General features: G+C 69.7%; 50 protein-coding genes (2 of these 50 running past the window's edge). 28 read left to right on the top strand and 22 right to left on the bottom strand.

Features of this window, described 5'->3' with window-relative positions:
- Together RJ03_RS20055 and RJ03_RS20050 are read left to right on the top strand one after the other, a co-directional pair.
- Window positions 1-899 carry the 3' portion of a helix-turn-helix domain-containing protein gene (locus RJ03_RS20055; RefSeq protein ID WP_083871182.1) on the top strand. Its footprint begins 52 nt before the window's first position, so 899 of the gene's 951 nt are visible here — the last part of the coding sequence; its start codon lies beyond the left edge, outside the window; its stop codon occupies window positions 897-899.
- Window positions 874-1,248: a VOC family protein gene (locus RJ03_RS20050; protein WP_036504639.1), complete on the top strand. Its 375-nt coding sequence runs from the start codon at window positions 874-876 to the stop codon at window positions 1,246-1,248. Before RJ03_RS20055 ends, RJ03_RS20050 begins: the two co-directional genes overlap by 26 nt.
- A gap of 54 nt (window positions 1,249-1,302) precedes the next feature.
- On the opposite strand, the gene RJ03_RS20045 is transcribed toward RJ03_RS20050, so the two are convergent.
- Complete coding sequence (locus RJ03_RS20045) at window positions 1,303-2,340, bottom strand: glutathione S-transferase family protein (RefSeq protein ID WP_036504638.1); 1,038 nt, start codon at window positions 2,338-2,340, stop codon at window positions 1,303-1,305.
- Between the two features lie 65 nt (window positions 2,341-2,405).
- Between RJ03_RS20045 and RJ03_RS20040 the strand changes: the two genes are divergently transcribed.
- Both RJ03_RS20040 and RJ03_RS20035 read left to right on the top strand, forming a co-directional pair.
- The gene (locus tag RJ03_RS20040; protein ID WP_036504637.1) at window positions 2,406-3,200 is read left to right on the top strand and encodes an enoyl-CoA hydratase/isomerase family protein; all 795 of its coding nucleotides are present in this window, start codon (window positions 2,406-2,408) and stop codon (window positions 3,198-3,200) included.
- A gap of 94 nt (window positions 3,201-3,294) precedes the next feature.
- Window positions 3,295-4,551 (top strand): class I adenylate-forming enzyme family protein, encoded by a 1,257-nt coding sequence (locus tag RJ03_RS20035; protein WP_036504636.1) that lies wholly within the window; start codon window positions 3,295-3,297, stop codon window positions 4,549-4,551.
- 24 nt (window positions 4,552-4,575) lie between these two features.
- Here the strand turns inward: RJ03_RS20035 and RJ03_RS20030 are convergent, their stop codons facing one another.
- A complete protein-coding gene (locus RJ03_RS20030) occupies window positions 4,576-5,367 on the bottom strand; it encodes a tyrosine-protein phosphatase (protein ID WP_036504634.1) in 792 nt (263 codons plus the stop codon).
- A gap of 373 nt (window positions 5,368-5,740) precedes the next feature.
- On the opposite strand from RJ03_RS20030, the gene RJ03_RS20025 reads away from it, so the two are divergent.
- Together RJ03_RS20025 and RJ03_RS20020 are read left to right on the top strand one after the other, a co-directional pair.
- A complete protein-coding gene (locus tag RJ03_RS20025; protein WP_232329543.1) occupies window positions 5,741-6,217 on the top strand; it encodes a TetR family transcriptional regulator in 477 nt (158 codons plus the stop codon).
- Between the two features lie 53 nt (window positions 6,218-6,270).
- Complete coding sequence (locus RJ03_RS20020; RefSeq protein WP_036504693.1) at window positions 6,271-7,449, top strand: amino acid deaminase/aldolase; 1,179 nt, start codon at window positions 6,271-6,273, stop codon at window positions 7,447-7,449.
- Here RJ03_RS20020 and RJ03_RS20015 read toward each other — a convergent pair.
- Window positions 7,446-10,760 carry a bifunctional RecB family nuclease/DEAD/DEAH box helicase gene (locus tag RJ03_RS20015; protein ID WP_245552333.1) on the bottom strand — a complete coding sequence of 1,105 codons (3,315 nt, stop codon included), beginning with the start codon at window positions 10,758-10,760 and terminating at the stop codon, window positions 7,446-7,448. The genes RJ03_RS20020 and RJ03_RS20015 overlap by 4 nt on opposite strands.
- A gap of 225 nt (window positions 10,761-10,985) precedes the next feature.
- Between RJ03_RS20015 and RJ03_RS20010 the strand changes: the two genes are divergently transcribed.
- Genes RJ03_RS20010 through RJ03_RS19990 form a run of 5 tightly spaced genes read left to right on the top strand, consistent with a single transcriptional unit; the run spans window position 10,986 to window position 14,793 of the window.
- Window positions 10,986-11,630: an alpha/beta hydrolase gene (locus tag RJ03_RS20010; protein ID WP_036504627.1), complete on the top strand. Its 645-nt coding sequence runs from the start codon at window positions 10,986-10,988 to the stop codon at window positions 11,628-11,630.
- 15 nt (window positions 11,631-11,645) lie between these two features.
- On the top strand, window positions 11,646-12,080 hold the full coding sequence (locus RJ03_RS20005) for a hypothetical protein (RefSeq protein WP_051024903.1): 435 nt from the start codon (window positions 11,646-11,648) through the stop codon (window positions 12,078-12,080).
- Complete coding sequence (locus RJ03_RS20000) at window positions 12,073-13,452, top strand: WXG100 family type VII secretion target (RefSeq protein WP_157163458.1); 1,380 nt, start codon at window positions 12,073-12,075, stop codon at window positions 13,450-13,452. The genes RJ03_RS20005 and RJ03_RS20000 overlap by 8 nt, the downstream gene beginning before the upstream one ends.
- 39 nt (window positions 13,453-13,491) lie before the next feature.
- Window positions 13,492-14,247, top strand: a complete 756-nt coding sequence (locus RJ03_RS19995; RefSeq protein ID WP_036504623.1) for an ESX secretion-associated protein EspG — start codon at window positions 13,492-13,494, stop codon at window positions 14,245-14,247.
- A gap of 6 nt (window positions 14,248-14,253) precedes the next feature.
- Complete coding sequence (locus tag RJ03_RS19990; RefSeq protein ID WP_036504621.1) at window positions 14,254-14,793, top strand: gamma carbonic anhydrase family protein; 540 nt, start codon at window positions 14,254-14,256, stop codon at window positions 14,791-14,793.
- A gap of 19 nt (window positions 14,794-14,812) precedes the next feature.
- Here RJ03_RS19990 and RJ03_RS19985 read toward each other — a convergent pair whose 3' ends face one another.
- A complete protein-coding gene (locus RJ03_RS19985) occupies window positions 14,813-15,457 on the bottom strand; it encodes a phosphoribosyltransferase (RefSeq protein WP_036504618.1) in 645 nt (214 codons plus the stop codon).
- 12 nt (window positions 15,458-15,469) lie between these two features.
- The gene (locus tag RJ03_RS19980; RefSeq protein WP_036504690.1) at window positions 15,470-16,261 is read right to left on the bottom strand and encodes a carbon-nitrogen hydrolase family protein; all 792 of its coding nucleotides are present in this window, start codon (window positions 16,259-16,261) and stop codon (window positions 15,470-15,472) included.
- A 391-nt stretch (window positions 16,262-16,652) separates the two neighbouring features.
- On the opposite strand from RJ03_RS19980, the gene RJ03_RS19975 reads away from it, so the two are divergent.
- Window positions 16,653-18,503: a DEAD/DEAH box helicase gene (locus tag RJ03_RS19975; protein ID WP_083871153.1), complete on the top strand. Its 1,851-nt coding sequence runs from the start codon at window positions 16,653-16,655 to the stop codon at window positions 18,501-18,503.
- Here the strand turns inward: RJ03_RS19975 and RJ03_RS19970 are convergent.
- The gene (locus RJ03_RS19970; RefSeq protein ID WP_036504617.1) at window positions 18,500-19,147 is read right to left on the bottom strand and encodes a class I SAM-dependent methyltransferase; all 648 of its coding nucleotides are present in this window, start codon (window positions 19,145-19,147) and stop codon (window positions 18,500-18,502) included. The two genes, RJ03_RS19975 and RJ03_RS19970, sit on opposite strands and share 4 nt — an antisense overlap.
- A 373-nt stretch (window positions 19,148-19,520) precedes the next feature.
- Here RJ03_RS19970 and RJ03_RS19965 point away from each other — a divergent pair, with 373 nt between their 5' ends.
- Together RJ03_RS19965 and RJ03_RS19960 are read left to right on the top strand one after the other, a co-directional pair.
- The gene (locus RJ03_RS19965; protein ID WP_036504616.1) at window positions 19,521-20,693 is read left to right on the top strand and encodes an acyl-CoA dehydrogenase family protein; all 1,173 of its coding nucleotides are present in this window, start codon (window positions 19,521-19,523) and stop codon (window positions 20,691-20,693) included.
- Between the two features lie 9 nt (window positions 20,694-20,702).
- The gene (locus RJ03_RS19960; protein WP_036504615.1) at window positions 20,703-21,836 is read left to right on the top strand and encodes an acyl-CoA dehydrogenase family protein; all 1,134 of its coding nucleotides are present in this window, start codon (window positions 20,703-20,705) and stop codon (window positions 21,834-21,836) included.
- A gap of 75 nt (window positions 21,837-21,911) precedes the next feature.
- Here RJ03_RS19960 and RJ03_RS19955 read toward each other — a convergent pair whose 3' ends face one another.
- A complete protein-coding gene (locus RJ03_RS19955) occupies window positions 21,912-22,451 on the bottom strand; it encodes a hypothetical protein (protein WP_036504613.1) in 540 nt (179 codons plus the stop codon).
- A gap of 285 nt (window positions 22,452-22,736) precedes the next feature.
- Between RJ03_RS19955 and RJ03_RS19950 the strand changes: the two genes are divergently transcribed.
- Together RJ03_RS19950 and RJ03_RS19945 are read left to right on the top strand one after the other, a co-directional pair.
- Window positions 22,737-22,988 (top strand): hypothetical protein, encoded by a 252-nt coding sequence (locus RJ03_RS19950; RefSeq protein WP_128145552.1) that lies wholly within the window; start codon window positions 22,737-22,739, stop codon window positions 22,986-22,988.
- Between the two features lie 62 nt (window positions 22,989-23,050).
- Window positions 23,051-23,875: a GNAT family N-acetyltransferase gene (locus RJ03_RS19945; RefSeq protein WP_063820412.1), complete on the top strand. Its 825-nt coding sequence runs from the start codon at window positions 23,051-23,053 to the stop codon at window positions 23,873-23,875.
- 5 nt (window positions 23,876-23,880) lie between these two features.
- Here the strand turns inward: RJ03_RS19945 and RJ03_RS19940 are convergent, their stop codons facing one another.
- Window positions 23,881-24,315, bottom strand: coding sequence for an SgcJ/EcaC family oxidoreductase (locus RJ03_RS19940; protein WP_036504610.1), 435 nt, complete (start codon window positions 24,313-24,315; stop codon window positions 23,881-23,883).
- A gap of 54 nt (window positions 24,316-24,369) precedes the next feature.
- Entirely contained in the window at window positions 24,370-25,938 is a 1,569-nt protein-coding gene (locus tag RJ03_RS19935) for an FAD-dependent monooxygenase (RefSeq protein ID WP_245552332.1), read from the bottom strand.
- A gap of 48 nt (window positions 25,939-25,986) precedes the next feature.
- Here RJ03_RS19935 and RJ03_RS19930 point away from each other — a divergent pair, with 48 nt between their 5' ends.
- A complete protein-coding gene (locus tag RJ03_RS19930) occupies window positions 25,987-26,736 on the top strand; it encodes a TetR/AcrR family transcriptional regulator (protein WP_232329547.1) in 750 nt (249 codons plus the stop codon).
- A 13-nt stretch (window positions 26,737-26,749) separates the two neighbouring features.
- On the opposite strand, the gene RJ03_RS19925 is transcribed toward RJ03_RS19930, so the two are convergent.
- The 4 genes from RJ03_RS19925 to RJ03_RS19910 all read right to left on the bottom strand — a co-directional run bounded on the left by RJ03_RS19925 (window position 26,750) and on the right by RJ03_RS19910 (window position 30,896).
- Window positions 26,750-27,691, bottom strand: coding sequence for a hydroxymethylglutaryl-CoA lyase-like TIM-barrel protein (locus RJ03_RS19925; RefSeq protein ID WP_036504608.1), 942 nt, complete (start codon window positions 27,689-27,691; stop codon window positions 26,750-26,752).
- Between the two features lie 141 nt (window positions 27,692-27,832).
- Entirely contained in the window at window positions 27,833-29,041 is a 1,209-nt protein-coding gene (locus RJ03_RS19920; RefSeq protein WP_036504604.1) for a CaiB/BaiF CoA transferase family protein, read from the bottom strand.
- Window positions 29,042-29,074: 33 nt separating this feature from the next.
- Window positions 29,075-30,004: a TauD/TfdA dioxygenase family protein gene (locus tag RJ03_RS19915; protein ID WP_036504602.1), complete on the bottom strand. Its 930-nt coding sequence runs from the start codon at window positions 30,002-30,004 to the stop codon at window positions 29,075-29,077.
- 121 nt (window positions 30,005-30,125) lie between these two features.
- Window positions 30,126-30,896 carry a deoxyribonuclease IV gene (locus RJ03_RS19910; protein ID WP_036504600.1) on the bottom strand — a complete coding sequence of 257 codons (771 nt, stop codon included), beginning with the start codon at window positions 30,894-30,896 and terminating at the stop codon, window positions 30,126-30,128.
- Window positions 30,897-31,047: 151 nt separating this feature from the next.
- Here RJ03_RS19910 and RJ03_RS19905 point away from each other — a divergent pair, with 151 nt between their 5' ends.
- Window positions 31,048-32,289 carry a serine/threonine-protein kinase gene (locus RJ03_RS19905; protein ID WP_051024900.1) on the top strand — a complete coding sequence of 414 codons (1,242 nt, stop codon included), beginning with the start codon at window positions 31,048-31,050 and terminating at the stop codon, window positions 32,287-32,289.
- Here RJ03_RS19905 and RJ03_RS19900 read toward each other — a convergent pair.
- Window positions 32,225-32,983: a phosphatase PAP2 family protein gene (locus RJ03_RS19900; RefSeq protein ID WP_051024899.1), complete on the bottom strand. Its 759-nt coding sequence runs from the start codon at window positions 32,981-32,983 to the stop codon at window positions 32,225-32,227. The genes RJ03_RS19905 and RJ03_RS19900 overlap by 65 nt on opposite strands.
- A 123-nt stretch (window positions 32,984-33,106) precedes the next feature.
- On the opposite strand from RJ03_RS19900, the gene RJ03_RS19895 reads away from it, so the two are divergent.
- Together RJ03_RS19895 and RJ03_RS19890 are read left to right on the top strand one after the other, a co-directional pair.
- Window positions 33,107-33,871, top strand: coding sequence for an ABC transporter ATP-binding protein (locus RJ03_RS19895; protein WP_051024898.1), 765 nt, complete (start codon window positions 33,107-33,109; stop codon window positions 33,869-33,871).
- A gap of 74 nt (window positions 33,872-33,945) precedes the next feature.
- Entirely contained in the window at window positions 33,946-36,465 is a 2,520-nt protein-coding gene (locus RJ03_RS19890) for an ABC transporter permease (protein WP_036504598.1), read from the top strand.
- 66 nt (window positions 36,466-36,531) lie between these two features.
- On the opposite strand, the gene RJ03_RS19885 is transcribed toward RJ03_RS19890, so the two are convergent.
- From RJ03_RS19885 to RJ03_RS19865, 5 genes are all read right to left on the bottom strand, one after another.
- Window positions 36,532-37,074, bottom strand: coding sequence for a hypothetical protein (locus tag RJ03_RS19885; protein ID WP_036504672.1), 543 nt, complete (start codon window positions 37,072-37,074; stop codon window positions 36,532-36,534).
- Between the two features lie 246 nt (window positions 37,075-37,320).
- Window positions 37,321-38,490 (bottom strand): VWA domain-containing protein, encoded by a 1,170-nt coding sequence (locus RJ03_RS19880; RefSeq protein ID WP_036504595.1) that lies wholly within the window; start codon window positions 38,488-38,490, stop codon window positions 37,321-37,323.
- Window positions 38,491-38,512: 22 nt separating this feature from the next.
- Window positions 38,513-40,840, bottom strand: a complete 2,328-nt coding sequence (locus tag RJ03_RS19875) for a DUF5682 family protein (RefSeq protein WP_036504594.1) — start codon at window positions 40,838-40,840, stop codon at window positions 38,513-38,515.
- On the bottom strand, window positions 40,837-41,940 hold the full coding sequence (locus RJ03_RS19870) for an ATP-binding protein (RefSeq protein WP_036504592.1): 1,104 nt from the start codon (window positions 41,938-41,940) through the stop codon (window positions 40,837-40,839). Before RJ03_RS19870 ends, RJ03_RS19875 begins: the two co-directional genes overlap by 4 nt.
- Window positions 41,937-44,801: an SWIM zinc finger family protein gene (locus RJ03_RS19865; RefSeq protein ID WP_063820409.1), complete on the bottom strand. Its 2,865-nt coding sequence runs from the start codon at window positions 44,799-44,801 to the stop codon at window positions 41,937-41,939. The genes RJ03_RS19870 and RJ03_RS19865 overlap by 4 nt, the downstream gene beginning before the upstream one ends.
- A gap of 370 nt (window positions 44,802-45,171) precedes the next feature.
- On the opposite strand from RJ03_RS19865, the gene RJ03_RS19860 reads away from it, so the two are divergent.
- From RJ03_RS19860 to RJ03_RS19840, 5 genes are all read left to right on the top strand, one after another.
- A complete protein-coding gene (locus RJ03_RS19860) occupies window positions 45,172-47,577 on the top strand; it encodes an AAA family ATPase (protein ID WP_036504590.1) in 2,406 nt (801 codons plus the stop codon).
- Window positions 47,562-47,981, top strand: a complete 420-nt coding sequence (locus RJ03_RS19855) for a hypothetical protein (protein WP_036504589.1) — start codon at window positions 47,562-47,564, stop codon at window positions 47,979-47,981. The genes RJ03_RS19860 and RJ03_RS19855 overlap by 16 nt, the downstream gene beginning before the upstream one ends.
- Window positions 47,982-48,005: 24 nt before the next feature.
- Window positions 48,006-48,419: a YchJ family protein gene (locus RJ03_RS19850; RefSeq protein WP_036504586.1), complete on the top strand. Its 414-nt coding sequence runs from the start codon at window positions 48,006-48,008 to the stop codon at window positions 48,417-48,419.
- 144 nt (window positions 48,420-48,563) lie between these two features.
- Window positions 48,564-48,836, top strand: a complete 273-nt coding sequence (locus tag RJ03_RS19845; protein ID WP_036504585.1) for an Rdx family protein — start codon at window positions 48,564-48,566, stop codon at window positions 48,834-48,836.
- Window positions 48,837-48,894: 58 nt separating this feature from the next.
- Window positions 48,895-50,463 (top strand): carboxylesterase/lipase family protein, encoded by a 1,569-nt coding sequence (locus RJ03_RS19840; RefSeq protein WP_036504584.1) that lies wholly within the window; start codon window positions 48,895-48,897, stop codon window positions 50,461-50,463.
- Window positions 50,464-50,469: 6 nt separating this feature from the next.
- Here the strand turns inward: RJ03_RS19840 and RJ03_RS19835 are convergent, their stop codons facing one another.
- From RJ03_RS19835 to RJ03_RS19825, 3 genes are all read right to left on the bottom strand, one after another.
- A complete protein-coding gene (locus RJ03_RS19835) occupies window positions 50,470-51,768 on the bottom strand; it encodes a cytochrome P450 (protein WP_036504667.1) in 1,299 nt (432 codons plus the stop codon).
- Window positions 51,769-51,874: 106 nt separating this feature from the next.
- Window positions 51,875-52,591, bottom strand: a complete 717-nt coding sequence (locus RJ03_RS19830; RefSeq protein WP_036504665.1) for a TIGR03089 family protein — start codon at window positions 52,589-52,591, stop codon at window positions 51,875-51,877.
- Window positions 52,579-54,024, bottom strand: coding sequence for an LCP family protein (locus RJ03_RS19825; protein WP_167331990.1), 1,446 nt, complete (start codon window positions 54,022-54,024; stop codon window positions 52,579-52,581). The genes RJ03_RS19830 and RJ03_RS19825 overlap by 13 nt, the downstream gene beginning before the upstream one ends.
- A gap of 275 nt (window positions 54,025-54,299) precedes the next feature.
- Between RJ03_RS19825 and rfbD the strand changes: the two genes are divergently transcribed.
- The 3 genes from rfbD to manB form a co-directional block, all read left to right on the top strand.
- Complete coding sequence (gene rfbD, locus RJ03_RS19815) at window positions 54,300-55,163, top strand: dTDP-4-dehydrorhamnose reductase (protein WP_036504579.1); 864 nt, start codon at window positions 54,300-54,302, stop codon at window positions 55,161-55,163.
- A gap of 129 nt (window positions 55,164-55,292) precedes the next feature.
- Entirely contained in the window at window positions 55,293-56,204 is a 912-nt protein-coding gene (locus RJ03_RS19810) for a glycosyltransferase family 2 protein (RefSeq protein WP_051024897.1), read from the top strand.
- Window positions 56,205-56,267: 63 nt separating this feature from the next.
- Window positions 56,268-56,802: the start of a mannose-1-phosphate guanylyltransferase gene (gene manB, locus RJ03_RS19805; RefSeq protein ID WP_062995279.1), read on the top strand. 539 nt of this gene lie beyond the right edge of the window; 535 of the gene's 1,074 nt are visible here — the first part of the coding sequence; its start codon is at window positions 56,268-56,270; its stop codon lies off the right edge, out of view.

Genomic DNA, 56,802 nt, shown 5'->3' with positions numbered 1-56,802 from the left:
CCTACCTCGGCCGCTACGACGGATATTTCCTGCACGGCTTCGACCCGGGCGTGCACGTCGGTATGCCGAGTACCACGATCACCGTGATCCTCACCATCGGCGAACCGATCGATGTGCCGGTGTCCTCCCATCCCGATCAGGCCGGCGGCCGCTGGGACGCGCTGGCCGGCGGACTGACCCTGCGACCGACACTGATCGCGCACAACGGCTACCAGCACGGCATCCAATTGGCGGTCACACCGCTGGGTGCGCGGGCGCTGTTCGGAATTCCGGCCGGTGAGCTGGGGGAGTGGATCGTCGACCTGTCGGACCTGCTGGGGCCCGACGCCGAGCGAGTGCGTGAGCGGATCGCCGCGACCTCCGACTGGCGGGCGCGGTTCGCGGTGCTGGACGAGGTCTTCTGCGCGCGGGTCGCCGCGCTCGATCCGCGCCGGCTCGAGATGGACGCCAATCTCCGCCGAGCCTGGCGGCTGCTGACCGACCCCGCGGGCGCACCCGCGGTCGCCCGGGTGGCGCACGACATCGGCTGGAGCAGAAGATATCTGGCCGCGCGATTCACCGGTGAGTTCGGCATCACGCCGAAGGAGGCGGCGCGGTTGACCCGGTTCGAGGTCTCCCATCGTCTGTTGCGCCGCCCCGAGGTGAGCATCGCCGAGGTGGCCGCCGCGACCGGCTACTACGACCAGGCCCATATGGCCCGCGAATGGCGCGAATCGGCCGGTTGCCCGCCCTCGGTGTGGCGTGCCCGCGAGGTGTTCCCATTCGTCCAAGACGACGGGATACCGAGCGAGAAAGGCTGGGAGCATGACCGAAACAACCCATACCGAAACGACCGAAACCGCAACGACCGAAACCGCAACGACGACGGCCCCGGTGTGGCCGACGTTCATCTACCGTGACGCCCCGGCGGCGATCGATTTCCTGCAACGGGCCTTCGGCTTCGTCGAAGTCGCCCGCTACGGCACCGGCGACGTGGTCCAGCACGCCGAACTCGGCTGGCCCGGCGGCGGCGGGATCATGCTCGGTTCGCAGCGCGACGATTCCGCGCTCTGCGAGCAGCCGCCCGGGACCGGTTCGGTGTACATCGTCGTCGACGATCCGGACGGCCTCTTCGAACGCGCCCGCGACGCCGGGGCGACCATCGTGCGCGGACTTCGCGACGAGGACTACGGCTCGCGCGGGTTCACCTGCCGCGATCCGGAGGGCGTGTTCTGGAGCTTCGGCACCTACGCGGGAACCACCGCGTAACGAAACGACGATCCGGTGCGGAGGCGGACTGCCGCCTCCGCGCATCGGTGACCGTCAGACCCAGTCGGCGGCCGGAACGCGTTCTGCGGGCAGAGGCGGCGGAGGTGGGGTGCCGTCGCCGAAGGGCTTGCCGCCCAACGCTTCTCGCCCGTGCGGCGTGAGCCAGCCCGACAGTTCCGGCCCCTTCGGCACGATTCCGGTCGGATTGATATCGCTGTGCACGACGTAGTAGTGCCGCTTGATCTGGGTGAAATCGACGGTATCGCCGAAGCCGGGAGTCTGGAACAGGTCGCGGGCGTACGCCCACAGCACCGGCTGTTCGGTCAGCTTGTTCCGATTGCACTTGAAATGGCCGTGATACACCGGGTCGAACCGCACCAGCGTGGTGAACAGCCGCACATCGGCCTCGGTGATGGTGTCGCCGACCAGATAGCGCTGGTCGCTCAACCGTTCCGAGAGCCAGTCCAGCGCGGTGAACAGCCGGTCGTAGGCGGCGTCGTAGGCGTCCTGGCTGCCGGCGAAGCCGCAGCGATAGACGCCGTTGTTGACCTCGGTGTAGACGCGCCGATTCACCTGATCGATCTCGGCGCGCAGCGGTTCGGGATACAGCTGCGGCGCGCCCGGCCGGTGGAACTGCGTCCATTCGGTGGAGAAGTCGAGCGTGATCTGCGGGTAGTCGTTGGTGGCCACCTGTCCGGTCGGCACGTCCACCACCGCCGGAACCGTGATGCCGCGCGGATACTCCGGATCGCGCGCGAGGTAGGCATCGCGCAGGAAGTGGATGCCCAGCACCGGGTCCACCTCGCCCGGATCGAGGTCGAAGGTCCAGCTGCGTTTGTCATGGGTCGGCCCGCACAGCCCCAGCGAGATCACCTGTTCCAGGCCGAGCAGCCGCCGCACGATCAGGGTGCGGTTGGCCCACGGGCAGGCCCGCGCCGCGATCAGCCGATAGCGCTGCGGTTCGACGGGATAGCCGTCGCGGCCGTCGGCGGTGATCCGGGTGGTGATGTAGTTGGTGTCGCGCTTGAATTCGCCGGGCTCGACATAGGTCGCGGTGTTCGAACCGGCGTTCTCGGTCGGCGAGGTATCCACCGCACCAGTCTGGCAGACCGGTGGCCGGGGTACCGGTGACGTCCCCTTCTGGATAGATTCGGCCGATGAGCGATTCGAAACCCACCCGGTTGGAGCGGACCGAGACCGAGGCCGGCGCCCAGCTCGCGATCATCACCATCGACCATCCGCCGTTGAACCTGTTCGATTCGGCGCTGCTGGGATCGCTCGCCACCGATCTCGCCGAGCTGACCGCGAACCCGCCGCGGGCGCTGCTGATCCGCGCCGAGGGCAAGGTGGTCTCCGGCGGTGTCGACGTCCACGAATTCGACGGATTGAGCGCGGATCAGGGCGCCGAGCTGTGGCAGCGCCTGTTCCAGGGCATCATCCACCCGGTCGAGGCGCTGCCGTGCCCGGTGGTCTTCGCCGCCCACGGACTCACCCTGACCGCCGCCTTCGAGATCTCGCTGGCCTGCGACATCCTGCTGGCCGCGCCGAAGGCCAAGTTCGGGCTGGTGGAGACGGTCGTGGGCCTGACGCCGTCGATGGGCGGCCCGCAGCGACTGGCCGAGCGCGCCGGTTCCGGCCGGGCCCGGGAACTGGTCATGACCGGTGACCTGTACGACGCCGCCACCCTGGCCGACTGGGGTGTGGTCAACGCGGTGCACGAGGATGTCGACGCCGCGGCCCGGGCGCTGGCCGCCCGCCTCGCCGACGGCCCGACTCGGGCGCACGCGGCCACCAAGCAGATCATCGAGGCCTGGCGGTCCGGCGGCGTGGAACATGCCGATTCGGTGACGCCCAAGGTCTCCGGCGAATTGTTCGACACCGAGGATTTGCGGGGCGCGGTGCGCAGCTTCCTCGAGGTGGGCCCGGGGAAGGCGAGCTACACCGGGCGGTGATCGCTCGGACATCTTTGTCGCCTAACGCCCCACGATTGTGATCTGCGTCATATAGTCACAGGTGCCTGTTGATCGAGGCATCCGGAGGGACTTGATGACGCAGCTTCTGATCGAATATCCGCAGACGCGAAATCCGTGGTGCGGCAACCCTCTTGCTCGCGGAGCCGACGGCGTGCTGCGGTACGGGAATCTGAATCCGGCCCTCACCGAACTACTCGATGTGCAGGTACACGCGTTCTCGGCCCGGGAGGCGGTCGTCGAAATCGGCGGGCCGCGGCTGACCTACCGGCAGCTGTGGCATGCCGCTTCCCGGATCGCCGGCGGGCTGCAGGAACACGGAATCGGCTACGGCGACCGGGTTGCCGTGCGGATGCCGGTGGGTGCGCGCTGGGTTCAGGCCTTCCTCGGCGCCCTGCTGTCCGGTGCGGTGCCGGTGCTGGTGCACGACGGACTGCCCGATACCGTCGCCGCCCAGGTGATCGCGGACAGCTGCGCGGATTTCGTCCTCGACGGCGGCGGCGCCGAAGCCGGTTACGCCGATTTCCCCGACGGTGCGGCCTTCATCGACGACGGCGCCTCGCTGACCGAGCTCGCTTTGTTGTGCTACACCAGCGGCGCCGCGGGCCAGGGTCTTTCGGAGGCGCCGGGCGGTCCGCGCGGTGTCGAGCTGACCAACGAGAATCTGCTGTCGGCGGTGCGTTCGGTGGTGGGGGCCTTCGATCTGCCGACCGAGGGATTGCGCAATCTGGTCCTGATGCCGCTGGCCCACGCGAGCGGCTGCGTCGATCAACTGCTGCCCACCTTCGCCGTGGGCGGCACGGTCGTGCTCGCCCCGGACCCCGCCATGATCGCCGAGACGATCGTCGCCGAACGCATCGATATGGTGGCCGCGACGCCCCGCATCTTCGCGGGCCTGCTGCCCGAGCTCGCCGGATTGCGGGCGGAGGGCGTGCGCCAGGTGTGCAGTGCGGGACATCGCGCCGAACTGGCCGCGACCGACGCCGGCACCGCGGAAATCGTCGCCGAGGCGCTGCGCGAGGTGTTCCCGCTGGCCCGGCAGTGGTCGGTCTGGGGTGCGACCGAAACCAGCGGTATCGGACTGGCACGGGTGGACAGCGGCGCGACGCCCGGCCGCGACGTTCTCGGATTCCCGTTCGGCGGTACGGAATTGGCGCTGTGGGGGCCGCGGGCCGGGGTCGGTAGCGGCGAATTGCTCTGTCGCGGACCGAATATCACCCCGCGCTACTGGAACGACCCGCAGACCACCGAATCGCGGTTCACGGGCAGCTGGTTCCACACCGGAAATCAGGTCAGCATCGATACCGACGGTCTGGTCCACCGCACCGGATAGCCGTTGCGGTGCGCCGGTACCGGTTCACTCCAGCAGGCGGGTGTGCAGGGCGGCCCGCAGCTGCGGCGTGATGCCGATGGACTCGAGATAGCCGTCGATGGTGCCGTAGTGGCGGTGCATGGCCTCGGTGCCGGCGGCGAGGTATTCGATGCTCACCCCCAGCAGCGCGGGCGGCAGCGGCTCGCCGGAATTGCGCGCGATGTCGGCGGCCAGCGATTCGACCGCCTCGTTGCTGAGCAGGTAGTCCGCCAGCACGTCGTCCTCGGTGACGCCGACGGCGCGCAGCAGGGTGGCGATCGCCCAGCCGGTGCGGTCCTTACCGGCCGCGCAGTGCACCAGCACCGCGCCGTCGCCGCGGGCCAGCGACCGTGCCATGGCGGTGATCGCGACGCCCGCCTCCGGCATCGAGGGGAATTCGGCGTAGACCTCGAGCAGATCGAGATGGCGGCTGGTCGTCGAGGCATCGTCGCGCGCCGCCGCCTCGTGTGGCGGCAGCGCCGGTTCCTGCGGGGCCTCGTGCGGGGCCCGGGCGGCGCCGACGCCGGAGTGGAACGGTGTCACCTCCAGGCGCACGCCGTCGGGAAGGATGTCGACGCCCATCCGGTCGGCTTCACCGGGCCCGCGCAGATCGTGCACGGTGGCGACGCCGAGCCGGCGCAGGATGTCGTGTCCGCGTTCGTCCAGCCGGCACAGCTGGGCCGACCGGAGCAGAACTCCGCTGCGAATCCTGGTCCCGCTCGCCGTGCGCAGGCCGCCGACGTCGCGGTAGTTGAAGGTGCCGGGAATGTGGAGATGATCGGGGCGCACCGTTGTCACGACTCCAGGTTATCGGCGTGTTCGCGGCGGTGGGGTGGCGTTGGGTCACCTGTGTGCTCGCCCACATCGATATAACGATTCCGGCCGGGAGGCCGTAGAGTTTTGGGCGTTTGCGCCCGGGCGCCGCCCACGCTGACCGTGGCGGATCCGCCGCCGAACCACCGCGCGGGGTGTGTCGGGGAGGTAACAAAACAATCTTTCAGTACGGAACGGCCTATCGAACCTGGTCACGATCCCCGAAAACCCTCTAACATTGACGGATGTTGAACGGGTCGCCCGGGGTAGAACTCGGAACAGATCACCGTGGATCGGATGCCCGTTGAACGAGCCGCGCAGGCGAGGTGCGCGAGTTCTTTCGCCGAGGGAGTCGTCGTTGAGCGCTAGTGGAGAGATGATTCAGGTTCGGCCGCGGCCGATCGTGCAGGAGGCCATCGACGCCGCGTCGGCCGCCTGCGATTGCACGGGCACGCGCGCATTGCGGGTGGTGCTGCATGCCGGTGTGAGTGCGATGTGGTCGGCCATCCGGGCCACGCCGCAACGGCAGGTGCACACGCTGGATCTCACGATCAGCGCCTTACGTCGCCGCTGGGAGGGGGAGGCCGACTGTTCCGGGCTCTCGGCGACGGAGTGGCTGCGCGATCTGGACGCCGAGGTCGGTGCGGCGCTGGACGCCTGCGCGGAGCGCTCGAACACCCAGTGGATCGAGCCGGTCACGGCCATCTCGGCGTATGTGCTGGCCGTGATCCAGGGCGCGGTGCTGCGCTGGCTCGCCGACGGTGACGACGAGACCACACTCGTGGTGCTGGACGATCTGGTCGCGACGCTGATCACCAAGGCGGTCGATCGGTAACGACGCGCCCAGCACTCCTGGACGTATGACCAGTTTCGTGATTGGCTGATGTGGTGACAGACGCGTCGCCCATCGCCGACCTGCACGCCGCCACCGCGGACCTCGATCCGCCCCTGGCCGCGCTGGACCTGAGCGCGCTGCGCGCCAACGCGGCGGACCTGGTGCGCCGGGCCCGCGGCGTGCCGATCCGGGTGGCCAGTAAATCGGTGCGCTGCCGCGCGGTCCTCGAGGAAGTACTCGGACCGCAGCTCACCGGCCGCGGCGGATTCGCCGGCATCATGTCCTATTCGTTGCGTGAGGCGCTGTGGCTGGCCGGCCACGGGGCGCGCGACATTCTGCTCGGTTACCCGAGCGTCGATCGCGCCGCACTGGCCGACTTGGGCGCCGATAGCACCCTGCTCGACTCGATCACGCTGATGGTCGACGACGTCGCGCAGCTGGATCTGATTCGCGCCGCGGTCGGTGGCGCCGGAATCAGCCCGCGCATATGCCTGGACGTCGATGCCTCGTTGCGAGTCGGCCCGCTGCACCTGGGGGTGCGCCGATCGCCGATCCGGACGCCCGAGCAGGCCGAGCGGCTGGCCCGGGTCGCGCGCGAGCGCGGGTTCCGGGTGGTGGGTGTGATGACCTACGAGGCCCAGATCGCCGGCCTGCCCGACACCAATCCCGCGGTGCGGCTGGTCAAGCGGCTCTCCGCAGCCGAAATCGGCACGCGTCGTACGCGGGTGCTGGAGGCGGTGCGTGCGGTGGCCGGTGAACTCGAGATCGTCAACAGCGGCGGCAGCGGGTCGATCGAGGTGAGTGTGGCAGCGCCCGAGGTCACCGAGGTGACCGCGGGATCCGGCCTCTACGTGCCGACCCTGTTCGACGGATATCGCGCGTTCACACCCCATCCGGCGCTGTATTTCGCGCTGCCGGTGCTGCGCCGCCCGGCCGCCGACATCGCCACCGTCTTCGCCGGCGGCTATATCGCCTCCGGTCCGGCCGGTGCGTCGCGCGTACCGAAACCGGTGTGGCCCAAGGGTTTGCGATTGATCGGCACCGAGGGCGCGGGGGAGGTGCAGACGCCGTTCACGGGCGCCGCGGACCTGGCCGTCGGGGACCGGGTGTGGATGCGCCACGCCAAGGCCGGAGAGCTGTGCGAACGCTTCGACGCCATCCATGTCGTCGATACCGACGACCGGCGCACCACGGTGCCGACGTATCGGGGCGAGGGCCGCAACTTCGGCTAGCCGCGCCCGGTCAGTTCGAGGTAGGCGGCCAGATCGGGCAGCTGCTCGGGTGTCTCGGGCAGATAGTCCGTGAGCAGCGGCGAGGCCACGATGATCGCCGACCACATCGCCCGGGAGACGGCGGTGGTCAGCCAGTGCCGGGAGAGCAGGTCGTCCATTCCGTGCGGTGCGTCGGCGGGGGCCGAGGTCGTCATCGAGATCAGCACGACCGCCGCCTCCCGCCCGCGGAAGCGATCGGCGGTGCCGACCACCACATCCTCGATCCGGGCTCGCGACAACAGCATTCGAATGCGCGCCACCTGCGCGTGATAGGGCGTGACCACCAGGATGTCGTGCGGATGCAGCCGCCGGGTGAGTACGCCCTGGCGCCAGGTGCGGCCCAGCAGGGACCGGACCTGGCGGACGATCTCGCGGGCCTCCTCCGCGGATTCGGTGCTGTTGCCGTGATGATCGACCGGTACCGCGCGCACGCCCGGCGCGACGCCCTCGAGTTCGCGGGCGAGAGTGACCGTCTCGTTGGAGCGCAGCCGGCGGCCGTAGCGCAGCGACGACACCGGCCCGCACACCTGCGGATGCATTCGCCAGGTGCGTTCCAGGAAATAGCCGAAAGCCGTGGGCACCGTGGGGTTGTCGCCGACGATGCGGCCCAGTGCCGATTCGTGCACGCGCTCCGGGTGCACGCCGGTGCCCGGTAGCGGCGCCGGATCGCCGACCAGCAACAGATTCCGCGCCGACGCACCCACCGCGATCGCCTGTGCCAGCGGGAAATACCCGGCGTCGGCGATCACCAGCAGATCCAGACTCTGCGGCGTCACCTGCTCGGGATCGGTGAAATCGCCTGTGAGACCGCCGATCACACAACCGTTCACCGCGTTGTCGAGGAAGCGCGGATAGCGGTCGGCGGCGATCCCCAGCCATTCCGGCGCCACGCTGTGCACATCCGATTTGGCGACCAGTTCCGGCAGGACACCCACGCGAACCACGGTGTCGAGCAACACCTCGGCGGCCGAATGCGTTTGCGCCACCACACCGACGCGCCATTTGTAGCGGGTGACCAGCCGCTCGATCACCCGCGCGGTGGTGTCGAGTTTGCCGGTGCCGGAGGGTCCCTGCACCGCGAGATACGAGCAGTCCAGATCGAGCACCGCGGCGGTGATCGCGGCCGCGTAGTCGCCGAAAACCTGTGGGAGCGCGGTCGATCCGTGCAGCCGCGGCCGTCGCCGGCACAGCAGGTCGAAGGCGGCCGTCAAGGGGACGTCCGGCAGGCTGACCAGCAGATCGTGCGCCACGGCGTTCAGCGCCTGTTCCAGATTGTCGTCGCGGCCCGGCGGATCGGGCACGATGGCGACGGGCAGTTCGTCGTAGGGGGCACACCCCGGCGGCAGCAGTTCCTCCACCCGCACCACATCGTCGAAGTTGTCGTCGAGGGCGAAGCCGAGCACCGTCGCCGCCGCGGTGGCGCGCCGGCCGGGGGTGGCCGGCAGGTCGGGCACCGGCGAATCGTAGAGCGTGCGTACCGCGGTGCCCGGCGGCGGCGGGCGACCGGTGCCCAGCCGGCCGGTGAGCTTCAGATAGCGCCGCATCGGCCGGTCGTCGGTGTGCTGCCATTTGGTGTCGACGCTGGCCCAGTCCGCGACGAGAACGCCAGGGGTATCGGCCCATTCGCCGATCGGCCGGTGCAGGCGGTCCTCGTGCGCCCAGTGCAGCGGCTGTCGCTCACGCCGGTGATAACCCAGTACCGCGGCCATCATGGCGGCGGCTTGCTGTCCGGCGCTGCGGGTTTCGTCGTAGTCGAAGGCGAATTCGCGCAGCGCCGCCTCCACCGCGGCCGGTTGTTCGGCGAGGGTGCGACGCGGGACCGGGCAGGGCTGGATGTCGTGCTCGGCGGCGAGTTCGCAGAGTCGCTCGCGCAGGCGCAGTGTTGCCGCACAAGCCGATTCGAGGTCGGCGCGGATCGCTTCCGCGTCGGGATCGAGCAGGCCGAGTACTTCCGGCAGATCGTAGGTCCGGGCACCGATCAGCAGCGCGGACCGCACGATCGGATACAGGTCCAGCAGGGCGCCGAGCAGGTCGTCGGCGGTCTCCTCGTCGGCGCCGCAGCGCGCGCACAGGTCGGCCAGCAGCGTCCGGATCGGCGAGCAGAAGTGGTAGATCCGCAGGTCGGGGTGGTGTTGCTGGCGATCGGCGAGAAATTCGAGCAGCGCCACGGGATCGTGCGTGGTGAAGGCGTGGAACAGGAACACCCCGTCGCCGCCGTCCGCACTCCGCGCCGCGACGCCGACGCCGACGGCCGACCCGGCGACCGCCACGAAGACATCGCCGGCATCGGGCGGGGCCAGCTCACCGAAGGCGGCCGCATCCGTGACCGCGTAGGCCGGGCGTCCGGTGCGCTCGCGGCGCAACTGCAGTTCGGCCTGCCGTCGCAGCGTCGAAAAGGTCTGTACCGCAACGCCGGTCACCGACGAATCGGCGGCGGCGAGGCGATCGACCGTGGTGATGCCGGCATCACGCAGCTGCGCCCGCACCGACGGCCGCATACCGGCCACCAGCAGCAGATCGCGCCCGGCCGCCAGTTCGGCGGTGCAGCTCGCGCATCGCCCGCAGGCGAGATAGCGGCGGTCTCCCCACTGCACGGGCAGCAGTTCGTCCTGTTTGGCGGTCAGGATCGCGGCTAGCCGAATCCGCCGCGCCGCGTAGACGGTCTCGGCCGGACCGAGTTCGTGAATCCGCTCCGCACCCGCGGCATCCCGGATCCGGACCCACGGATCGACGTCGAACCCGTTGTCCCGCACCAGGCGCGCGCACGCGGCAGCCTCCATGAGCGCCGCGACATCGGACGACGACGAGCGGACGTACAGGACGAAGGTGGAATCCGGGATCGGCGGCGCTTCGTGGACCTCGTCGGCGACAGCCGCGGCCCCGGCCTCGTCGGACGCGACGATGTCCGGCGGCGCCGCGGTCCGCCGCGTGCGCACCGGTGCGGGGTCGTCGCGGCGGACGAGAACGGCGCATCCGGCCGCGAAGGTCCCGTCGAAGAATGTCGCCCCGAAGATCGCGGGCGCGTCGGTGCCGAGTGCGGCGACGGTGCGGTCGTGTGCGCCGCGCAACTCCGAGGCGGTGGCGGCGGCCGGCGGATCGATGGTGATCACGCTCGCATCGAGGGCGGCGTACACATCGTCGAACACCTCGTCCGACAGTGCGTCCGAGCCGAGCGGGAAGTGCACCGCATCGGTCGCATCAGGCGAAAGGACAAGGCCCAGTTCGGTATCGAGCGCGCGCAGCAGCGCGAATTCGCAGCGCGCTGCCCTCATCAGGTCATCGGTGCTGCACACGACACGATCACCGAACAGAATCAATCGCGGCCCTCCTGAGTTCCGGACACCCGCACGCGGCCGACGCCCGCTCGCGTGCCGAGTCGCGCAACAGCGTAATCATTCGAGGTCGTACGGCGTGGCGTGAGGGGGGCGTGTCGGATATCGGCCTCACTTCGCCGGGCCGGGACGGCTCGCGGACGGCCTGCCCGTGACAATGGGCTGATGCCGTACTTCCAGGGTGCCCGCGGTCGACTGCACTACCGGCGGTGGCCGGTGGAGCGGCCGCCGGCACTGGTGGCGTTCCTGCCCGGAACCGGCCAGCACAGTGGGCATTACCATCGGCTCGGGCGGGGCCTGGGCGCGCGCGGTATCGAGGTCTGGTGCCTGGACACCGCCGGCCAGGGGTTGAGCGAAGGCGATCCGGGGGCGCCGGGAACGCTGCCCGAACTCGCGGGCGACGCCGCGGCGCTGGTCCGGGTGCTGCGCGCCGAGCGGCCCGATCCGCCGCTGTTCCTGGCGGGCCACTCGCTCGGCGCGGCGACCTGTCTCGCATCGTTGTCGCTGCCGGAGATGTCCGGGTGCGCGGGCATGGTGCTGACCGGGACGCCGAAGCGGGCCGTCGAATCGCCCGCCGCCCTCCCGCCCGGACTGCCGATGCTGGCGCTGCACGGCGTCGACGACCGCCGCGCACCGATCGACTCCGCGCGTGCGTGGGCGGCCCGGCACCCGTCGGTGGGGTTGCACGAGTACACCGATGCCGGGCACGATTTGCTGCACGAGCCGGTGCACGCGGCGGTCACCGCCGATATCGCGGAGTGGATCCGCGAGGTCGCGGACCGTCGTCACGGCGCCGCGGAAGTGGGTTGAGAAAGGGGGACCGCGATGCAGTCACAAGAGGCCGGGGATCTGCGCAACGATGTCGGTGCGCTGGCCCAGGCGGTCGACGACGGAGAGCTGTGGATCGACGGCGTACTCGTCGGCGACGGCACCCACGAGCGCTGCGCGCGCCGCTACGAGTCGCTGGCCGACCAGGTCGAGCAGCAGATCCGGACACTCGGCGCGGCCGCGTCCCTGCCGGGCTTCGGCGGTTTCGAGTCGGGACACTCGCTGCGCCGCGGCTTCGAGGGCAAGGCCGCCGACGCGGTCGATCGGTTACGCGAATACGCCGATGCCGCACGGCAATTGGCGCAGGCCCTGCGCGCGGCCGCGGCCGCCTACGCCCAGCACGATGCCGATGCCGCCGCGGCGATCGGCAAGGCCGCACCACCCCCGGTGGTCGTAACGCCGTCGCAGCCGGTGGGGGTGGGACATGCATAGGGTCAGCGGCAACGGGACACCGCCGGCACAGGGGCATACCGATCCGGATTACGCCCCGACGGTCGAGATGTTCGACCACCTCACCCATCGCGATATTCAGCGTGGGGTGCAGGAATTGAATCCCGAGATCATCACCGCGGGCCGCCAGGCCTGGCAGAGTTCGGCGGCCGCCATGGCCGACGCGGTCCAGTCCGCGCACACCGAAATTCGCGGCGCCATCGCCGACGGCTGGCGCGGTGGCGCCGCGCAGCTGGCCGCCGACGCGGTGACCGCCTTCGAACGACTGGGCCAAGAGCTGTCCGATGTGATGGCGGTTGTCGGACAACGACTCGCGCAGGCCAACGACGCAGCCGAGACATTGCGCGCCTCGGTCTCGCAACAGGTGACGGCCCATCCGGATCTGGAAGCGGCACTGCTGGATCCGAAACAGGCCACCGCAAACGTCGCCGTGCAGAAGAGTGCCGAGAACCTGCGCCAGGACGCCGTGCGGGTGATGGATTCGGTCTATGCCGGCGTCTTTCTGCGCACCGGCGACAGTGTGCCGGCGTTTCCCGACAGCGGCATGTATCCGAATCCCGCTGTCGTACAACCGGGTAACGAGGCGACCGCGCCGGGTGGCGGCAGTGCGGATCTGATCGGGCGGGCGACGGGCGCCCAGGTGACGCCGACGGTGGACAGACCGCAGGCCCCGGAAGCGGCTTCGGCGGATCGGCCCGTCGCACCCGCCGGCGACCCGGCCGACGGTGATCGGCCCGGCGGTGATCAGCAGGCAACCGATCGTCCCGCGGCCGTCGCACCCGCCGCTGCCGCACCGACGCTCGTGGAGCCCTCCGCCCCGGTTCCCACTCCGGTGCACAGCACGATTGCGGCCGCCACGGTACCCGATGCGCCGGTGGCCGCGACCGCGAAACCGGTTGTCACACAACCGAAACCGTCGAACACCGCGCAATTCGCCCCGGCGGCAGCGGCACCGGGAGGCAAGCCAGACGTGGTCTCCGCCGCCGTGGGTCCCGCCGGAGCGGCCACCACCCCGGCGTCGACCGCGCAGAACTCCGATTCGGCCAAGCGCGACGACCACGACCAGGACCACAACCCCGGCGCCGACTCGATGTCCGGAATGGGGGCGGGCATCGTGGGCGGCCTGGCGGGGGGCGCGTTCGCCGCGGGCGATGCGGTGCGGCAGGGTCCGTCGACTCCGGTGGCGGCGAAGCCGATCCGCCGCGACGAGGACGAGGACGAGGACGAGGACTACTACTCCGAATTCGACGACGAGCCGACCTTCCTCGAACCGGCCGAGCCGGGTGGCGAACTGGTCGGAATCCTCGACCCGACCACCCCGCCCGTGCTGGGCGAATGGTCCGAGGATGACTGACCGCGCGGTGACGGCGGCGGACGAGGCGGGCCGGCGGCGGTGAAATGGACGCTGACACCCGATCAATTCGCGATGGCATGGCAACGGATCGACGGTGACCGGATCCCGTATCCGCTCGCGGTGCGGTCGTCCGCCCGCGACAGCGCCGAACGGGCCGCGCAATTGCCGGAGCTGACCGAGTGGTGCGACCGCACCGTGGACCCCGATCTGGAGGCGGCGCTGCGGCTGCTCGCCCGGCCCACCGTATGCGTCGAGGTCTTCGGCGAATGCGGCGCGCCGGAGGCCCGGCCCGTACGGGTGCTCGGCGCGGCCGCCGGCCACATCACGGTGGTCGCGGCCCAGCGCCACGGCGACGCGGCCGATCGCGGCGGCGACGTGCGGCTGTTCGTCGGAAATTCCGCCTCCCTCGCGGCGCGGGTGGTCTCGCTGCTGCCGGAGTATCCGGCCGGAAGCGAACCGCGTCGCACGGCACCACTGGACCGGGTGCGTGAGGACAGTCGTGATCTGGTGACGGTGCCGGTCGCCGGTCCCTCCACTACCGCGCGGATGCGGCGGTTGCTCAAACAGCCTCGCGACGGCATCGGTCAGATCGTGGTCTCCGCGCGCCGCGCCGACGACAGCATGCGCCCGCTCGGCGTGCTGTGCTGGATCGACGTCGCCGGCGACGGCCGCTACGCGGTCCGCACCCGTGCGGAGGTGGATATCGTCGGTGTCACCGCGGAAACCTTTGCCGCGCACCTGCGCCCGATGGTCGCGGCCGCGGAACGAGTGGTCGCCGACGACAACGAATGGTGAGAACGCATGCCCTGCTACGAATTCGAAGGTAAACGGCCCCAGGTGGATCCGACCGCGTTCATCGCGCCGACCGCCACCCTGATCGGCGATGTGCGCGTGGAGGCGAACGCGTCGGTCTGGTACGGGGCCGTGCTGCGCGCCGACCTCGCGCCGATCATCGTCCGCGAACGGGCGAATGTGCAGGACAACACCGTGATTCACACCCCGCCCGACGTGCCCGTCGAGGTGGGGCCCGGCGCCACGATCGCGCACAGCGTGGTGCTGCACGGCGCGAGCGTCGGCGCGGAGGCGATCGTCGGCAACGGCAGCACGGTCCTCGATATGGCCACGATCGGCGCCGGTTCGATGATCGCCGCGCACTCGCTGGTCCAGCCCGGCACCGAGATCCCCGAGGGCGTCCTGGCCGCGGGAGCGCCGGCGCAGGTCAAACGCCCCATCGCCGGCACCCAGGCCGAAGGCTGGGTCAAGATCAACCCCGGCTACTACGCCGACCTCGCGCAGCGGCATCGGAAAGGGGTGCGCGAGATCGACTCGGAGAGCGAGTGATTCGTGCCGGCGCGGTTCCTCAGCCGCCGGGGTGGTGCGCGGTCGGCAGCAGGTCCAGCATCTCCTCGTCGTCGAGTTGATGGAAATCGCGATACGCCCCGCCGACTCCGCCGAGGGAGCGTGGAATCAGCGGGCACACCGTCTCCCGGGCCAGGCCGCGCAGCCGCTCCATCGCCTCGATCGAGGACACCGGCACCGCCACCGTGATCCATCGCGGCCGGTGCGACCGCGCCACGCGGCACGCCGCGGCGACCGTCGCGCCCGTGGCCATCCCGTCGTCGACGATCACCACCGTGCGATCGCCGATCGGCACCCGCGGCACCTGCGCGCGCACCATGCGCTGCCGGCGCGACAGTTCCGCGCGCTCGGCCTGCTCCACGGCGGCGATCTGTTCGGTTCGCACACCGGTCTGCCGCAGCACGTCGTCGTTGAGAACCCGGACCCCGTCCTCACCGATGGCGCCCATCGCCAGCTCGGGTTGCCAGGGCACGCCGAGCTTCCGGACGAGCAGCACATCCAGATCCCCGCCGATGATCTCGCGCACCGCGGCCGCGACCGGCACCCCACCGCGCGGCAGTCCCAGCACCAGGGGATGCCACGCCCGCAGGTGCGACAGCGATTCACCCAGCGTGCGACCGGCCGACCGACGATCCGGATAGATCATGGTGCCACCAGTCTATGGCTCGACGGTGAATCGGCGCAGGCTCAGGCTCGGGTTGGTGGTGCGGATCTGCCGCAGGTGATCGAGGTCGATGCGACTGGTGGCGATACCGGGGGCATCGCCGAGTTCGGCGAGCAGATTGCCGGAGGGGTCGACGATCATCGACGCGCCCGCGCCGCGCGGGGCGCAGTGGTCCGCGGCGGCCACGTAGACCGTGTTCTCGATGGCCCGGGCGCGCAGCAGTGTGGTCCACTGATCCAGCTTGCCCGGTCCCGGAATCCATTGCGCGGGAAGTAACAACACCTGCGCCCCCGCGGCGGCCACCCGGCGGCAGCCCTCCGGGAAGCGCAGGTCGAAGCAGGTCTGCAGGCCGAAGGTGACGCCGTCGACGGTGAAGGTGGCGGGATCCTCGATCGGGCCGGGAGCGACCACCTCCGATTCGCGGAATCCGAAGGCGTCGTAGAGGTGCACCTTGCGGTAGACCGCCGCGAACTCGGCATCGGGGCCCGCCGCGATCAGTGTGTTGTAGATGCGGTCGGTGATCTGCCCGCCCGGCGCCTCGACGACGCCGGCGACCACGTGCACCCCGAATTCGGCGGCGAGCCCGCGCAATTCGCTCGCCCACGGGCCGGTGATCGGCTCGGCCGCCGCCACCACCCGTTCGTCCAGCCGCTTCACCGCGAACATCGAATATTCCGGGGCGACAACCACTTTCGCACCGTGCTCGGCGGCGGCGCGAACATGGTCGCGCAGCGCGGCGAGATTGGCGGACTTGTCGGTGTACGGCCCGAATTGCACGACCGCGATATCGACCGCCCGCGCCGGAGCCGGGACGGGTGCCGGTCGGGCGGCGGGCCGGGGTTCGAGTCCACCGCTCACCGCGGGAGCGGGCCGCCCGGCCTCCGCGGTGGTCGAGTAGGTGATCACGATCGGGACGGGACTGCCGATCGCGTCGGCGGTGGAGATTCCGGCGTCGGGCCGGGCGGTTCCGGGTGCGTCCGCAGTGTCGGATTCGTCACTCACGAGCGCGCCGGCGTCCTCGCGAGAATTCGGCTCGGCGGGCGCAGATGCGGTGGGCCGCAGGGGTTCGGCGGATTCCGGAACGTCGCGCAAGGGCGGCTGCTGCGGTTGCATAGGTCTCACCGTATTGGCCCGATGGTCCGGGCGGCCACCGCAAGGCATTAAACTGCTGGTCAATATGAACAACTCATCGGTCGACAGCGTGCCCGGCGGCGAGGGCGACAGGCCCGAAGGCGCAGACGAGCGCAACCACGAAGGGCCCGCGGACGCCGCCACCGGGTACCCCGGCGACAGCGGCGACGTGACCGAGCCGTCGTTCGCCGACCTCGGCATCGACGATCGGCTGCTCGCGGCGATCGCCGATGTCGGCTACGAGTCTCCCTCGCCGATCCAGGCGGCCACCATTCCTCCGCTGCTCGCGGGCGCCGACGTCGTCGGCCTGGCCCAGACCGGTACCGGTAAGACGGCGGCCTTCGCGATCCCGATTCTGATGGGCCTGGACAAGCGGCCGAAGCCGCCGCAGGCGCTGGTGCTCGCGCCGACCCGCGAGCTGGCGATCCAGGTGGCCGAAGCGTTCGGCCGCTACTCGTCACATCTGCCGGGTATCCACGTGCTGCCGATCTACGGCGGTCAGAACTACGCGGTCCAGCTGCAGGGTCTGCGGCGCGGCGCGCAGGTCGTCGTCGGCACGCCGGGCCGGGTCATCGACCACCTCGAACGCGGCACCCTCGATCTCACCCAGCTGCGGTATCTCGTGCTCGACGAGGCCGACGAGATGCTGAAGATGGGATTCCAGGAGGACGTCGAACGCATTCTGCGCGACACTCCCGCGGAGAAACAGGTCGCGCTGTTCTCGGCCACCATGCCGTCGGTGATCCGCAAGATCTCCAAGCAGTACCTCAAGGATCCGGTCGAGATCACGGTCAAATCCAAGACCTCGACCAACACCAACATCACCCAGCGCTGGGTGCACGTCTCGCATCAGCGCAAACTCGACGCCCTGACCCGGATTCTCGAGGTCGAGCCGTTCGAGGCGATGATCCTCTTCGTGCGCACCAAGCAGGCCACCGAGGAACTGGCCGAGAAACTGCGCGCGCGCGGTTATTCGGCCGCCGCGATCAACGGCGATATCGCGCAGAACCAGCGCGAACGCACGATCGGCCAGCTGAAGTCCGGCACCCTCGACATCCTGGTCGCCACCGATGTGGCCGCGCGCGGACTCGACGTCGACCGCATCTCGCATGTGGTCAACTACGACATCCCGCACGACACCGAGTCCTATGTGCACCGCATCGGCCGCACCGGCCGGGCAGGGCGCACCGGTGAGGCGCTGCTGTTCGTCGCGCCGCGCGAACGCCGGCTGCTGGATGCGATCGAGCGTGCCACCCGCCAGCCGCTGACCGAAATGCAGCTGCCCAGCGTCGACGACGTGAACGCCCAGCGCGTGGTCAAATTCCACGACGCGATCACGGAGAATCTGTCGGCGTCGAATCTCGCGCTGTTCCGCAAGCTGATCGAGGATTACGAGGCCGAGCACAACATCCCGCTCGCCGATATCGCCGCCGCTCTGGCGGTGGGGGGCCACGACGGCGACAACTTCTTCATGGAGGCCGAGCCCGAGCCGATCCGCCCGGCGCGCCGCGAACGGGCCCCGCGCGAGGACCGCGAGCGTCGTCCCGAGGGCGGTCCGCAGCGTCATCGCGCCACCGACGCGGAGATGGCCACCTACCGCATCGCGGTCGGCAAACGGCACCGTGTGGTTCCCGGCGCGATCGTCGGCGCCATCGCCAACGAGGGCGGTCTGCGTCGCAGCGACTTCGGCCATATCAGCATCCGCCCCGACCACAGCCTGGTCGAGCTTCCCGCCGATCTGCCGTCGGAGACCCTGGATGCGTTGCGGCGCACCAGGATCAGTGGCGTCCTGATCCAGTTGCAGCTGGACCAGGGCCCGCCGTCGCATCGTTCCCTGAGCCGCGGCCCGCGCCGCGAGGGCCCGCGCAAATACGACCGCCGCAAGCCGCGCAGCTAGTCACCGGCGGCGGCGCGGGAGAGACGCCAGACGTTGTCGACCCGGGTGCCGGAGCGGCCGTCGGGGGAGGTCAGCGCGCGTTCGACCGGCTCGCAGGTGCGAACGGTCCATTCCTCGCCGAGGCGCAGGGCGTGCAGGACGCCGTCGAGGGTGGGGAAGATGGCGTCGAACGGATGTTCCTCGGGCGTCATCCAGGTCGGCCAGCCGGCGTGCATGACGATGAGCAGGGTGCCGCCGGGCGCCACCGCCTCGGCCGCGCGCTGGAGCACACCGTCCTGGTCCAGTGCCACCGGTGACTGCAGGAACTGGGCGTTGATCAGGTCGTAGCTGCTGTCCGGGAAGGTGCGCCCGAGTTCGTGGCGCTGCCACGCGATGTGCTCGCCCAGGCCGGCCTGCTCGGCATGGGCCGCGGCGCGTTCCAGCGCGGTCTGCGAGATGTCCACGCCGGTCACCCGCCAGCCCTGCCCGGCCAGCCAGACCGCGTCGGCGCCTTCGCCGCAGCCCAGATCCAGGGCGCGGCCCGGCCGCAGATCCGCGGTCTCGCGCACCAGCAACGGATTCGGATTCCCGCTCCAGACCCGGTCGCTGTCGCGATACCGCTGCTCCCAGAACACCGCGGGCTCGATGGGTGATGTGGCGGACATGAGACTCCTCGTCGCTCGGGGCGCCCCGTCGGCGCCTAGACCCAGAATCACCGGAGCGCCGGAACGCCGGCAAGGATTCTTGCCGAAACGGCAAACCGGCCCGCATCCCGGCGTCGATCGCCCCGCGCGTTTACCGTGGCGGGGAAATCGCTGGAACGCATGCGAATTGCGATTAACTTAATCTGCACATCGCGAATTGCGCAGGGTACGGCCATTTCGCCACAACCTAAAGGTTCCTTCGCGCCGGCCGCGGCAGCGGGCCGCTCGGGATCGCGGCACCGGGCGCGATTCGTCGTTTATGATCCGGTCGACGAGCGGTTCGATTCGAGGCGTAGATTCGATTCGGACCTACGAAATACGGTGGGAGATGCCCATGAAACTTGCCCTGTCACCCGACGAGGTGGCCTTCCGGGACGAACTACGCACGTTCTTTCGGACCGAGATACCGGCCGAGATCCGGGACAAGGTCGAAAACGGCCGCGAACTCTCCCGCGAGGACATCGTCACCGCCCACAAACTCCTGCACGCCAAGGGCATCGCGGTGCCGAAGTGGCCGGTGGAGTGGGGCGGCCAGGACTGGACCTCGATGCAGCGCCACATCTGGGAAGACGAGATGCAGCTGGCCTGCGTACCCGAGCCGCTGACCTTCAACGCGAACATGATCGGCCCGGTCATCGCGCAATTCGGCTCGGAGGAACTCAAGCAGCGCTTCCTGCCGCCGACCGCCGCCCTCGACATCTGGTGGTGCCAGGGCTTTTCCGAGCCCGACGCCGGATCCGATCTCGCCTCGCTGCGCACCACCGCGGTGCGCGACGGTGATTCCTACATCGTCAACGGCCAGAAGATCTGGACGACGCTGGCCCAGTACGCCGACTGGATCTTCTGCCTGGTGCGCACCGATCCGAATGCGCCGAAGAAGCAGGCCGGTATTTCGATGCTGCTCTTCGATATGAATTCGCCGGGCGTCACCGTGCGGCCGATCAAATTGATCGACGGCCGGCACGAGGTCAACGAGGTCTTCTTCGAAAACGTGCGGGTCCCCGCCGATCAACTGGTCGGTGCGGAGAATGCGGGCTGGACCTACGCGAAATTCCTGCTCGGCAACGAGCGCACGGGTATTGCCGGCGTGGGTCGCACCAAGGTCGTGATCGCCACCGCGAAAAAGCATGCGGCACAGATTCCGACGGGCTCCGGCACACTGCTGGAGGATCCGGTTTTCGCTACCCGCGTCGCCGAGTTGGAGAACGAACTGCTGGCGCTCGAACTGACGCTGTTGCGGGTGGTGGCCAATTCCGCCGAGGGCAAACCGAATCCGGTGTCGTCGGTGCTGAAGTTGCGCGGTACCGAATTGCAGCAGGCGGCCACCGAGCTGATGCTCGATGTGGCGGGCCCGGACGCGGTGCCGGTCGGCGCCGACGACATCGCCGCGCCGGACTGGGCGCAGCGCACCGGACCCACCTATCTGAACTACCGCAAGACCAGCATCTACGGAGGCTCGAACGAGGTGCAGCGCACCATCATCGCCTCCACCATCCTCGGATTGTGAGGCGCTGCCATGGATTTCGAACTGACCGATGAACAGGTCATGCTGGGCGAGACGGTGCGTGATCTGCTGGCCCGTGCCTACGACCCGGAGAGCCGGCTGAAGGTACTCGACACCGAACTCGGCTGGAGTCGCGACGTCTGGTCGCAGCTGGCCGAATTGGGCGTCCTCGGACTGTCTTTCAGCGAGGAGGACGGCGGCGTCGGCGCCGGACCCGTGGAGACGATGGTCGTCATGGAGGAGGTCGGCCGCCGCCTCGCCCCGGAACCGCTGCTGGACGCGGTCCTGTTGCCCGGGGGTCTGATCGCCTCCCTCGGGACCGCCGACCAGCGGCAGCGGATTCTGCCGGAGGTCGCCGGTGGATCCCGGCTGCTGGCCTTCGCGCACGAGGAGGCCCGTTCGCGCTGGCCGGAGATCACGGTCACGACCACTGCTGCCGCCGACGGCGACGGCTACCGGCTCTCGGGTGTGAAAAGCCGGGTGCCGCACGGTGATTGCGCCGACGAGCTGGTCGTCACCGCTCTCGGGCCCGACGGTGTGCTGCGGCTGTTCCTGGTGGCCGCCGATGCCGAGGGCGTGTCCCGCACCGCCTACCGCACGTTCGACGAACGCCGGGGCGCGCAGATCGAATTCGCCTCGGCTCCGGCCGAACTGCTCGGCGCCGCCGAGGCCGGCGATGTCACCGAGGCTGTCGCCACCGCCATCGCGACCGCCCAGGCGAGCCTGTGCGCGGAATCGATCGGCGCGATGGGTGAGGCGCTGCGGCTGACCACCGAATATCTCAAGACGCGCAAACAGTTCGGGGTCACGCTCTCGAAGTTCCAGACCCTGACCCAGCGCGCCGCGGATATGTACGTCGCGATGGAACTGGCTCGCAGCATGAGCTTCTACGCGACCGCCTCGCTGGCCGAGGGCACGGTCGATCCGATCGCGCTGTCGCGGGCCCGCCTCCAGGTCGGCCGCGGCGCCCGCCACGTCGCGCAGGAAGCGGTGCAGATGCACGGTGGAATCGGTATCACCACCGAATATCCGGTCAGCCACTACGTCGCCCGGCTCACCGCCGTGGACCAGACCTTCGGTGGCCGGCGCGAACATCTGGGCGTGCTGAGCAGCCGGGTCGGGGACTACGGCCTGGTCGAACTCTGATCCGCACGCCGGTGCACCGGTGAGGGTGGTGGTCGTCGCGAATCCGCGCGGCCGCCACCCTTTTCCGTGTGCGGGTCAGTTGCCGCTGTCCTCGCTCGTCGGCGCGGGCTGGAGGCCGGTCGTCGGTTCGGATTCCTCGACGGTGCGCGGCGCGTGATGCGGCCGGGTGGTCGTCGGGCTGTCGGGATCGGTGTAGGGATCGCTGACGGACGGTTCCGTGGTCGGGGTGGGGGTCTGCGTGGTGCTGGTCGGCGCGGGCGGTGCGAACGCCGTGTAGCTCGGCTCGGCCTCGGTCGTGGTGCCGGTCGCCGTCGCGGAGGTGGTGCGCCGCGCCGGCGTATTCGCCGCGACCCGCCAGGAGGGGGAGGGGGGAATGATCACCGCGGGAGCTGTGGTGGTGCCGCTGCGTGTGATCGGGGTGGTGGCCACCTGCAGATCCGCGGCGAGCGGCGGCGGTGCGACATAGACGTCCTTGTGACCGATCCCGCACGCCCCGATCAACACCAAACCCAGCGATACCGCACCGGCGGCCATCGCGGGACCCGCGACCTTCATGTTCAGGCGGCCCGGGGTCTCCTCATCGGCGCGATCCCCCGTGCTCGCCCTGTCGTCCATGGATGTGGTGCTCCCTCAAACTGTTTCCGAGTGGCCTCACAGTAACCGAGAGCCGCAACCCAGGGCCAGGCATGCCGGTTGGTCCGCAAAATACCGGACGGTAACGTGAAAAGCCAACGCTTCACATAACGAAGTAGATACGTTCGGCGTGTCGCGGGCACGTGTCGCGTGGAGTTTCGGTGGCGGCCACGTAACGTGTGAGCGAAGTTACATGTGAGACGCATGTTATTTGCCGGGCGAAACGGACGTTTCGACAGTCTCGGTGGGCGTCATCGAGGAGTAGTGATGGGAGCTTATTCGACATCCCCCACGCGCGCGGTGTCACAGGGTGATTCGGCTGCCGCCGAATCCGGACGCAGCGCCTGGACGATCACCTCCCGCATCGCGGCCTGGTTGATCTTCCTCGGCGGATTGGTCGGTGCGGTGCTCGGCATCGCGGGCCTTCGTGTCGAAATCACTGTCGCCGGACTGATTCTGGCCTGCACCGCCGGTCTGGTCCTGCTGAAACTTCGCGCCGACGGACAACAATCGGCCTGAGAATCGCCCCGTCGTGAAAAATCGGTGGGAGACGTCCTCCGACGGGCCTACCGTTGGTCGGCATGCGGATCGAGCTGACCACGGACCCGTTCGAGCTCCAGGCCCGCGCCGGGCACTGCCTGGCGCGAGAGCCCCTGCGGCACACCGTCATAGCCACGATGGTCCGCAACGGCGTGGCCGGGGCGATGACGATCGAACCGGTGTTCGCCATGGTCTGTGACGGCGATGCGGTGGTGGGCGTCGCCATCGATACGCCTGGGCACGGTGCGTATCTGGGTGACATACCCGCCCCGGCGCTGCCGGGGGTGGCCGCGGCCCTGTTCGACCGCGATCCCGCCGTCGTCGCGGTCGAAGGAGATCCGCACTCCGCGTCGGAATTCGCCCTTCATTGGCAACGTCTGTCCGGCAATGCCTTTCGGCTGCAGTGGACGACGCGGCTCTATCGCCTCGGGGAACTGCGCGTCCCCGCCGTGCCCGGCATCGCCCGCCGCGCCGGCGACTCCGACATCGATCAGTGCGTTCGCTGGGCCGAGCGCATGCGGCGCGAGGAGGACATCGGTCCCGACCCGCGTGCGGTCCCCGATCGGATCGCCGCGGGGCAGTGGTGGCTGTGGGAGGACGCGGGTGCGCCGGTATGCGTGGTCGCGCATCAGCGGCGCGCATACGGCTGGACCCGCATCGGGCCGGTCTACACTCCGCCCGAATTCCGCCGCCGCGGGTACGCCGCGGCCGCCACCGCGCGGGTGTCGAAAGCGCTGCGCGACAGCGGCTCCCAGGTATGCCTGTTCGCCGATCTCGCCAACCCGACCTCGAACAAGATCTATCGGGACATCGGTTTCGAGCCGGTCGGTGATTTCCCGCGGTTCGTATTCGACGCGTCGCAATGAGGCGGCTAGGCGGTGCGCCGCAGTGCCGACTTCTCCGGCTCGAACGGGGTGTTCTGAGCGGCCGCGAGCCACCACCGGCCGTCGCGTTCCACCAGCACGTACATGGCCGTCTCGGAGAAGCCGGCGGGATCGGCTGCCTGCCTGCGGATCTGGGCCACCACCACGCCCGGCGCCGGTGTGGTCGCGGCGACCACCTCGAAGGTCGAGGGCGGTGCCACCTGTCCGGCCATCAGGCGGTGGTGAATCGGATTGAGCTGGTCGTAGCCGACGACGGTGGCGCCGAACGGGCTGCCCCACAGCACATCCGCGGCGAAGGAGTGGTCGTAGAGATCGGCATCGCCGGTCTCGCCCGCGCGTTGCAGCTCCGCGGCGAAATCGGCGGCCACCCGCTGTGCGGTGGTGCGGGCCGCGGGGTCGTCGAGGGTGGGACGCTGTGTCATGGCTGGCTCCTGTGTCGTCGGGCGCTCGGGCTACAGCCAACCTAGAAGCTCAACTCAACTCGAGGTCAAGTCGGCCGCGCGGACCGCTGGCGGATCGATGGCGTGGCCGGCGCCGTTCAGGATTCGGGACAGAGCACGGCGCAAGGCGGCGGCGGGATCGTCCGGTGCGGCCGGGACCCGCCACGCGATCACCTGGTCCGGGCGGACCAGAAGCGCGCCCGTCGGTGTCGCACCGACGGTGTCGCACCATGTTCGGTCCATGCGAACGATGTCGACGGGCTGATCGCCGAGTTGCCAGTCCGGCGAATCCGGTCCGATCAGCAGTGTGAATCTCGTTCCGATCAGATCGAGAGTGGAGCGGCCGTCGGCGAGGTAACGGTGGGGCAGCCGGGTGCCCGGCTGCCCGGTCAGATCCAGGTGGTCCATGGTGTGCGGACTGTGGTCGTCGATGAACGCGCCCGCGGGATAGCGAGTGCCCAGCACGAGGGCGATCGGGTCGGCGAGCGGTGTGCCGTCGGTGGATTCGCGAGTCATGGTGCGCAGGTTCGCGGTTCGGATACTGGATTGATCGGCGATGTATCGGCCGAGGGGGCGGCGCTCGCTGTCGTAGCTGTCGAGCAGTTGTGGTGATGCCGCGCCACGCAGCACCAGCGCCAGTTTCCAGGCCAGATTGTGGCCGTCCTGGATACCGGTATTGGCGCCTGCGGCCGCGTACGGCGGCATCACGTGCGCCGCGTCGCCTGCCAGGAACACCCGGCCCGATCGGAAGGTGTCGGCGATGAACATCCCCGGCTCCCAGGGCAGGACGCTCAGCACCTCCACATCGATGTCGGGGACGCCGATGGCCTCTCGCAGCAGTTCGGGCCAGCGGTCGGCGGGGCGGTCGACCTCTGCCGAACTGGTGAAGATCCATCGCCGTGCGCCGTCCACCGAGGCGAAAGCGCCGGGGATGCGGTGGTTCTCGATCTGGCAGAGGTTGAATTCGCGCCCGCGCACCAATTCCGCCAGATCCGCGCGGAAGTACACGTTCACCGCGCGGCCTAGTGTGCCGCGGCCGTGGCGGCCGATATTCAGTTGCTCGCGGATCGGGCTGTGCGCGCCGTCCGCCGCGACCAGGTATGACGCTCGCACGGCGTCGACACGTTCCGGACCTGTGCGCAGTGTCGCGGTGAGACCCGCCGCGTCCTCGGCGATGTCGACGCATTCGACCCCGAAGCGGATATCGCAGCCGCGTGCCCGCGCCAGGTCGCGCAGGACGGGCTCCAGCCGATCCTGCGCGCACAAGCAGGCCGACGCGGGCGTGATCGCATCCCAGTCCGGCAGCCCGCCCGGGAATGTGAACGGCAGCCGCTGCGCCCGGGCCAGTGTGGGGCCCGCCGCCATCGCCTGATGCGCCGAGAGTCCGCGGGCCGCGTCCTCGACCGCCTCGGCGATGCCGATCCGGCGGAACAGTTCCATCGTGCGGATATTGATCCGGCGTGCCTTCGGCTGGGCCGAGGTGGTGGTCCGGCATTCGACCACTATCACCGGAACGCCCTGATGCTTCAGGAACAGTGCGGCGGTCAGGCCGGTCAATCCGCCGCCGACGATCAGCACCGGGTCTGCGTGTACATCGTACATCATGTGTACGTTGTACACCGATGGTTGAATTCCGGCAAGGAGGTGTGCACGGTGACCGAGGAAGTGCCCGGACCGCTCATCTGGTCCCTGCCGGAACCGCCCGGCCGGCCGACGACGAATCTGAGCCGGGCCGAGATTCTGCGCGCGGGGATGGCGATCGCCGATGCCGAGGGCGCGCGGGCGCTGACGATGCGCCGGGTGGCCCAGGCCGTCGGCGCGTCCACGCCGATGTCGCTGTATCGCTACGTGGGCAGCAAGGACGGGCTGGTCGATCTGATGATCGACGCCGTCTACGGTGAAGTACCGCTGTCGGCGGGCTCGGACTCGGCGAGCACCGCGCAGTGGCGCGACGCGCTGGAACGTCTGGCGCTGGACACCTGGGGCGTGATCCGACGGCACCTGTGGTTCGGCGAACTCGTCCACAGCCGCCCGCCGCTGGGCCCGAACGCACTGCGCTACTTCGATTTCCGCTTCGCCGTGCTCGAACCGCTGGGCCTGTCGGCCGACGACCTGTCACTGCTGACCGGTGCGGTGGACGGCCATCTGTTCGGCGCCGCCCTGCAAGCGGCGGAGGAGCAACGCATGCGAACCCGCGTGGGGCTGGCCACCGACGACCAGCTCGCCCGGGCCGCGAAACCACTGGTGGAGCCGCTCCTGGAAGAGGGCCGCTATCCCGCCTTCACCCGGTGGTTCCACGGCCGCACCGGCTCCGGCCCCGCCGACCCCGTGGTGTGGACACTGCGGTGCCTGCTCGACGGCATCGTCGCCCGCATGGGGCTCGACGAACCGGGAGCCCGATAGGGCCGGCGAGCGCCTAATCCGGCCTGGGTACAACCCATTCGAAGGCGCGAGCCTCGGAGCGAGCGCCTTCGGCGGTGCGGGAGCGATTGGGTTCGCCCAGGTCGGTCAGCAGCCGTTCGGTGAGGTCGACCATGGTCGCCAGGGCCGCGGGTGTGAACCAGCCGGGGCGGGTGGCGAACAGGATGTCCTCGCTGGCGGTGTTGCCACTCGCCCCCGGTGCGAAGGGGCAGCCACCCAGACCGCCCAGGGAACCGTCCACGGCATCCGCGCCCGCGGCCAGTGCCGCGAGGGAGTTGGCGACACCCATACCCCAGGTGTCGTGGCCGTGAAAGAGGATGCGGCGCGGCGGAGTTCCCGATCGCACGGCCGCGATCAGAGCGTGCACCTGCGCCGGATACGCCTGGCCCAGCGTATCGGCGACCACGATGTCGGCAGCGCCGTCGGTGCGCGGATCGGCGGCGATGGCCAGCACCCGCTCCGGATTCACCGGCCCGTCGAACGGGCAGGTGAAAGACGTTGCCAGACAGAGCTGAATCGACCCGCCGACCTCCTCGGTCAGCCGGATCGCCTCGGGCATCGCGGCCACGCTGTCCTCTGCCGTGCGGCCGATATTGGCCTTGTTGTGGGCATCCGACACCGACAGGCAGTACTGGAACTTCCGCACCCCCGCCTCAGCGGCGCGCGCGACCTGTCGCGGCGTCGCCACCCACACCCAACAGCGTTGCAGCTCTTCGGGCGTCAGCGCGGCCACGACCTCCATGGAGTTGGCCATCGGCGGCACCAGATCCGGGCGTGCCATCGAGCCGATCTCGAGTTCCGGCACGCCCAGGGCGAGCAGGGTGCGAGCGATCTCCACCTTGTGCTCGGTCGGCAACACCTTGCCGGTCAACTGAAGTCCGTCCCGCAGAGTCACGTCCCGCAGCGTGCCCGCGGTTGGGGTCACAACGTCGCTCATCACGCCTCCAGTGTCTTGCGGGACACCCGCACCCGGTCGGCGAGACGAGCCGCTGCGCGATTGTCGCTCATCACGCCTCCGGTGTCTTGCGGGACACCCGCACCCGGTCGGCGAGACGAGCCGCTGCGCGATTGTCGCTCATCACGCCTCCAGGCCATCGATGTCGGCGTCCGACATTCCCAGCAGTTCCGAAAGGACCTCGCGGGTGTGTTCGCCCAAGTCGGGGCCTACCGTGCGGATGGGGAGCGAACGCTCGCCGATCACCGGGACGATGCCGGTGAAGGCGACCTGTTTCGGTTCGGCGGCGCCGACGTCGACCGGGAAGTGCTGAATCATGTTGCGCGCCCGATACTGTTCGTCGGCGACGATATCGGCGGCGGTGTAGATCGGGCCGCACGGAATGGCCGCCTGTTCGAGGATCGCCAGCGCCTCGTCGCGGGTGTGGCGCACACTCCATTCGCCGATCGCGGCGTCGAGGCGGTCGCGGTGGCGCCAGCGGCCCGCGTTGTCCTGCAATTCCGGATCCTCGGCGAGATCGGGGCGCTCGATCACCTGCATATAGCGGCGGAAGATCGCGTCGCCGTTGCCGCCGATGATGATGCTGGTGCCGTCGGCACACGGGTAGGCGTTACTCGGTGCGATCCCTTCCATCCGCCCGCCGACGCGCTGGCGGTTGATGCCGTACGCCTCGTAGTCGGGGACCAGCGATTCCATCACGGAGAGAATCGATTCGTTCAGCGCCACATCGATAATGCGCTGCGGCAACGGGATTCGCTCCTCGGCCCCCCTGCGCTGGAACAGTGCCAGCACCGTGCCGAAGGCGGCGTAGATCCCCGCGATGGAATCCCCGATCGACACGCCCACCCGCACCGGCGGCCGATCCGGATCACCGACCAGCTCGCGCAGCCCGCCGATCGCCTCCGCGACCGCGGCGAAACCCGGCCGCTGCGAGAGCGGTCCGGTCTGCCCGTAGGCGGAGATGCGGGTGATGACCAGGTCCGGATTGGCCTCGTCGAGCACCTCCGGACCCAGCCCCCACTTCTCCAGCATCCCGGGCCGGAAATTCTCCAGCAGCACATCGCAGTGCCGGATCAGATCCAGCACGATCGCCCGGCCCGCGTCGGTGCGCAGATCGAGGGTGATCGACTTCTTGTTGCGGTTCACCGTGCGATACAGCATCGAGGTGTCGCCGCCGTAGAGCCGCCAATTGCGCAGCTCGTCACCGGTTTTCGGGCGCTCGACCTTGATCACCTCGGCGCCGAAGTCACCGAGGATGCGCCCCGCGGTCGGCGCCGCGATGTAGTTGCCCAGTTCCAGTACCCGAACGCCGGCCAGCGGTCGAATCTCCATGTACCGATTCAACCACCGGCCGGCGCCGGCGGATCAGGCCACCTCGGCCAGATCCTCGATGATCGAGTAGTGGTCGGCGTTACCGGCGATGCTGAGGCTGGTCCGGCCGTCCACGCCCACCGGGATGTCTCCGGCCAGTGTGATGCGGGTGAGCTGACGGTGCTCGGCGCCGTCGTAGTCGTCGATCGCGTAGTGCTGAGTGGCACGGTTGTCCCAGATCGCCACGTCGCCGAGCGACCAGTTCCACCGCGTGGTGTGCTCGAGCCGGGTCACCCGATCCTGGAGCAGGCGGAACAGCGCATGTGACTCGTTGGTGGACAGACCCACGAACTGCTTGACGAAATGTCCGAGCAGCAGAGCGCGCTCACCCGTCTCGGGGTGAACCCGCACCACCGGATGCTCGGTCTCGTAGTAGGTCGACTGGAATTCCTCGCGGTAGGCCTGCGCGTTGGGGTCCGGCTGCTCGTCGTGGCTCGCGGCGTAGTCGTACTTGTTGGTGTGCACCGCGCGCAACTCCTCGGCCAGCCGCTTCAGCGGTTCCGGCAGCGAGGCGTAGGCGGCCACGGTCGAGGCCCAGGTGGTCGAGCCGCCGTAGCTGGGCAGGGTCACCGCCCGCAGGATCGAGGCCTTCGGAATGCGGTCGACGAAGGTGACATCGCTGTGCCAGCTGTTGGCGCGGCCGTGGTGGGAATCGATCGCCAGGCTCTTCACACCCTTGGACGTGACCGTCGGATGCGGGGTGGTCGGGCTGCCGAGCAGCTGCGCGAATTCGTGCTGACCGTCCTCGGTGAGATGGTGCTGATCACGGAAGAAGATCACCTTGTGCTCGTTGAGGGCCGCGCGGATGGCCGCCACGGTCTCCGGAGCCAGATCCCCGCCGAGCCGGACGCCGTCGATGCGTGCGCCGATGTGGGTTCCGAGTTTCACCACGGACACGGACTCTGCTGCGTGATCGCTTGACATGGAGGGCCTTTCGCTCGGAACTTGCTACGTTCCGAGCACACCATCGAGGCCCGCGCGCGACCAGGTTTACGGTCAGCGCGATCACAAAGACGGCGCCGGCGCTGCGCCCGGCCGACGTGGCTCAGCCGACGTGTTCGCGCAGGTAGGCGAGGTCCTCGGCGACACCTTCGGCCGGTGTTTCCAGCACCACGGGTGCATCTGCGGTGCGGCACACCTCGGCGAGCAACTGTGGGTCGATGGTGCCGTCGGCGAAGTTGGCGTGCCGGTCGGCGCCGGAGTTGAAGTCGTCGCGCGAGGAGTTCAGATGCACCAGATCGATGCGGCCTGTGATCGCGCGGATCCGGTCGACGACGCCGATCAACTCCTCGCCGCCCGCCCAGGCGTGGCAGGTGTCGAGGCAGAAGCCGGCGCCGAAGTCGCCGACCGCATCCCACAGCCGGGCGATCGAATCGAAATGGCGCGCCATGGCGTGATTACCGCCGGCGGTGTTTTCGATGAGAATCGGCACCGCGAAGCCGCCCTTGTCCTGCTGACGCTCGAACAGCTTGCGCCAGTTGACGATTCCGGCCTCGATCTCGGCATCCGAGCGCACGTGCCCGCCGTGCACGACCAGGCCGAACGCGCCCAGATCGGCCGCGGCCTGCGCCTGCTGCGCGACCGCGCTGCGCGAGGGCATGCGCAATCGGTTGTTCGTGCTGGCCACGTTGATCTGATAGGAGGAATGCACCACCACGTCGATCGGGCTGGATTTGATCTCCTCCGCGCGCGGATGCGGCTGTGGTTTGTCCCAGCCCTGCGGATCCACCACGAACATCTGGATGACGTCGGCACCCAATCGCTCGCCGAAGCCGATCGGATCACTGTCTTGGCGGACGTGTGCTCCAATACGCATGGCAGAGAGCGTATCGGTAGGCACCGACAGCCCGCAGCGACAGGCGGGGACCGGGCGTTCACGCGGGCCGGCGGCCCGATCGATCGAGAATGCCGGTTCCGGTGGACTGCTATGGTTTCGGTGATTCCGGCACGGGAAGTGGGAGCGGGGCATGCTGGCCAACGGTGATGTGTTCGCGGGCTACGTCATCGAACGACTGTTGGGCCGCGGCGGTATGGGGCAGGTCTATCTGGCCAAACATCCGCGATTGCCGCGGATGACCGCGCTGAAGCTGCTCAACCGCGAGATGGTCGCCGATCCGGAGATCCGGGCCCGCTTCGAGCGCGAGGCCGATCTGGTCGCGCAACTCGATCATCCCAAGGTCGTCACGGTCTACGATCGCGGCCTCGAGGACGGCCAGCTCTGGATCTCGATGCAGTACATCGACGGTATCGACGCCGCCAGCGTGGATCCGAAGAAGCTGCCGCCGGAGCGGGCCGTGCAGATCATCGCCGAGGTGGCCGAGGCGCTGGACTACGCCCACGGCGCCGGGGTCATGCACCGGGATGTGAAGCCGGGCAACATGTTGCTCGCGCGCTCCACCGGCGGCAAGGGCGAGCGGGTATATCTCACCGACTTCGGCATCGCCCGCCTGCGCGACGACGGCGGTCATCTCACCCAGACCGGAACCTTCACCGCGACCCTGGCCTATGCCTCACCCGAACAGCTCACCGGCGCGCCGCTGGACGGCAGTTCGGACCAGTATTCGCTGGCGTGCAGCCTGTTCTGGCTGTTCACCGGCCGGGGACCGTTCAACGCGCCGAATCCGGCGGCGGTGATCCGTGGCCATCTGCAGGGCCCGCCGCCGGCGCTGAGCAGTGTGCGCCCCGGCCTGCCCGCGAGCCTGGACGCGGTCCTGCTGAAGGCGATGGCGAAGCGCGCGAGCGACCGATTCGGCAGCTGTGCGGACTTCGCCGCCGCCGCCCGCCAGGCGGTCTCCCCGGCCAGTGCGCCGCGCATGCCTACGGTCGGCCGCCCCTACACCGGTCCACCGATGCCGACGACCGGCCGGCCGGGGACCGGGCCGGGACAGCCGGTCGTGCACCGGCCCGCGACCGGTCCGTCGGTGCCGCATGCGGCCCGGCCGCAACCGATGCCGCCGCACGGCGCCGTCCCCCAGCCGTATCCCGCCACCGCCGCGCGACCGGTGAATCAGCCGCAGCCCTACGGTGCGTCCGGCCAGTTCAACCAGTACAACCAGCCCTACGGACACCGGTCGCCGCTACCGCCGATGAATCAGATCCGGCAGAACCAGGCGCCGAAATCGAATACCGGGGTGATCATCGGCATCATCGTCGGCGCGGTGGTGCTGCTGCTGGTGGTTCTGGTGCTGCTGGCCGCGTTGTCGAGCTGACCCGGGCCCGCCACCACAGGTAGGGACCGAGGCACAGCGCGAGCCAGACCAGGCCGATCGCCCACCCCGCCAGCACATCGGTGGCCCAGTGCACGCCGAGATAGATCCGGGTCAGGCCGATCACCACGGCGAACAACGCCGCGACCGCGACGGCCGCGACGCGCACCGCGCGCCCGCGCGACGACAGCACGACCATGGCGGCGAGCGCCCCGACCACGGCGGTGCTGCCCAGCGTGTGACCGGACGGGAACGAGGGACTGGTCTCGGTGACCAGCTGATCGACCGCCGGCGGCCGATGCCGTCCGATCGCCGACTTCAGCACGGAACCGATCACGGCCACCCCGATACCCACCGCGGCCGTGGTCAGCAGTCGCGCCCACTGCCGCCGCACGCCGAACCAGGCGCAGGCCACGATGGTGAGTGTCGTCATCGCCGCGACGCCGCCGGCATCGGTGACGATGCTGATCGCCGGATTCAACCAGCCGATGCGATGGTCGACCACCCAGTCGGTGATCGGCTGGTCGATGCGGGTGACGCCGCCGCCGTCGACCACGTCGTGGCTCAGTTGCGCGGCGCCGCCGAGCGCCGCGGCCGGCACGAGCAACACCGACACCGGCTTCCCTCGCAGAATGCCCTGCTGCACCAGCGCGATCCCACCGACGAGCATCAGCAGGACCGGGGCGAGCGCAGCCATGGCATGAGGATATGTGCGTCGCCACCCGCACTGCCGCATCCGGGTGCGCCGGGGGTGTGCGCCCCAGGTATTGGGGGGAAATCCTGATGGCGCCCGCACGCCGGTTTGGCCAGACTGGAGACCATGACTGCCGATGCCCTGGGCACCGAACCCGCCGCGGCGACCACGCTCGCGGCCCGCGCCACCGACCTGATGAAACTGTACGGATCCGGAGACACCCAGGTCCGCGCCCTCGACGGGGTTTCGGCCGACTTCGCCCAGCGGGAGTTCACCGCGATCATGGGCCCGTCCGGCTCCGGAAAATCGACATTGATGCACTGCCTGGCCGGGCTCGACAGCGCCACGTCGGGCACGGTGCACATCGGCGACACCGCGCTGACCGGGCTGTCGGACAAACAGATGACGCGCCTGCGTCGCGACCGCATCGGCTTCGTCTTCCAGGCATTCAACCTGGTGCCGACGCTGACCGCGCTCGAGAACATCACCCTGCCGCTGGATATCGCGGGCCGCAAACCCGATCAGGAGTGGCTGGACACCGTGATCGGCCGTCTCGGTCTGGGCGATCGCCTCGACCATCGGCCGAGTGAGCTGTCGGGCGGGCAGCAGCAGCGTGTCGCATGTGCGCGGGCGCTGGTCGGCCGGCCCGACATCATCTTCGGCGACGAGCCGACCGGCAATCTCGACTCCCGCTCCTCCGGTGAGGTGCTGTCGATTCTGCGGGCGGCGGTCGACGAATTCGGTCAGACGGTCGTGATCGTGACGCACGAACCGCATGCCGCCTCCTACGCCGACCGCGTGATCTTCCTCGCCGACGGGCGCATCGTCGACGAATTGCGCGATCCGACAGCGGATTCGGTGCTGGACCGCATGAAGTCCCTGGAGGCGTGATGAGCGACAATCGCGCAGCGGCTCATCTCGCCGACCGGGTGCGGGTGTCCCGCAAGACGCTGGAGGCATAGGTCATGGCTGGATCACCGATGCGCAAGGTGGCCTTGCGCAATCTGGCCGCGCACAAGGTGCGGCTGGCGCTGACATTGCTGTCGGTCGTGCTCGGAACCGCTTTCGTCGCAGGCTCTTTCGTCTTCACCGACACCCTGCAGCGCACCTTCGACGGCATCTTCGCCGACCAGGCGAAGGGAGTCGACGTACGGGTGGAGCCGAAACACACACAGTCGCTGGGTGTTCCGAACGAACTGGTCGCGAAGGTCGCCACGACCGACGGCGTGCGCGCGGTCGCGCCGGCGGTACAGGGGCCCGTCGTCCTGCTGAAGGACGGGCATGCGGTCCAGACGGGCGGCGCGCCGAGTTGGGGGCGGTCGTATCTGCCGCCCGACAAGGCGATCGCCGACCCGGAGCATTTCGTCGACGGCGTCGCGCCGGTGACACCGGGGCAGATCGCGATCAATTCCGGCGGGGCCGACCGAGCCGGATTGCACGTGGGGGACAAGGCCAAGGTGCTGATTCCCTCCCGCGGCACGATCGATATGACCGTCAGCGGCATCTACACGGTGTCCTCGGACACCGGCGGATTCATCGGGCTGCTCCTGGACGACGCGCAGGCCCGGGAACTGTTCACCGACGGCGCGCATGTCGCCTACGTGGATGTGGCCGCCGTACCCGGAGTTTCGCCGGATACGTTGCGCGACCGGATCGCGAAGGTGGCGCCGGAATACAAGGTCATGGACGGCGATCAGGTACGCGCCGACCTGAAGGCGCAGGTCGGCAACGCCCTGAAATTCGTCAACTACTTCCTGCTCGCCTTCGGTGCGATCGCGCTGCTGGTCGGCACGTTCATCATCTACAACACCTTCTCGATGATCGTGGCGCAGCGGTTGCGGGAGCTGGCGCTGTTGCGGGCGGTCGGGGCCGGGCGGCGCCAGGTCGGATTGTCGGTGGTGGCGGAGGCCTTCGTGATCGGCCTGATCGGCAGCCTGCTCGGACTGGCCGGCGGCATCGGGCTGGCCTTCGGACTTTCCGCGCTGCTCAACGCCTTCGACCTCGGACTGCCCACCGGAACCATGCAGGTATTGCCGCGGACCGTGCTGGCGGCGATCGGCATCGGCCTGGTGGTGACCGTGGCCAGCGCCTACGCACCCGCGCGGCGGGCGGCCAAGATTCCGCCGGTGGAGGCGATGCGAGAGGAGTTCGCCTCGGTCGGTGAATCGCTGCGCGTGCGCACGGTGATCGGTGCGGTGCTGGCCGTGATCGGGGTGGTCCTGGTGGTGCTCGGGGCGCGCAACACCGGCGGCAACGCCGCGGCCACGGTCGGAGTCGGCGCGGCGGCACTGATTTTCGCGGTGCTCTTCGCCTCACCCGCATTGTCGCGGCCGGTGGTCGGGGCACTGGGTCTGCTGGTGCGTCCGTTCGGCGCGATCGGCGCGATGGCGCGCAACAACGCCGTGCGCAATCCACGCCGCACCGCCGCCACCGCGTTCGCGCTCACTTTGGGATTGATGCTGGTCTCGGCGATCGGCATGCTCGGCGCCTCGGCGAAGGCCAGTGTCGGCGAACTCGTCGACAAGGGTGTCAACGCCGACTACGTGCTGGCCGGGCCGCAGATGATCGGGGTGCCGCTGGGTGCCGCGGAGGCGGCGCGCTCGGTGCCGGACGTGTCCGATGTGGTGGCCTTCCGCGGCGTCGCGCTGCGCGTGGGCGACGACCAGGTCACCGGCACCTCGCCGGACGGGCCGATGGGGCAGGTCCTGCACTACGACATCCGCCAGGGCACCGACAACCTCACCGGCGAGTCTCTGCTGGTTTCGGAAACCGAAGCGGGCGACCGTCATTGGCATGCGGGCGACCGTGTCGAGGTCACCAGTGTGGACAACAAGAAGTTCTCGGTGACCGTCGCCGGCATCTATGCCGACAGCCAGTTGCTCGGCCCCCTGGTGGTGGCGCCGGACCTCTACAACCAGGTGATGCCGGTGGCGTTCCGCACCGACCTGATCGTGCTGGTCAAGGCCGCGCCGGGCGCCGACGTCGCCGCGATGCGGGGCAATCTGGAGAAGGCGACCGCGTCCTACGTGGTGGTGCAGGTGCAGGACCGTGAGGAATTCAAAGGCGCGCAGGGCAAACAGATCAACACCATGCTCGCCATCCTGTACGGGCTGCTGGCATTGGCGGTGGTGATCGCGATCCTGGGCATCGTGAACACGCTCGCCCTCTCGGTCGTCGAGCGGCGGCGCGAAATCGGCATGCTCCGCGCCGTGGGCATGCAGCGACCACAGGTCCGGCGCACGATCTATCTCGAATCCATGCTGATCGCGATCTTCGGCGCCGTGGTCGGGGTGGTCCTGGGTCTGGGACTCGGCGTCGGATTCCTGCGCACGCTGTCGGATCTGGGTTTGAGCACGATCACCGTGCCGTGGGGCCAGATCGTGGGCATGCTGATCGGCTCGGCCGTGGTCGGGGTGCTCGCTGCGCTGTGGCCGGGTGTGCGCGCCGCCCGCACACCGCCGCTGGCGGCTATCGCCGATCTGTGAGAGACACCATCCGTGCGGGCACGGCCGCTGGGCGCAGATGCGTTCAGCGGCCGGCCCGGATCGGGATCAGACGCAGTACTGGCAGACGCCGCCGGCGGGCAGCTGGATGAAGCACTGCGAGCAGACCGCCGGTCGCGGCTCGGAGAATTTGTCCTCCTGTGCCACCGCGGTTTTCGTCACACCGCGACCGCGGCGGCGCGCGTCCACCTTCGGCGTCAGCGGTGGAACACCGACCTCCGCGGGCATCTCCGCGCCGTAGTGCTGATAGCACTGCCAGCGGGCGTAGGCCGCGTGGAGTTCGAGGTCGTCGGGAATCGGCAGGCGGGCGAGTTCGAGCACGTATTTGTAGTCGTCGCCGACGGTGTGGTTCTGGCGTACGCACAGCGCGGTCAGCGGCGGCTCGCCGGCGCCGTGGCAGCGCCGCGCGACCTTCCGCAGAATCGCGGCCATCCAGGTGCGTGTCGGCGCCTCGGTGTGCACACCGGACACGTCCTGAATCCGTTCGGCCAACTCGTTCACAGTGATGAAATGCCCGTATCCGGTCGCGGTTTCGGCCAGTTCGGCATGTGCGGCCAATGCCCAGGCCACCGCCGCCTCGCGAAATGACACCGCAGTGCCGTCACCTACCCGCCATGCTCCTGCCGTCGTGGCCACGGAATTCTTCAACACCGGTCCAAGTTATCGCGTCGATTTCCGCGCCGGCGCGCGGCCCGCCGATCCACGCGGCCCGCGCGGGCGCGAAAGCCCGCCCCGCGCCGAGAACAGCAGGTAGTCGCGCCGCGGTCCTGCGGGCCGTGAGAACCACGCCCCGGCAACCCCTTTCGATGCCCGCGCATGCGGGCGTGCCTCGGGTGGTCATCGGCCGCCGGCGTGCGAGCGGGCCCACGTCGCCACATCGCCGCGGTCGAGGGCCACCGACAGCAGATCGGGAAAGCGGTCGGGGGTGCACGCGAAGGCGGGGACTCCCAGTGCGGCGAGGGCGGCGGCGTTGTCGTGGTCGTAGGCGGGGGCGCCCTCGTCGGAGAGTGCCAGCAGCACCAGAACCTGGACGCCGGCCTCCTTCATGGCCGAGACCCGTCGCAACATCTCGTCGCGGATGCCGCCCTCGTACAGGTCGGAGATCAGGACGAACAGGGTGTCGGCGGGCCGGGTGATCAGTTGCCCGCAGTAGGCGATGGCCCGATTGATATCGGTCCCGCCACCGAGTTGTGTGCCGAACAGCACATCCACCGGATCCGACAGTTGCTCGGTGAGATCCACCACCGCCGTGTCGAAGACCACCAGTGAGGTCTTCAGTGAGCGCATCGACGCGAGTACCGCACCGAAGACGGAGGCGTAGACGACGCTGGCCGCCATGGACCCCGATTGGTCGATCGCGAGCACCACCTCCCGCCGCACCGCCTGCGCCTTGCGCCCGTAGCCGACCAGCTGCTGTGGCACCACCGTGCGGTGTTCGGGCAGGTAGTGGGCGAGGTTGCGGCGGATGGTCCGGTCCCAGTCGATATCGCGCAGCCGCGGACGAGACACCCGGGCCGCGCGGTTCAGCGCACCGGACACCGCCGCGACGGTGCGCGCGGCGAGCCGGCGTTCGATATCGCGCACCACCTTCTCCACCACGACTCGCGCTGTGGCACGGGTGGTTTCGGGCATCATGCGGTTCAGGCTGAGCAGGGTGCCGACGAGCTGGACGTCGGGTTCGACCGCCTCGAGCAGTTCGGGCTCGAGCAGCAGTTGTGTGAGCTGCAGACGGTCGATGGCGTCGCGCTGCATGACCTCGACCACCGTCGACGGGAAGTAGGTGCGGATATCGCCCAGCCACCGGGCGACCTTCGGCGCCGAACCGCCCAGGCCGGCGGCGCGCTTGTCCGACGGGGTGTGTTCGTCGGCGTTGTAGAGCGCCGACAGCGCCCGGTCCATCGCCGCGTCCTCGGCCGCGGCGAGCCCGCCGAGTCCTTCCTCGGCGGGAGCGCCGAGGACCAGCCGCCAGCGCCGGGCCTGCGCCTCGTCCGATTCGATCCGTGTCATCGTCGGCTCCTCTTCGCTCGAATCATCGTGCGCCTACCAGGATTTCGGTCGCCGCGTGCAGTGCCAGGATGCCGCGAGCCGCGTCCGGCCCGGAGCGGTCGCGCTGCGGTGCGGCCACGGGCGTCCCGTCCCGGACGGCGCGGGCGATGGCCTGGCGTTCTCCCGCCTCGAAGGCGCCGAAGGTCCGCCGCAACAGCGGCAGTGTCGCGACGAACTGCTCCTCGTCCAGCTCGCGCAGCCAGGAGTCGATGCGCCGCAGCAGGTCTCGGTCGTGGACGAGCAGCAGGCCGCGTCCGCCCAGGAAACCGTCGATCCACGCGGCCTTCTCCGCCGGGCTGTGGCCGATCGACAGCGCCGCCGACAGCCGGCGCGCGGCCTCGGCGTCGGCGATGATTCCCGCGTCGCAGAGCAATCGGACCGCGCGACCCACCAGCGCCCCGTGCACATCGTCGCGGTCGGCCACCAGACCCAGTGCCGCGAGCCAGGACCGAGTGGCATGCGCCTCGTCGCGCGTCGCGATGGCGACGTGGGTGGCATCGATCAGGCCGCGTAGCTGCGTGGCGGCATCGGTGTCGAGACCGGTGACGGCGCCGGGCAATCCGGCACAGATGCGCAGGAGCAGGCCGTCGGCGACCCGCGCCAGCGCGCCCACATCGGTGCTGCGGACATCGCCGTAGCGCAGTGTGCGGATCAACCCGGGCAGCGCGGCGAGCAGGTGGGTGACGTCGTGATCCAGCGCGGCCACCGCTTCCAGGCGAGCGACCAGACCGTCCACCGCGCCGCCGAGGTCGGCCAGCAGCGCGGTTTCCAGGGCCGCGCTGATATCGGCGACCGTGGCGTCGGCGGCGCCGGCTCGGTCGAGAATCTTCGCCTCGGCCGCGGTGCGGATGGTGGTACCCCAGCGCGATGCCTCGATGACCGCGACCGAGAGGCCGGGTTCCCACCGCAGCGCCCAGGATTCGCGGAAGGTGCCGGTATTGCGCACCTCGCCGGTCATCGGTGTGCCCCAGTCGATTTCGAGCAGTCGCAGCCGATGCAGCAGATGCGACCGGGCCACATCGCGGTCCTTGCGCAGATCCAGGTCCACCTGCTGGGCCAGGGCCTGCTGTTTGAGCCGCAGGGTCCGCGACTGCGCGCGCAGGTCGGCGTCCAGCGGGACGGTCGGCGTGCTCTCGGGCACCGAACCGAGCGCCTCGCCGACGACCAGTTCGCTGCTGACGAACCGCAGCATCGACTCGTCGCCTTCGCAGAGCACCGACCGCGTGGCATCGGTGACCTCGGACAATCCCGGTGCGGGGCGCCCGCGCAGTGCGGCCAGCGTCTCGGCCAGTCGTACCGATTCGATGATGTGCGCACTGGACACCGGCAGGTCGCGAGCACGCAGCGCACCGGCCACCCGGGTGAACCAGCGTGCGATCGGCTCGTCGGTCCGGGTGAACAGATGGTGATACCAGCCCGGTGAGGTGATACCCGCGCCGTATCCGGACGAGCCGGCCAGCCGGGAGTGGGTCCACGGCACCCAGGTCAGTGTGGCCTTCACCTTCGGCAGCCCCTTGAGCAGACGGGAATCGGCCGCCGCCGGACCGAGTTTGCCCGCCAACGCCGGGGCATGCCATGCCCCGCAGACCACCGCGATCCGGCGCGCACCGCCCTTGAGCGTCCGGCGGATGACCTGCCGCATGTACGCCTCGCGCTGCAGGGTACGCAGGTCGATACCGCCGGGCAGGAGCTCGGCCGGTGTGGATGAATCATGTTGTGGCGCAGCATCTCCCGTGTCGTCGATCGTGCCTGCGTCGTCCCGATCCGGGGTGGACGGCGCGGGCTCCTCGGCTGCCCGGAGTGCGCCCATGGCCTCGGTGATGGCGTCGAAGATCTCGGTGCCGTTCCCGGTGGGAGTCGACGACGATTCGATGACGGCGTCCCACCACCGCTCCGGATCGTCGTATCCGCCCGCGGCGGCCAGCGCGGCCAGCGGATCACCGCTGTCACCCGGTTCGGTGTCGAGGGCGAGGGTGGTGGCGGCGGGGAGATCGCAAAAGCTCACGGGCACGGCGTGTTCGGACGCATACCGCAGCGCCTGCCATTCCGGGGAGAACACGGCGAACGGCCAGAACGCCGCCCGCGAGGGCTCGTTCGGGGCATAGGCCAGCAGTGCCACCGGTGGCGCCATTCCCTCGGCGGCGACGTACGCGACCAGCGGATCGGCGTCGGCCGGGCCTTCGATCAGGATCGCATCCGGACGGAAACGCTCCAGCGCCCACGACAGCGAGCGCGCCGACCCGGGGCCGTGGTGGCGGATCCCGAAGATCTGCGTTCGCGGCTCGTCGAGCGCGACGGCTTCGCCGCTCATCCGTGCACCTCACGGCAGGCGCGGTAGAAATCGGACCACTCCGGGCGTTCGCGGACCACGGCCTCGAGGTACTCGGTCCACACGACGGCGTCGGCGACCGGATCCTTGATCACCGCGCCGAGTACCGCACCGGCGATATCGCTCGCGCGCAGCACCCCGTCCCCGAAATGAGCGGCGAGCGCGATACCGTTGGTGAGCACCGAAATCGCCTCCGCCGTCGACAATGTGCCCGACGGCGACTTCAATTTTGTCCGGCCGTCCTCGGTGATGCCGGAACGCAGTTCGCGGAAGACCCGCACCACGCGCCGCACTTCCTCGGCGGCGGCCGGAATCGGCGGCAATTGCAGTGCGGCGCCGAGTTGTTCGACCCGCCGGGTGACGATCGCGACCTCGTCGTCCTCGCCGGCGGGCAGCGGCAGCACCACGGTGTTGAACCGGCGGCGCAGCGCGGAGGAGAGTTCGTTGACGCCGCGGTCGCGGTCGTTCGCGGTGGCGATGACGTTGAAGCCCTTGGCCGCCTGCACCTCGATACCGAGTTCCGGTACCGGTAGCGTCTTCTCCGACAGCACGGTGATCAGTGCGTCCTGCACATCGGAGGGAATGCGGGTGAGCTCCTCGACCCGGGCGATCGTGCCGGTGCGCATCGCGGTCATGACCGGCGAGGGCACCAGGGCGCCGTCGCTGGGTCCTTCCGCGAGCAGGCGCGCATAGTTCCAGCCGTATCGGATCGCCTCTTCGGCGGTTCCGGACGTGCCCTGCACCAACAACGTCGACGCGCCGCTGACCGCCGCCGAAAGATGTTCCGAAACCCAGGTTTTCGCGGTGCCCGGTACGCCGAGCAGCAGCAGCGCGCGATCGGTCGCCAGCGTCGCCACCGCCACCTCCATCAGGCGCCGCGGCCCGACGTACTTCGGGGTGATCACCGTGCCGTCGGGCAGGGTGCCGCCGAGCAGGTAGGTGACCACCGCCCAGGGCGACAGGCGCCACGACGGTGGACGCGGACGGTCGTCGACCGCGGCGAGGGCTCGCAGTTCGTCGGCGTAGGCCTGTTCGGCATGGGGGCGCAGCAGGTCGGCGGGCGGGTTCTGGGTCGTGGTCATGCCAGCTCCTCGAGCATCAGGGTGCGTTGGGTCAGATCGTCGGCGAGGCGGTCGAAGGCGCTCTGCCAGGAGGGGTCCGCGCAGCGGCGGGCGGCGACGGATACCGCCGCGACCGCGCGGACCGGGAAATTGATCGCGGCACTGCGCAGCAGCGTGCGATAGGAGGCGGGCGACAGCCCGGCCGCTCCGGGACGGGCGGCGGCCAGATGAGCCCGGTCGAGCAGCAGCCGGACCAGATGTTCGGCCAGCGGCTGGGGCCACGGCCGCGGTAACGCCGAGACCAGCAGTTCCAGTTCGGCCAGCCAGCTGCTGTCCAGACCGCACAGGTACCGTACGCGCCGGTCGACCGGCAGCAGCGCGAACAACTGCTGCCGCAACCGCGGATCCGTGCCCAGAGTCGGCGTGGTGGTCAGCACCTCGAACAGTGGCGGCGCCCAGCGGGAATCACCCTGTGCGAGAGCCGCTTCCGACCAGCCCGCGGCGACCGGTCCGAGGATGTCGTCGGGCAGCCGCAGCGCGGTGGCCGCCTCCGCAGAGCCGCACAGCTGTTCCCAATGGCGCAGCGGGGTGGCGGCCATCAGGCGGCGCAGCCGTTCGGCATCCACGTCGGCCCCGCCGTCGCGGCGGTAGGCCACCGGATCGAGCCGGTCGCCGAGTCCGTCGCGGCGGGCCGCGTCGTCGAGATCGTGCGGCAGGTGCGCCTCGAGCGCGCCGGAGCGGATGATCAGCCACCGGCTCGCGCGTTCGCGCATCCGTTCCGCGAAGGCCGAATCCGGCAGGTGCGCAAGGAGATCGGCGGCCGTACGGCGAACCTCGGGCCGCCCGTCGTCGAGGGCGGATTCGAGCAGTGGCTCGTCGTCGGGCCCGACCCCGGCCGCCAGGACCGCCAGCAGTTCGGCTCGGCCGCGTGCCGGTTCCCGGCTCCAGGTGTCGGCCAAAGCACGCCGGGCCGCCGCGGCGTCGCGGGCGCGCAGGGCGGCCAGCCAGCTCCGGCGTTCGGCGGGCCGGCCGTGCGTCCACACCTCGGGATCGTCGTCGCCGGTCCGCAGCAGCGGCCGCCAGCGTGGATGCAGCGCCGCCAGCCAGCGACCCCGGGCGCCCGCCAGGCGCAGCAACGGACCTCGCAGCGCGGCTTGGCTTCTCGCGGTCTCGAGCAGTGTGGCGCAGAGTGCGTCGGGCGCGCGCGGATCGCCGGGCAGTGCCGCCTCGAACCATTCCGCGAGCATCGGCGAACCGTCCGCCAGCAGATGTCGCAGCCGCTGCGCCGCCGCCCGCGGCAACCGGTCGCGATCGTCGTCGGCGGCCGGGGCGAGCGGCTCGGTCCGGGCCGGCCGCACCCCGCCGCGGTGGTACAGCTCCTGGAGCGCCACCGCACCCAGCACGGCGTGTTCCGGAGTGTCGGCGCGAGCGGCGGCGGTCACCGCATCGGCCAGTCCCGCGGGATCGAGGGTGCGTCGGGCGGTGCCCAGCAGCGCGACCGGCACCACCGTCTCCGACGATGCCGGAACCGCGGTGCCGGGGGTCGGCACATCGGTGAGCGATTCCGTCTCGACTCCGATGAGTTCGCCGGCCACCAGCGCGGAGACGGGGATCAATCCGGCCGCGGTCCACTCACCGACCACCGTCACGGGATGACCGCCCGACAAGCCGATCAACTGCCACGGCACCTCGGCGGTCGCGGCGAGTGGCACCGCCGTGCCGTCCGGTTCGGCGAGAAACCAGCCGGCCGAACCCGGGCTGGGGACCACATCCGCCAGCAACATCGGCCATCCCCGCAGCCACGGGTCGGCGCTCAGCGCTCGCGCGTGGGCCTCGAGTTGGCCGGCGATGGACGCCGATTCCGACACGATGGTGGTGAAGGGTTCGGGCTCGCCGTGGCGGACGCCCCAGACCGCGCGCAGCGGCATAGCCCCCGGATAGAAGTGCAGGTCCGCCTCGACCATGGTGCCGGGAATCGGCAGCTCGCCGGGGAAACTCGCACTGCCGAAGCTGTGGTCGAGCACATGAGCCCAGCGCTGGGTGGCCCGCCCGAGCAGCAGAGTGCGGCGGGTGAAGACCCGTTCCTCCTCCGTGACGCGCACCCCGAGCACCATCCACCGGTCGCGGATCCCGGGCTCGCCGCCGCGGACCTCCTCGGCCTTGGCCGGATAGCCGATATGGGCGCGCACCCCGGCGGCCAGCGCGGGCGGCAGTTGGTCGAGCCGCCGGTGCGCGCCGATCAGCAGGTGCAACCGGGCGTATTCGCTGAGCAGAATCGCCGGCCACTGTTCGACGCCGAGCATGCGGCGCGGCAGTTGCCGCAGGGCTGCCGCCACCCCCGGCGCTTGGGAGTCGACCATCCGGGCGGCCACCGCCTCCAGCGCCACCGCGGAATGGTCGGCCTGGGCCAGGCCGGTGCGAATCTGGTCGCCGAGCCAGATGTCGAGATCGTCGAGTCCGGTGGTGACCCGCGCCCGCCGCTGGTCGAGCGTCGCCTGTTTCGTGCCGCGGGTCGCCGGTTCGGCCGGTTTCGCGGCCCGCGCGGCCCGGCTCGCGAGCCATTCGGTCGCGAAGTCGGCGGGCGCGTCGGCCGCCGGGACCGTGCCCTGCGACCACAGCAGCAACAGCGACAGCGCATGTTTGCAGGGAAATTTCCGGCTGGGACACGAACAGCGGTAGGCGGGCCCCGACAGGTCGACGATCGTCTGGTACGGCGTGGCGCCGCTGCCCTTGCATCGCCCCCACAGCGCACCACCGTGGGTGCCGGTGCCCAGCCACGCGGCGGTGAGCTTGCGGGCGGCGCTCACCGATGCGGTGTCGGGCGCCAGGGCCAGCACATTGTCGGCGGTGACGGCGTAGGTCGCGGCCGGAGAGGTCGTCACGTGTTCCCCCGTTCGTTCGGTACCCCGGATTTGTACCCGAGGCCACCGACAAGATCGCGCGGGCGGTCTTCCGGGCCGTCGGCCGAACGACGGCGGCCGGGTTCGCTCGTCGGTTGCGAACGAATTCCCCTGGCGCGGAATGTCATTGCAGAATCAAGCACTGTTGTGGTTGATCGTGATCTCTGGCATTCTGATCTGTTCGGTTGAACCGAGCCACCCGTGAGGGGTGTAACCCGTGGAACTGCCCGGCCGGGACGGCCGAGGGGTGGACATCGGGCGGTTCGACCGTTCGATGGCCATGCGTCCCGCCCGGGCCGGTTCTCCGGTAGCGTTCGCCACGACGAGTCGTGCGCGAGGGCCGGGAGGGGCAGTGGGGCAAGAGCAGGGGGAGGTCGCGCCACGCCTGCGTGAACTGGTTTCGGCACGGCTGCAGGCGGATCCGGCGGCGAGCCCGGAGGTAGCGCAGACGGTGCTGGCGGCTTTGGGGGAGTCCGCCGAGGAGAGCGACGCCGGGCCGCGGTCCGGAGTGTTCCTGAGCGCCATCCGTGTTCGCGGCTTCCGCGGGATCGGCGGCGAGGCGGTCCTGCGGATCGCGCCCGGTCCCGGTCTGACGCTCGTGGTCGGTCGCAACGGGTCGGGCAAGTCGAGTTTCGCCGAGGCTGCGGAACTGGCACTCACCGGCGTCAATCGGCGCTGGGAGGGTAGATCCGCGGTCTGGCGCGACGGCTGGCGAAATCTGCACTGCGACGAGACCCCTCGGATCGCCGTCGACCTCGTCGCACAGGAACGAGGCCCGTTCACGATCACGCGTACGTGGGCGGAGGGCGACGAACTCTCGGCCGGTAGCTGGACGGAGCGCGAAAACGACAGCGGCAGTGCCGAATTCCACCCGGAGGACTGGGCCCGGGCTCTGGAGCTGTATCGGCCGTTCCTGTCCTACAGCGAACTCGGCGCGGTGGTCGACGGCCGTCCCAGCGATCTGTTCGACGCCCTGCACCGGCTGCTCGGGCTCGACGACATCAGCGCCGCGCTGGATCGGACCCGCACGCGCCGAATCGAATTGGAACGCGCCGCGAAACAGTCCCGGGACGGCCGGCAGGCCCTGCTGGACGAACTGCTCACCGTCGCCGACGAGCGTGCCGAGCGCGTCGCCGAGATGTTGCGCGCGCCCGCGCCGGATCTGTCCGCGGTCGCCCACGAACTCGCCGGCGCCCGCCACGACCCCGGCGGTGTCGCGGCGCTGCAGGCTGTCGCACGCCTGCGCATCCCGGCTTCCGCGCAGGTCGAGTCGGCCGCCGAGGCGGTCGAGCGCGGCACCGCCGAACTGCTGGAGCTGGCGACCGGAGATCTGGACGCGGAACTCCGCGTGGTCGATCTGCTGCGTGGCGCTCGTGAACACGCGGGGGACGGTGAATGTCCGTGCCCGGTCTGCGGCCACGGTCGTCTCGACGCGCGATGGCAGCGCGAGGCGACAGCCCGGATCGAGGCCGTCGAGCGGCGCGCCGCAGTGCTCACCACCGCCCGGGCCGCGCTGGGTGAGGCGATCGCCGCGGCCCGGTCGCTGATCGAACCCGTTCCGCCGGAACTGGAATCGACCATCGCCGCGCCCAATATCGATCCCGCGGACACTCGTCGAGCCTGGTCGAGCTGGTCCGCCCTGCTCGAGGTCGAAGCGGGCGCCACCCTGGCGGCCCGGATGCGCGGCGCGCACGCCGAACTCGCGGTGCGGCTGGAGGTGTTGCAGCGGGCCGTGCACAAGGAACTCGATCGCATCGATGCGGTCTGGACGCCGCTGGTCCCGCGCATCGCGACCTGGCTGCACGAGGCCCGGCTGGTCGCGGCGGCCGATGCCGAGCTGCGTACCGTCCGCCGCGCCGAGGACTGGCTGAAGTCGGCCGCCGCCGGCCTGCGCGACGAACGCCTCGCCCCGTTGGCCGAGCACGCCCGGCGCATCTGGGGCGGGTTGCGTCAGCGCAGCAATGTGGATCTCGGCGCGATTCGCTTGCAGGGCAACGCCGGAGCCAGTCGCAAGGTGCTGCTCGACGTCACCGTGGACGACTCGGGCGCCGCCGCTCTCGGAGTGATGAGTCAGGGCGAATTGCATGCGCTGGGCCTGGCCCTGTTCCTGCCGCGCGCCACGGTGGCCGAAAGCCCGTTCGGATTCGTCATGATCGACGATCCGGTGCAGGCGATGGATCCGGCGAAGGTCGACGGACTCGCCCGGGTGCTGGCGGCGGTGGCGCGCAGCGGACGCCAGGTGATCGTGTTCACCCACGACGAGCGGCTGGCCGAGGCGGTGCGCCGATTGCGTTTGGACGCAACGGTTCTCGATGTGCAGCGGCGCGAGCATTCGCGGGTGGAGGTGCGCGCGGTCGAGGATCCGGTGCAGCGCTACCTCGGCGACGCGCGGGCCCTGCTGCGCACCAGGCAGCTGCCCAAGGCGATCGCGACCGAACTGGTCATCACCTGCTGCCGATCGGCGATCGAGGCGGCCGCATTGGCCCGCGCCCGGCGTGAACTGCTGGCCGCCGGCATCGACCATCGCGAGGTGCAGCGCCGCGTCGATCGGGCGCGCACCACGTGGGAGACGGTCGCCCTGGCGGTCTTCGGTGTACCGGACCGGGTCGACGATCTGAACGACTATCTCGATCAGGAGGCGCCGTGGGCCCGCGCGGTGGTGCGTGATGCCACGGCCGGTGCGCACATCCGCATCCAGCGCCGCTCGGGCGATCTGATCTCGGGGACGAAGAGATTCGTGACATGGCTGAATCCGTGAGGCCGACCGTGGCGCAGCGCTTGGCGGCGGCCGCGGAACTGCTCGACGGCACGGTCACCGATGCGGGTGGCCTGTGGTCCCGGGCGACGGTGTGGATCCTGCGGATCGCGCTGGAACAGTCGGTGGACCGGCTGTGGGCGCGGGTGTCCCCGCCGCTGGCCCGGTGCAGCATGCGTGCTCAACTGCTGGCGCTGGACAGCTGCGCCGGTCCCGAACTCGCGGGCCGCGTCGGTGGACTGTGGGCGACGCTGTCGCGGGCCGGCCATCACCTCGACTCCGAACCCGCGCCGACCCTGCCCGAACTGCGCGACTGGTACGACGAAACCGCCCGGCTGGCCGAGGAACTCGACCGCATCGGCCGCGCGGATGTACCCGCCGTGTTCGGCCGCGGCCGGAACCGGTGAATTCCGGGCGGCGATAATCGTGCGATGGCCGACACCTTTCCCGAGCGCCCGGACGACACCGACCGCTGTCCGTGCGGCAGCGGCGAGCAGTTCGGGCAGTGCTGCGGCCCGCGCCTGAACGGCACCCGCCCGGCGCCGACCGCCGAAGCGCTGATGCGGTCGCGCTATACCGCCTTCGCCGTCGGTGATCGCGACTATCTGCTGCGGACGTGGCATCCACGGACCCGGCCGCGGCGCCTCGCCCTGGATCCGGCGCAGCGCTGGATATCGCTGCAGGTCTTCGACACCGAGGCGGGTGGCCTGTTCGACGACGCCGGCGTGGTCGAGTTCCGCGCCACCTACCGATACGACGGCAGGCGCGGCGTACTTTCCGAGTGCAGCAGATTTGCTCGCGTCGACGGTCAGTGGGTCTACGTCGACGGAGATATCGAATCGTAATCGGCTCGTAAAGAGTCGCAAGTGCTCTCCCACTACCATTACTGAAATACATTTCCGATTAGAACAGATAGCGAAGGAGTTGCCTCAAACGTGGACAACCACGCGGCGACTACCGGGAATCCGGTCCCTCACTAGGGTCACCGCATGGCACGAATCGCGATCGAATACTGCACGCAATGCCGGTGGTTACTGCGGGCCGGATGGATGGCTCAGGAGCTGCTGAACACCTTCGGCACAGACCTCGACGAGGTGGCGCTGATCCCCGGAACCGGCGGAGTGTTCCGGATCACCGTCGATGGTGAGCAGATCTGGGAGCGCAGAGCCGACGGTGGCTTTCCGGATATCGCCGGACTGAAACAGCGCGTGCGCGACCGCATCGATCCCGACCGCGACCTCGGCCACATCGATCGAGGCTGACGCGGTACGAATGATCTCGGACGTACTCTCGGTTACAGGGAGTACGAGGAGGTGCGAGATGAGCACTCAATTCTTCGAGGCGACTCCGGTCGAGGACACTGCCGGACCCGTCGCCCACACGACCAGCGGTGCGGTCCGCGGATTCCGTGCGGGATCCGTGCACGTGTGGCGCAGCATCCCGTATGCCGCGGCGCCGGCGGGCCCGAAGCGGTTCGCGCGGCCGGAACCGCCCGAAGCCTGGTCGGGAGTGCGTGACTGCACCGAATTCGGCGAGATCGCACCGCAGACCATGGGCGATATGGTGCCCGTGGACTCGGGGCTGCGCATGGGTGAGGACTGCCTGTGGGTCAATGTCTGGGCACCGGCCGCCGAACCGGTGCAGCCGCGTCCGGTGATGGTCTGGTTGCACGGCGGCGCCTACTGTCTGGGCACGGCCGCGCAGGCGATCTACGACGGCCGCCGGATGGTCGAGACGGGCGACGTGGTGATCGTCGCGGTCAACTATCGGCTCGGCGCGCTCGGCTTCCTCGATCTGTCCTCACTGGGCGACGGGTTCGTCGCCAATCTCGGCCTGCACGACCAGATCGCGGCACTGGAATGGGTGCGCGACAATGCCGCCGCCTTCGGTGGTGATCCGGGTAACGTCACCGTCTTCGGCGAATCCTCCGGCGCGGGATGCGTGACGGCGCTGCTGACTTCGCCGCGGGCCGCAGGCCTGTTCCATCGCGCCATCGCGCAGAGCCCGCCGGCCACCACCGTCTTCGGTCCGGACCGGGCCGCCGGGGTGGCGAGCCGTTTCCTGGAATTGATGGACCTGCCGCCCGAACGGGCCCGGGAACTGCTGGAATGCCCCATCGAGCGGATCGTGGACGCGGCCGGTGTCCTGCTCGACGAGGTGCCTTTGCAGTCGCCGGGACGACTGGCGGCGGCGCCGGTGGTGGACGGCGATCTGCTGCCCACCTATCCGACCGACCGCTTCCAGCAGGGCCGCTCGCATCGCGTACCGCTGATCATCGGCACCAACAAGGACGAGGCGTCGCTGTTCCGCCTGTTCCGCTCGCCGATCATGCCGGTGACACCCGATGCGGTGAACGCGATGCTCAATGCGGTCGCCGGAGAACATCCCGGGCTCTCGCACGAGCGCATCGCCGAGATCACCTCCGCCTACCCGGATCTGGCCAAGACGCGCGGTGCGCTGGCGATGTCGACCGATGCGGCCTTCCGGATGCCGGCGCACTGGGTCGCCGACGCGCATTCCCGGCACAGCCGCACCTGGATGTATCGCTTCGATCAGGCCACGCCGATGCTGAAGGCGGCACGCGTCGGCGCGGGCCACGCCACCGAATTGCCGTACATCTTCGGCAATTTCGGCTCCTTCGATCACGATCCGACCTTCTGGCTGGGCGGTCGCAAGGTCGCGAGCGAGGTGTCGGGCCGGATGATGCGGCGCTGGCTGGCCTTCGCCGAACACGGGGTGCCCGCGGCGCTGGACGGCTCGAAACATTGGCCGCCCTACCGCGAATCCACCCGCACGACACTGGTCGTCGACGCCGCGGACCGGGTGCTCGACGATCCCGATCACGATCTGCACACCGCCTGGGGTGACCAGGCGGTCGGCTTCAGCTGAGCCGGCTCAGACGCCGCTGGGCTGTTCGGCGCGCTGACCGAGCAGCACCGGCAACCGGCTGTAGCCGTGCAGGGTGAACAGCGGCCGACGCTCCGGGCGACCGGCCAGCACGAGATTCGGGAAACGTTCGAACAGCGACCGCAGCGCGTAGGTGCCCTCCATCCGGGCCAGGCTGGCGCCCAGGCAGGCGTGGATACCGCTGGAGAACGTCAGGTGATCCTTGGCGTTGGCGCGCGTGACGTCGAAGCGGTGCGGTTCGGCGAACACCTTCGGGTCGCGATTGGCGCCCGACAGCGACAACACCACCGTGCTGCCCTGGTGCACCGTGATACCGGCCAGCTCCACCTCGCGCCCGGCGATGCGGCCGGTGTTCTGCACCGGTGCGTCGAAGCGCAGAATCTCCTCGATCGCGTTGGGCCACAGCTGCGGATCCTCGCGCAGCCGGTCCAGCTGATCGCGATGGGTCACCAGTTGGACGACGCCGTTGCTGATCAGATTGACCGTGGTCTCGAATCCGGCGCCCATCAGCAGTGTCGCCGAGGCCTTCAGTTCGGTGTCGTCCAGCGTGCCGGAGCTCACCAGACCGGACAGGATGTCCTCGCCCGGTTCGCGGCGTAGCCGCGCGATGTGCTCGTCGAGGTAGTGGTCCATCTCCACGATGGCCGCCGACGCGTCGCGGGTGGTGCGCCAGCTGATGCCGATATCGAGCATCGGCGAGACGGCGTCACCCCAGGCCAGGAAGCGGTCGCGGTCGGCATCGGGGAAGCCCAGCATCTCGGAGATGATCGCGATCGGCACCTGGGAGGCGAAGTCGGCCACCAGATCCGCCGAACCGCCGGAGGGCAGGGCGTCGAGCAGTTCCGTGGTCACCGATTCGACGCGGTCGCGCAGCCGGGCGATCGCGCGCGGCGTGAATGCCGAGGCCACCGGTTTACGCATCCGGGTGTGGTCGGGCGGGTCGATCACCAGCATCGACGGCGGCTGCACCGGATTGGGCGGCAGCGTCGCCAGATCCATCAGCGGCCGCAGCGGTCCGGGCACGAAACCCTCGGCCGCCGCGACCTTGAAGGTGGTGTCGCGCAGTACGGTACGGACCAGCTCGTAGTCGGCGGTCACCCAGCCCAAGGGGGAGTGCACCAGCCGTCCCTGGGCGCGCAGGGACTCCAGCAGCGGTATCGGATCCTGGACCGCCTCGGGGCTCGACATCAGTTTCGCCAGGGTCTCGCCGCGGCGGGCATAGGTCTTCAAGGCCAGCCGCGGCGTGCCCTGTACCACCAACCACCGAAACCAGTACTGCGGCTTCATCGCCATCCCCGTTCGTCGTCCGGTTCGCTGACACCCACACTACGGAGTGGCGGGCGTCCCGAAAACGGACTGCGGGTGGATCGCCGTGCCCTACCCGGGTAGGAGATCAGGACCGGCGCGCGGTGACGCGTTCGGTGCCGATCCGGTGCTCGAGCCGAGCCGGATCGGGGGCGGTCACCTGCACCAGCGAGGCTCCGGCCGCGTATACCGCGAGCAGTCCGTCGATCAGGTGGGCGGTGGTGTCCCAGTCGGTGGTCGACAGCACCCGGTCGCTCGCGCCGAACCCCTGCCGTTCGGCCGAGGCCCGGGCCGCTGTCACGGTCTCGGCGACCGTGGCGCCGTCGAGGGCGTCGCCCGCGCCCGCCGGGTGGAACTGGTCACCGTGCCCGCGCACCGACGTGGCGTAGTCGGTGATGCCGACCGGCAGATCGGCGACCGGCATACCCATCGGATCCAGCGACAGCGCGGCCACCTCGGCGATATCTCCGGCCTCATCGATGCGCGCGGCCGAGACCAGTGCGAGTTCGGCGTCGGGGTCCGGTCGCAGCACCACCTCGGTGCCGGCCCACCAGCAGCCCAGCAGGACCGCGGCCGTCTGCCAGTGCGCGGGCAGCAACACCGATACCCGCGCGCCCGGGGCGAGGCCGAATTCGTCGCGAATCATATTGGCGGTCTTGGCGGCCCAGTTCGCCAGCGTCAGCCCGGACAGTTCGATGCGGGCGCCGGTGCTGTCGTCGTAGTGGGTGATCCGCGGCGCCGCGGCGTCGCGGGCGAGGATCGGGCCGAGCAGGGCATCGGTGAGAGTGTCGTTCAGTTCACGCATTTCGGTCCGTTCTGGCCGGCGTCGATGGGAGGCGCGGGCGGCACCGGTGTCGCGGTGCCCGAGGCCGGCGAGGTTCCGGACATGTCGAACAGACTGCCGGCCGCCGAGCCCGGACCAGAGTAGTCATCGGCGAGCACCACGCGCACCGCACCCTCCGGCACATCCTGTTCGGCGACCACGGTCAGGCCGCCGAGCGCCTCGGCGACCGCCTTGGCCTTGGGGTCGGAACTCGCGGCGGCGAGCACCCGGCTGCTGCGCACCGGCGCACCCGGCCAATTCCCGACGGCTCCGGTGTGAAAACCCTTGCCGGTCAGCGCCTGTGCGACCTGGCCGGCCAGACCGCCGGTGCTGCCGGCGTTGTAGACGTCGGCGGTGACCGAACTCGGCGCCGCCGCGCGGTCGTCGTCGTGATCGTCGGTGGTGGCGCCGACCGCCGCGGCGACGTAGGACTTCACCGATTTCGGGTCGACCTTCACCACCGATTCGCCGTCGGCGGTGGTTCCGTCGAGATCCTGCACCGGAATTGTCTCGAAATTCACCTTTCCGCCGGACAGATCCTGCAGCTGATGCATGAACGCCACCACATCCCAGTCCTCGTCGAGCACGATCGTGCGCCCGACGGCATCGGCGAGTTCGCGCAACTTCCCGGGATTGGCGAGGATTCGGGCGTTGAGGGCCTTGTTCACCAGTGAGGCCATGAACACCTGCTGGCGCACGATGCGATCCAGGTCGCCGCGTGGCAGATCGTGGCGCTGACGCACGAAACTCAATGCCTGCGCCCCGTCGAGCCGTTGCTGTCCGGCGGGGAAATCCGCACCCGAGAGCGGTTCGTCGACCGCGTTGTTCAGGCAGATGTCCACCCCGCCGACGGCATTGGTGAGCAGCACGAATCCGAGCAGACCCACCTCGGCGTAATGGTCGACGGTGACGCCGGTGAGATTGGCGACCGACTTGATGAGTGCCTGCCGGCCGGCCTGGGTGGACTTCTGCTCGATCTGGGAATTCGAGAGGCCCTGCGCGGCGAATTTCTGCCGCGCGTTCTCCTTGGTCGCGCCGTAGGCGGAGTTGATCTTGCCCTTGCCGATACCGGGGATGTCGACATAGGAGTCGCGGGGAATCGAGATCGCGGTCGCCGACCGGCCGTCGTTGGGCACCCGGACCAGCACGATGGTGTCGGTGTTGGTGCCGACCTCGTCGCCGGCGTGCAACATCGCCCGTTCCTGATCGCTGAGCGGATTGCCGTGCGCGTCGGTGCGGCTGTCGATACCGACCATGAGGATGTCGACCGCACCGTCGTGGCCGCCGCCGAGTCCCAGGTTGCCGATCCGCTCGATGCCGGAGATCAGGGAATCCACGCTGTGCCAGCCGAAGCCGGTGACGATGAACACCACCGCCGCGGCGGCCACGGCGAGCAGCCGCCCGGGACGATTCACCCCGGGACTCGAACTCGGGCGAACGCCGCGAGCTCGCGGGATGCGGCCGCCGGGCAGTGGTGCTCCGGCGCCGCGGGGCGGCGACGAGGCACTTCTGTTCTGCGGCACTCCGTATTCCTTTTCCACGCTCGATCGACCCCCGTTCGAGAATCTGCCCGCGTAGCCCACCGCCTCCGATACCGGTGGCGTACCGGGGAGTTCCCGGATTCGAGGCTATCCAACCAGTGCGCCCGCACCGCTGAACCGCTGTTGGCGTGGCGTGCCAGACTTGCCGGATGAGTCCCGATTCCCAGTCCCGGCTCGTGATCACCGGCGCCGGCGGACAGCTCGGCCGGGCGCTGCGCACGGCGGCGCCCGCGGCCCTCGCCCTGGGCCGTGCCGATCTCGACATCACCGACGCCGAAGCCGTGCGCGCCGTCGTTCGCCCGGGCGATGTGGTGCTCAACTGTGCCGCCTACACCGCCGTCGACGCCGCCGAGTCCGAGCACGACGCGGCGTACGCGGGCAATGTCACCGGGCCCGCGGTACTCGCGGCCGCCTGCCGCGTGGCCGGCGCGCGCCTGATCCACATCTCCACCGACTACGTCTTCGACGGCACCGCGTCGGATCCGTACGAGCCGGACGATCCGACCGGCCCGGCAAGTGTGTACGGCCGTACCAAACTGGCCGGTGAGCAGGCCGTGCTCGGCGAATATCCGCAGGCCACGATCGTGCGCACGGCGTGGGTGTACACCGGCGACCGCGGCGACTTCGTCGCGACGATGCGACGGCTCGAGGCCGAACGCGAGACGATATCGGTCGTCGACGACCAGGTCGGATCGCCCACCTACGCACCCGATCTGGCGCAGGCCCTGCTGGAACTCGTTGCGCGGCAGCCGATTCCGGGTGTACTGCACGTGAGTAATGCGGGCGCGGTCAGTCGCTTCGGGCTGGCGCGGGCGGTGTTCGCCGAACTCGGGGCCGATCCCGAGCGGGTGCGGCCCTGCGGTACCGCCGACTTCCCGAGTCCCGCGCGGCGCCCGGCATATTCGGTGCTGTCGAATCGAGCCTGGGCGCAGGCCGGTCTCACGCCGCTTCGGGAGTGGCGGGCGGCGCTGGCCGATGCGCTGGCTCGCCTGTCGGATCGGACGCAACCGTGATCGGCGCTGCTCGCCGCCGCCTGAACCGGCGCCCGTGAGCCGCGACGCCGGCGGTCAGACTGATAAGGCCCTGTGGGTGGTTGTGCTCGGGTGCCTACTCCGGCCTCTCACCCATTAGGCTGGCCTTCCGTGAGCGCTTCGGATTCAGCCCCTTCCGCGGACCGTACCCCTCAGCTGGCGGTGGTCACCGTAACCTATTCGCCGGGCGAGCATCTCGACCACTTCATCAGCACACTCGCGACCGCCACCGCGGAGAAACCGCAGGTGATCCTCGCCGACAACGGCTCGACCGACGGCGCTCCCGAGCTGGCCGCGGAGTCCGACGAACACGTCACGCTGCTGCGCACCGGTGGCAACATCGGCTACGGCGGCGCGGTGAACCGGGCGGTCGCCGAACTCGATCCCGATATCGAATACGTGATCATCGCCAATCCGGACGTGCGCTGGGGCACCGATTCCATCGATCACCTGCTGGCCGCCGCCCGGCGCTGGCCGCGCGCGGGTGCGCTGGGGCCGCTGATCCACGAGCCGGACGGCAGTATCTATCCCTCCGCGCGCCGGGTGCCCGGCCTGCTCGACGGCGCCGGCCACGCGATTCTCGGCACGATCTGGCCGGGTAACCCCTGGACCCGGCGGTACCGGCAGGAGAACGAGGAGATCGCCGAGCGCACCGTCGGCTGGCTGTCGGGGTCGTGCCTGCTGGTCCGGCGCGACGCGTTCGACAGCATCGACGGCTTCGACTCGCGGTACTTCATGTACATGGAGGATGTCGACTTCGGCGACCGGATGGGCAAGGCCGGCTGGCACAACGTCTTCGTGCCGACCGCCGAGGTCACCCATGCCAAAGGCCACGCGGCCGGGCGGCATCCGGAGACCATGTTGCCCGCCCATCACGCCTCCGCCTATCGTTTCCAGGCCGACCGCCATCCGCACTGGTGGCAGGCCCCGCTGCGATGGGCGTTGCGGGCCGGACTTGCGATTCGCTGCAAACTTGCGGTTCGATCTGCGCTGCGCGAGCGCGACCGCGAAGCGCAGCGATAACGCGTGGACCGAACCTGAAAAAGGGGAAGACTGATGCCGGACAATTCGGGAGGGAGCGCGGGCGTGGACACCGCAACCGACGCCGTGATCCTCGTCGGTGGCCAGGGCACGCGGCTGCGCCCGCTGACGCTCTCGGCGCCGAAACCGATGCTGCCGGTCGCCGGTCTGCCGTTCCTGCACCACCTGCTGGCCCGGATCGCCGATGCCGGGATCACCCATGTGGTGCTGGGCACGTCGTTCAAGGCGGAGGTCTTCGAGGAACATTTCGGCGACGGCGCCGAACTAGGCCTCGACCTCGAATACGTCACCGAGACCGAACCGCTGGGGACCGGCGGCGGTATCCGCAACGTGCTGCCGAAGCTGCGCGCCGACAACGTGATGGTCTTCAACGGTGACGTCCTCGGCGGCGCCGATCTGGGAGCCGTGCTCGACACGCACGCCTCGACCCGCGCCGATGTGACCCTGCATCTGGTCCGCGTCGGTGATCCGCGCGCCTTCGGATGCGTGCCCACCGACGAGACCGGCCGGGTCACCGCCTTCCTGGAGAAGACCCAGGATCCGCCGACCGACCAGATCAACGCCGGCTGCTACGTCTTCC

The organism is Nocardia aobensis NBRC 100429 (genome assembly GCF_000308375.1).
In the GTDB taxonomy this organism is placed as follows: domain Bacteria; phylum Actinomycetota; class Actinomycetes; order Mycobacteriales; family Mycobacteriaceae; genus Nocardia; species Nocardia aobensis.
This window is presented reverse-complemented; position numbering and strand designations above follow the sequence as displayed.

What these genes read in the sequence shown, in the direction of transcription:
- RJ03_RS19940 (WP_036504610.1), bottom strand. Translation starts at nt 24,315, where the DNA reads ATGACACAGCGTCCCACCCTCGACGACCCCGCGGCCCGCACCACCGCA.
- RJ03_RS19960 (WP_036504615.1), top strand. Translation starts at nt 20,703, where the DNA reads ATGGATTTCGAACTGACCGATGAACAGGTCATGCTGGGCGAGACGGTG.
- RJ03_RS20035 (WP_036504636.1), top strand. Translation starts at nt 3,295, where the DNA reads ATGACGCAGCTTCTGATCGAATATCCGCAGACGCGAAATCCGTGGTGC.
- RJ03_RS20005 (WP_051024903.1), top strand. Translation starts at nt 11,646, where the DNA reads ATGCAGTCACAAGAGGCCGGGGATCTGCGCAACGATGTCGGTGCGCTG.
- RJ03_RS19955 (WP_036504613.1), bottom strand. Translation starts at nt 22,451, where the DNA reads ATGGACGACAGGGCGAGCACGGGGGATCGCGCCGATGAGGAGACCCCG.
- RJ03_RS19985 (WP_036504618.1), bottom strand. Translation starts at nt 15,457, where the DNA reads ATGATCTATCCGGATCGTCGGTCGGCCGGTCGCACGCTGGGTGAATCG.
- RJ03_RS19895 (WP_051024898.1), top strand. Translation starts at nt 33,107, where the DNA reads ATGACTGCCGATGCCCTGGGCACCGAACCCGCCGCGGCGACCACGCTC.
- RJ03_RS19880 (WP_036504595.1), bottom strand. Translation starts at nt 38,490, where the DNA reads ATGACACGGATCGAATCGGACGAGGCGCAGGCCCGGCGCTGGCGGCTG.
- RJ03_RS20040 (WP_036504637.1), top strand. Translation starts at nt 2,406, where the DNA reads ATGAGCGATTCGAAACCCACCCGGTTGGAGCGGACCGAGACCGAGGCC.
- RJ03_RS19990 (WP_036504621.1), top strand. Translation starts at nt 14,254, where the DNA reads ATGCCCTGCTACGAATTCGAAGGTAAACGGCCCCAGGTGGATCCGACC.
- RJ03_RS20015 (WP_245552333.1), bottom strand. Translation starts at nt 10,760, where the DNA reads ATGAGGGCAGCGCGCTGCGAATTCGCGCTGCTGCGCGCGCTCGATACC.
- RJ03_RS19950 (WP_128145552.1), top strand. Translation starts at nt 22,737, where the DNA reads ATGGGAGCTTATTCGACATCCCCCACGCGCGCGGTGTCACAGGGTGAT.
- RJ03_RS19935 (WP_245552332.1), bottom strand. Translation starts at nt 25,938, where the DNA reads ATGATGTACGATGTACACGCAGACCCGGTGCTGATCGTCGGCGGCGGA.
- RJ03_RS19915 (WP_036504602.1), bottom strand. Translation starts at nt 30,004, where the DNA reads ATGTCAAGCGATCACGCAGCAGAGTCCGTGTCCGTGGTGAAACTCGGA.
- RJ03_RS19910 (WP_036504600.1), bottom strand. Translation starts at nt 30,896, where the DNA reads ATGCGTATTGGAGCACACGTCCGCCAAGACAGTGATCCGATCGGCTTC.
- RJ03_RS19835 (WP_036504667.1), bottom strand. Translation starts at nt 51,768, where the DNA reads ATGAAGCCGCAGTACTGGTTTCGGTGGTTGGTGGTACAGGGCACGCCG.
- RJ03_RS20000 (WP_157163458.1), top strand. Translation starts at nt 12,073, where the DNA reads ATGCATAGGGTCAGCGGCAACGGGACACCGCCGGCACAGGGGCATACC.
- RJ03_RS19845 (WP_036504585.1), top strand. Translation starts at nt 48,564, where the DNA reads ATGGCACGAATCGCGATCGAATACTGCACGCAATGCCGGTGGTTACTG.
- RJ03_RS19970 (WP_036504617.1), bottom strand. Translation starts at nt 19,147, where the DNA reads ATGTCCGCCACATCACCCATCGAGCCCGCGGTGTTCTGGGAGCAGCGG.
- RJ03_RS19890 (WP_036504598.1), top strand. Translation starts at nt 33,946, where the DNA reads ATGGCTGGATCACCGATGCGCAAGGTGGCCTTGCGCAATCTGGCCGCG.
- RJ03_RS19830 (WP_036504665.1), bottom strand. Translation starts at nt 52,591, where the DNA reads ATGCGTGAACTGAACGACACTCTCACCGATGCCCTGCTCGGCCCGATC.
- RJ03_RS19975 (WP_083871153.1), top strand. Translation starts at nt 16,653, where the DNA reads ATGAACAACTCATCGGTCGACAGCGTGCCCGGCGGCGAGGGCGACAGG.
- RJ03_RS19965 (WP_036504616.1), top strand. Translation starts at nt 19,521, where the DNA reads ATGAAACTTGCCCTGTCACCCGACGAGGTGGCCTTCCGGGACGAACTA.
- RJ03_RS19870 (WP_036504592.1), bottom strand. Translation starts at nt 41,940, where the DNA reads ATGACCACGACCCAGAACCCGCCCGCCGACCTGCTGCGCCCCCATGCC.
- RJ03_RS20010 (WP_036504627.1), top strand. Translation starts at nt 10,986, where the DNA reads ATGCCGTACTTCCAGGGTGCCCGCGGTCGACTGCACTACCGGCGGTGG.
- RJ03_RS19855 (WP_036504589.1), top strand. Translation starts at nt 47,562, where the DNA reads ATGGCTGAATCCGTGAGGCCGACCGTGGCGCAGCGCTTGGCGGCGGCC.
- RJ03_RS19920 (WP_036504604.1), bottom strand. Translation starts at nt 29,041, where the DNA reads ATGGAGATTCGACCGCTGGCCGGCGTTCGGGTACTGGAACTGGGCAAC.
- RJ03_RS19945 (WP_063820412.1), top strand. Translation starts at nt 23,051, where the DNA reads ATGCGGATCGAGCTGACCACGGACCCGTTCGAGCTCCAGGCCCGCGCC.
- RJ03_RS19875 (WP_036504594.1), bottom strand. Translation starts at nt 40,840, where the DNA reads ATGAGCGGCGAAGCCGTCGCGCTCGACGAGCCGCGAACGCAGATCTTC.
- RJ03_RS19840 (WP_036504584.1), top strand. Translation starts at nt 48,895, where the DNA reads ATGAGCACTCAATTCTTCGAGGCGACTCCGGTCGAGGACACTGCCGGA.
- rfbD (WP_036504579.1), top strand. Translation starts at nt 54,300, where the DNA reads ATGAGTCCCGATTCCCAGTCCCGGCTCGTGATCACCGGCGCCGGCGGA.
- RJ03_RS19905 (WP_051024900.1), top strand. Translation starts at nt 31,048, where the DNA reads ATGCTGGCCAACGGTGATGTGTTCGCGGGCTACGTCATCGAACGACTG.
- RJ03_RS19900 (WP_051024899.1), bottom strand. Translation starts at nt 32,983, where the DNA reads ATGGCTGCGCTCGCCCCGGTCCTGCTGATGCTCGTCGGTGGGATCGCG.
- RJ03_RS19925 (WP_036504608.1), bottom strand. Translation starts at nt 27,691, where the DNA reads ATGAGCGACGTTGTGACCCCAACCGCGGGCACGCTGCGGGACGTGACT.
- RJ03_RS19850 (WP_036504586.1), top strand. Translation starts at nt 48,006, where the DNA reads ATGGCCGACACCTTTCCCGAGCGCCCGGACGACACCGACCGCTGTCCG.